The organism is Leptospira ainazelensis (genome assembly GCF_016918785.1).
GTDB classification, from domain to species: domain Bacteria; phylum Spirochaetota; class Leptospiria; order Leptospirales; family Leptospiraceae; genus Leptospira; species Leptospira ainazelensis.
The window spans coordinates 1-57671 of record NZ_JAFFPT010000041.1; the positions used below are offsets into that span (position 1 = coordinate 1).

Sequence of the window (57671 nt, forward strand, 5' to 3'; positions counted from 1 at the left end):
AAAGTAGGAACTCTCACAATTCTCAAAAAGTAGGAACTCTCACAATTCTCAAAAAGTAGGAACTCTCACAATTCTCAAAAAGTAGGAACTCTCACAATTCTCAAAAAGTAGGAACTCTCACAATTCTCACAAAGTAGGAACTCTCACAACGAGCGAAAAGTAGGAACTCTCACAACTCTCACAAAGTAGGAACTCTCACAACGAGCGCCGGCTGCAAAACGAGGATTCTTTTCTTCAAAAAAAAATCTAATATACGAGAGTCGGACCAAAATCCTTTCTTACAACAAGCTCCTTTCTAAAGGAAATAACCAAGATGAATTGGAAAAAATATCTCGTCGGACTTTTGGTCCTCTCGCTCGTTTTGGTCGTCGTTTTTGAAGTCTATTTCCCCGGTAGGAAATTTCTTTCCGGAAGTATTCTTGCGTTATTCTTACTCTTTCCTTTTTATCTCCTCAAAATCTTTTCGATTCACAAATATCCCAAAAACGGCGTAAATATACAAATGGGGATCATGGCGGTCTCTTTCTTTTGCAACGGAATCGGCCTTTGGATAGGAGTTTCACAGAACGATGGTTCTGATTTTATAATCGGTTTTTTGATTGCCCATTTCAGCCACTTTCTAATAGTTGTATTCGCGAGCTGAATCTTCCGGAGCCGTTACAATAAAAAGAAACCCGGAATATCGCCAATTCTGTGCCGGTGGCTTTCGTTACAACGTTCCACTATTGACTCGAAAAATGAATCTAAACCAGACTTCTTTTATGACAAAAAAGTTAATCTTCTTTGCGTTCTTAGTTGTATTACTTCAATTCCCAATCTTTGCGTCCGAGGAATCTTCTCATAAAGAAAAGGCCTTTGATCTCAACGAAGTCATCGTTCATCACTTGATGGATAACCCTGAGTTTCCTTTTAACTTAGGCGGAGTTCAGGTATTCGAAGGACAAACCGGCTTTGATCCAAAAAACGCTTCTATCTTCACCGATCACGAAACCGGAAAACGTTTTCACTACGTCGGCGGCTTTGACATGCACATCACAAAACGTGTCACGATGATGTGGATCGTAGCTCTTCTTCTTTTCCTTATTTTTATTCCCGCGGCTCGTATCATTGCGAAGAATCCTCTAAAAGTTCAGTCTCGCTTTGCGAACATGGTCGAAGTTTTTGTAAACTTTCTAAAAAAAGACATCGTAGACGAAAGTATGCACGGACATGGTCACGGTTATTACCACTATATTTTTACGTTATTCTTCTTTATCCTTTTTTGTAATTTGATGGGACTGGTTCCACCGGTCGGAGAGTTGATCGCGGTTGCGGGAGAATCTGCGGGAATCATCCACGCGGATCATCACAACGCGCCCCTTGTAGCGAAGATCTGGAGCGGAATTACAGTAACCGGGGATATTTCAGTTACGATGACGCTCGCCCTTCTTACGATGTTTTTGATCTATAGCGCGGGTTTTATCTACCAAGGACCGAAGTTTATCTGGCATTCCGTTCCAAACGGAGTTCCTCTTCTTCTCTATCTGATCATGTGGCCTCTGGAGTTTATCGTTTCTCCGATGGCAAAAACCTTCGCTCTTACAGTGCGTCTTTTGGCAAACATGACCGCAGGACACGTTATCATTCTCGCTCTGATGGGATTTATCTTTCAGTTTCAATCTTGGGGAATCGTTCCCGTTTCGGTGATCGGTTCCGGATTGATCTATGTTTTGGAGATCTTTGTGGCGTTTCTCCAGGCATACATTTTCGTATTGCTTACTTCCCTATTCGTGGGATTGAGCATGCATAGGCATTGATTGTAGAATATTGCAATAATCACAGGAGGCAATGAGCAATATGGAATTTGGATTAGGATATATTGGTGTAGGAATCGCTGCAGGAGTCGCAATTCTCGGAGCGGCGCTCGGAATCGGAAGAATCGGTGGTTCTGCTACTGAAGGAATTTCAAGACAACCAGAGGCTGGTGGAAAGATTCAAACTGCAATGATTATCGCTGCAGCCTTGATCGAAGGCGCCGCTCTGTTCGCTCTCGTGATCGCTTTCCAAGCTGCGGGAACCCTGAACGAAGGTTTGAAAGCTACTGTTGAATTCCAAACAAAAGCTTCCGCACCTGCTACTGAAGAAAAAGGAAAGTAAAACTTGGTACTCTTAGCTGCTAAGGGATTAAGCCTCCTAGATGTAAACCCGGGTCTGGTAGTCTGGACTCTGGTTACCTTTCTAGTCGTAGTCTTAGTTCTGAAAAAGTTTGCCTGGGATGTAATTCTGAAGGCGCTCGACGAAAGGGCGGAAACCGTTCAGAACGACATCAAAAAGGCCTCAGAACTCCGTTCGGAAGCGGAAGCTCTCCTGAAGGATTACGAAGCTAGGTTGAACTCTGCCAAAGACGAGGCGAACGCAATCCTTGCGGAAGCCAAGTCGGATGCTCTGAAACTGAAGAACAAACTTCTCGAAGAAACAAATTCGGAAGTGAAGGCTCAGAAAGATCAGGCAGTGAAAGAGATCGAACTCGCTAAAGGAAAGGCTTTGGAACAATTGCAATCACAGATAGTCGAAATGAGTATCTCCGTTGCAAGCAAGGTTCTTGAAAAACAACTCAAAAGTGAAGACTACAAAGCTTTTGTTGAAAAAGAACTAGAACAACTCAAAAAATTGAGCGCATAACAATGAACGACTCCGGTGTCTCGAAAATATACGCGTCCGCACTTTTGGAAGCAAGCAATGCTCTCGAAGAGGTGGAACAGGAACTCGCGGATTTAGTTCAGCTTCTTTTTCAAGAGAATAAGATTAGGAATTTTTTTCTTTCTCCGGTGGTTTCGATCGCGGAAAAGGAAATGATTCTTGTCAAAAATCTCCGGGGAAAAGTATCGGAAGTAACCCTGAATTTTCTCGGAGTACTTTTAAAAAAAGGAAGATTTATCAGTCTTCCCGAGATTCAAAAACAATTCACAGAAGAGCTGGATAAGAAGAGAGGAAGAGTTCGCGCTCAAGTAAGAAGTTATCCTTCTTTAGAACCTTCTCAACTTACCAAACTCGGATCCATTCTTACGGAAAGATTCAAATCGGAATTTATTCTGGAAGCTACAGAAGATAAATCTCTTCTGGGTGGATTTGTCGTACAATTCAATGACTTAAAAATCGAAAAGTCAATCGCTTCTCAGCTGGGGGAAATCAAGAAAGCCATGCTGGAAAAGAAATTACCGGTTGGAGCCATCTATGAAAATTAAAACAGACGAAATCACGTCCGTTCTCAAACAGGAAATTTTAAATTATAAGAAAGATCTCAGTGTCGAAGAAGTCGGTACGGTTTTAGAAATCGGAGACGGAATCGCCAGAGTATACGGACTCAGAAACGTGATGTCCGGAGAGATGGTCGAGTTTCAAAACGGAATCTTCGGACAGGCGTTCAACCTCGAAGAAAACTCGGTGGGTGTGGTAGTTTACGGAAACTACCTCGAAATCCAAGAAGGATTCACCGTAAAAAGAACAAACCGGATTCTCGAAGTCCCCGTCGGTCCTGAACTTCTCGGAAGAGTCGTAAACCCACTGGGTGAACCACTCGACGGAAAAGGTCCGATCAACGCAAAACTCACAAGACCGGTGGAATCTCCAGCGCCCGGAATCGCGATGAGACAACCCGTCGGCGAACCGATGCAAACCGGCATCAAAGCGATCGACGCGATGATTCCGGTGGGTCGCGGCCAGAGAGAGTTGATCATCGGCGACCGTGGAACGGGTAAAACTTCCATCGCACTCGATACCATCATCAATCAAAAAGGCGCTGGAGTTGTCTGCGTTTATGTGGCAATCGGTCAAAAAGCTTCCACCGTCGCTTCTACGGTGGAAATGCTCCGCAACAAAGGCGCTCTTGAATATACGATCGTGGTTTCCGCGACTGCCGCTGAACCCGCTCCGCTTCAATACATCGCTCCGTATTCCGGATGTAGTATGGCGGAATATTTTATGTATAACGAAAAGAAAGCGACTCTCGTAGTTTACGATGACCTTTCAAAACAAGCGGTTGCATATCGTCAGATGTCTCTTCTTCTTCGTCGTCCTCCGGGTCGGGAAGCGTATCCTGGAGACGTATTCTATCTTCACTCCAGACTTCTCGAAAGAGCGGCGAAACTCGACGACAAATACGGCGCCGGTTCTTTGACCGCGCTTCCGATTATTGAGACTCAAGAAGGCGAAGTTTCCGCATACATTCCGACTAACGTAATTTCGATTACGGACGGACAGATTTATCTTCAGTCCAACTTGTTCGCATCCGGTAACCGTCCCGCGGTAGACGTGGGGATTTCGGTTTCTCGGGTAGGTTCTGCGGCGCAGATCAAAGCGATGAAACAAGTTGCTGGAAAGATGAAACTCGAACTCGCTCAGTTCCGCGACTTGGAAGCGTTTGCTCAGTTGGGAACCGAACTCGATCCTGCCACACAAGCGCAGCTCGATCGCGGGAATCGAATCGTTCAAATGCTCAAACAACCCGTATCTTCTCCGTTTCCGGTGGAAGAACAAGTTGTGGAAATTTTCGCTGTGACTCGCGGTTTTATGGATAAGATTCCTGTGGCGAAAGTTCAGGAATATGGAAAGTATCTCTTAACCACGATCAAAGAAAAATACGGCGAAGTTTTGGAAGCAATCCGCAAAGAAAAGAAAATCTCCGACGAAGAAAAACTCGGCGAAGTTCTAAGCGCAATCGCTGAAGAATTCTTAAGAAAGCACTGAGATAGAGGTTCGCTTTGGCAACTCCAAGGGAAATAAAGAAAAGAATCACCTCGGTCAAGAACACGAGAAAGATCACCCGGACGATGGAAATGGTCTCTACGGCCAAGTCCAAAAAGATCAGCGACCGGGTGAACGCATCTCATCCTTTTTCCAATAAGATCAAGGAGCTTGTGTCTTCTCTCGCGTCTCTGAGCGGGATTGTTCATAGTCCTTACTTACGAAGACCGGACAAGATCAAAAGTGTAGCCCTTCTCGTGATCACCGCGAACAGAGGTCTTTGCGGAGGATACAATTCCAACGTAAATAAACTTGCAAAAGCAAGGGTCGCGGAATGGAAGAAGGAAGGGGTGGCCGTAAGACTTTTTATCGTTGGGAAGAAAGGGATTTCCTTTTTCCGATTTGCGGGCGAGAAGGCCGAAAAAACTTTCACCCATATCGACGATAAAGCCGGATACAAGGACGCCGAAGAATTCGCGAATCTCTTTCTGGAATTATTCGCTAAGGAAGAAGTGGACGCGGTTGAAATCGCATCCACGGTTTATTATTCTTCCGCGTCACAAAAACCGGAAGTGACCAGAGTGCTTCCGTTCGAAGTGTCGAAAGATGGAAACGTAAACGACATGATAGCATACGAGCCGAGCCCGGCGCTTGTCCTCGAATCCCTGCTTCCTCTTGTCGTTAAGACCGCATTCTTAAAAGCGATTCTCGAAGCCAATTGCTCCGAGCAGATTGCAAGAAGAATAGCGATGAAGTCCGCGACGGACGCGGCTTCCGAAATGATAAAACTGCTCACTCGCGGATACAACCGCGTAAGACAGGCAAAAATCACTCAGGAAATTTCTGAGATTGTTGCCGGAGCGGATTCACTGAACTAATCACATCGTATTGGAGCGACTTGGATGAATAAAGGTAAAATCAAACAGATCATCGGTTCCGTTTTGGACATCGAGTTCGAAAGTGGACAACTTCCTGAAATTTATAACGCACTTGAAATCGAAGGAACGGTTTCCGGAAAAAAAGAAACCATCATCGCGGAAGTGCAGACTCATATCGGCGGAAAAGCCGTTCGTGCGATCGCTCTTTCTTCTACCGACGGTTTGATCCGAGGACAAGAAGTCGTGAATACCGGAAAACCGATCAGCGTTCCGGTCGGAGATGTTACGCTCGGAAGAATTTTTAACGTCCTTGGTAAAACCATCGACGAAGGTCCGGCGATCACCGTAAAGGAAACTCGCCCGATCCACAGACCGGCTCCTGCGTTTGACGAACTCACTTCCAAAACCGAAGTTTTCGAAACTGGAATCAAGGTCATCGACCTTCTCGCTCCTTATATCAAGGGTGGAAAGACCGGTCTTTTCGGCGGCGCCGGGGTAGGGAAGACGGTCCTCATTCAAGAGCTTATCAACAACATCGCAAAACAGCACGGTGGTTTTTCCGTCTTCGCCGGAGTAGGGGAAAGAACCCGTGAAGGAAACGACCTCTGGAGAGAGATGAAAGAATCAGGGGTTATCGACAAAACCGTTCTTTGTTACGGTCAGATGAACGAGCCTCCGGGCGCTCGTCTTCGTGTCGCGTTATCCGCTCTTACCATGGCGGAACACTTCCGCGACTCCATCGGAACCGACGTTCTTCTTTTCGTGGATAATATCTTCCGTTTTTCTCAAGCGGGTTCCGAAGTATCCGCTCTTTTGGGTAGAATGCCGTCTGCGGTAGGTTATCAGCCGACTCTTTCCACGGAAATGGGGGCGCTTCAAGAAAGGATTACTTCCACAAAAAAAGGATCGATCACTTCCGTTCAGGCGATCTACGTTCCTGCGGATGACTTGACCGACCCGGCTCCTGCAAACGCGTTTGCTCACTTGGACGCAACTACGGTTCTTTCTCGCGCGATTTCCGACAAAGGGATTTATCCTGCGGTGGATCCTTTGGATTCCACTTCCAGAGTGATGAACGCACAGGTTCTCGGAGAAGAGCACTACAACGTCGCCAGAGAAGTGCAAAGAATTCTTCAAAGATACAAAGACCTTCAGGATATCATCGCAATTTTGGGTATGGATGAACTTTCCGAAGACGACAAGGTTCTCGTTGCGAGAGCGAGAAAGATCGAAAAATTCTTATCTCAGCCCTTCCACGTTGCGGAAGTTTTTACCGGAGCTCCCGGAAAATACGTAAAACTCGCGGATACCGTTCGTTCTTTTAAAGAAGTGATTTCCGGAAACTACGATCATCTTCCCGAGCAAGCGTTCTACATGGTTGGATCCATCGACGACGCGATCGAAAAAGCGAAAGGATACAAAGGATAATCGGAAATGTCCGCGAATAAACTGAACGTTTCCGTAATCTCTCCCGAAAAGGTCCTCTATAAGGGAGAGGTGGATTCTCTGATCGTTCCGGGTAGCGAAGGATTTTTCGGAATTCTTCCCAACCACGCGCCTCTGGTCGCCGTTCTTGGGATCGGCGTCCTCGAAATCCGCAAAGGAGAAAAACTAAAAGTTCTTTCCGTCGAAGGCGGGTTTATCGAAGTAAAGGAGAATTCCATCAGCATTCTTACCGATCACGGCGCTCTCAAAGAAGACATCGATCTTCAGGCAGAACAAAAAAATCTCTCCGAAGTCGAAAAACTTCCTCCTTCCGATTCTAAAAATCTTCTCCTCCAAAAAACAAAAACCCGAATTTTAGTCGCATCGCGCTAACTTTTAGGGGTCCTCCGATCCGAAAATAGTAGCAGAGATTCCCTTTTCTCCGAATACAATGGAGAATAGGGATCGGAAGCTTTATGAAAACAACCATCCGTATCATCGGCTTATTGGTGTTATTTATGAGCGTAGGTTATCTCTTGAGAAGAAACCAGGCTTGGGTTCGGAGTATATTCGAACCGGAGAACATTTCAGCGGCGATTCGCGGGAACGTCCAAAACCCCGGAATCTATCGTCTCAAACAGGGGGATACCTTGGAAGACTTGCTTAAGATCGCGGGAGGATTTAAAAAACCTTCGCAGACAAAACAAGACCTGAGCCGGGAAATCCTGGACGGACAGGTCATTGAACTGAAAGAATGATGTTATTAGGAAGATGGCGGAAGACTACGACATGATAAAGGACGATAACGCTCCCGGTGGAGGAGACTCGGGTATGGACGAATTACAATTCGATGATATCGATTCTATGCTCGCTTCCGGAGAACCGGATTCCGTTTCCACAAGCGGGTTAGAAGACTTGTCGATTGAAGCCGATCCGTTAGAGAGCCTCATCGCAAGTTCCGGAGAAGAATATCCTACGAGCTTTGAAAACGACTTCTCCTTTCATCCGGAAGAAAGTTCTTCGAACGAATCCATCGGAGACGAGTCCCTGGATCTGGAGCTGACCGATCCGCTCATTGACGCAGAAATAGATAAATTATTAGATATCAGCGAAATTTCAAAACCGAACAAATCCAATCTTTCCCATTTAGAATCCGACGATTCTTTTTTTATCCCCGCGGATGAAAACGAAACCTCCGATCAGGACTTTTCCGAACTCGATACTTATCTCACCGAAGAGCCGGACGTGATCAGTTTTGGAGAAGAATTGGACGATCTGGACGATTTCGGTTTAACCGACTTGGACGACGAAGGTCCGATTTCACTTCACGAAGACGATCTTCAAGGAGTCAAACCCGACTTCTCCTTACAGGACTTTCACACCGAGGACGAACAACAGGAAGAACTCGACCACGGAGATCTTTCTTTTGACGAAGACGATTTTTTAAACGAAGAAGAAGGCCCGATTTCACTTTCCGAAGACGAACTCGGTGCGATCGGCGCAACCGAAGCTCCTCTCGCTGATTTTTCGCATCCAGACGCGGGGGAAGAAGAATCGATCGCACTTTCCGGATCGGAGCTCGACGGAATTTTAGAAACTGACGACAAAACGGATTGGGGTTCTCCTTCTCTAGATACGTTAGGCGATCTTGACGAGGACGGTCCGATTTCCTTGAGCGGAAACGAGTTGGATGATATTCTCGGTTCCTCGAGCGAACCCGCTGCAAAACGGACGGTGAGCGCGGACGAAGACGACGAACTTCCTGACTTTATCACACATCACGACGAACCCGAAACTGAGGACGAGGGACCGATCGCATTGTCCGAAGACGAGCTGGGCAATCTGCTCGCGGACAACTCCGGAGAGGATACGAACGAACCTCTGGATTCTTTTCCCGAGTTGAACATCGGAGGAGAAGAATCCGCTTCTTCCATGCCGGACTTTACGCTCGACTCGGAAGACGAGGAACCGATCTCCCTTTCCCTAGACGAACTTGATACTATACAGTCGGACGCAACCACGTTAGACGAAAGTGAAACCGTTGACGACGGAGGTTTTGATCTTTCGCCCGAAGAATCCGTTCCGGAATCGGAAGACAACGAACCGATCGCTCTTTCCGAAGAAGAACTCGGAAATCTGCTCTCCGATGATTCCGGATCCGAAGAACTGGAAGGCGGCGACGGATTTTCCGATCTTTTACACGACGATACGCTGCCGGAAGATACCGGTTCCATGTTCGGCGGAGACGATTCCGATTCTTTTACGCTTCCCGTTGAACAAGACTTAGGCGGACCCGACGAGTTCGGATTGGAAGAGGAAGCGTTACCGGATCATTCCGACTTTGCTTTTGAGCCGGGCGATTCGATATCGGAACCCGCCGAAGACGGAGAACCGATCGCGCTTTCTCAGGAAGAATTGGGAAATCTCCTCTCAAACGACTTGGAAGAGGAAAAAACGGAATCCTTGTTCGACGAACCGACTTCCGACGAGGACGATCTCATTTCCTTACCGGTCAGCGAACTCGACGAGTTAGGCGAAGTTTCGGAAACCGCCTCCGTGGAGGACGACGGATTTGCGTTCGACGATTTCGAACTGCCGACGAACGATCTGGATGCGGTATTGGAAGCGCCTAGTTCTTCCTCTTTGGAAGACGACGAAGGTCCGATCGCACTTTCCGACGACGAACTTGGAAATCTTTTATCAACCGAAGGTCCCGAAACCGAGGATTCTTCTTTTGATTTTGAACCGAACAAACCTTCCCTTTTGGACGAGGACGAGGATGAAGGTCCGATCGCACTTTCCGACGACGAACTTGGAAATCTTTTATCGACCGAAGGCCCCGAAACCGAGAATTCTTCTTTTGATTTTGAACCGAACAAACCTTCCCTTTTGGACGAGGACGACGACGAAGGTCCGATCGCACTTTCCGACGAAGAGCTTGGAAATCTTTTATCAACCGAAGGCCCTGCAACCGAGGATTCTTCTTTTGATTTTGAACCGAACAAACCTTCCCTTTTGGACGAGGACGACGACGAAGGTCCGATCGCACTTTCCGACGACGAACTTGGAAATCTTTTATCGACCGAAGGCCCCGAAACCGAGAATTCTTCTTTTGATTTTGAACCAACCGAAGAATCGGTTTTAGACGACGGAGAGCCGATCGCTCTTTCTTCCGATGAATTGGATCATCTTCTTACGGGCGAAGCGGAAGCTGAGGAGGGAGAGTTTCCCGGAGCCGATTCCGAAATCGATTGGGATTCACCTCTTTCCGAACCTGGAGAAGTTCCGTTGGAAGACGAAGAGCCGATCGCTCTTTCCACCGATGAACTGGATCATCTGCTTACGGATGAAGCGGAAGCTGAGGAGGGAGAGTTTCCGGGAGCCGATTCCGAAATCGATTGGGACGCGCCTCTTTCAGAACCTGGAGAAGTTCCGTTGGAAGACGAGGAGCCGATCGCTCTTTCCACCGATGAGCTGGATCACATTCTTACCGATGACGCCGCGGCAACTTCTTTGGAAGAGGACGAGGGACCGATCGCATTGTCCGAAGACGAGCTCGGTAATTTACTCTCCGACGTGGAAAGTCCGGCGGAAGAGGGCGAAGACTTAAACGAGATCTTGGGTGAACTTCCCGCTTCTTCCGATCTCGACGCATTCGGGTCGTTAGACGAGGATGTTCCTTTAGCAGAACCGGATTCTTCTTCTCCGATCGTTCCTACTGCTGAAACCGTTCAAGACGACGGAATGATCATCGTCTTAGACGAGTATGCGGACGAAGAAGAGCTTTCTCCGATGGAAGAATTGCGTAAGACCCCGGATCAAACCGTGGTACAACCGTCCTCTGCCGAGGCAGGCGAGGTAACTCCTTCCAAAGAGGAGATGAAACGGATCATGACGTATTTGGACGAACTCCTCGGAAATCTTCCGGACGATCTCATTCGTGAATTCTCTCAGTCCGATTATTTCGAACTTTATAAAAAACTAATGAAACAAATTGGTGTATGACCAATGGGTTTGTTAGAGAGGGTAAGCAAGTTAGTCAAATCCGAGAGCTCGCCTTCTTCCCCGGCTTCTACGGAAGAAAAAAAATCCCTACTCAAAAAGTCGGAAGCCTTCAAAGGTAAAAAAAGTTTTTTTCAACGTGCTCTCGGGATGCGGAGCGAACTGCCTCCGAACGAAATTTCTTCGGAACCGATTCTTGATCCTCACACAACTCCCGAACTCGCCGAACACGATTTCGAATCGGATTCCTCCTTTGAGGAGGATTTTTCGCTTCCTGAACTCGACGGAGATTCTCCCACTTTCGAGGCGGATGATCTTCAGGCGGAATTTCCCGATTCCACCTTTGAAACGGAAGAGGATTCTTTCGACGGAGGGGATTTGCTCGATCTCCCCGACGATCTCGTAGAGCCGGAAGGAATCGTCAAAGAGGAGTTAGACGAAGATCCTTTTACCTCGCCCGCCGCACCTTCCGAGAATGAACCGGAGGACGATTTTTCTTTGGATGAACTTTTTGGAGAAGAATCTCCGGAAGAATCCACCTCCGAAATTGCGGCTCCGAAAACAAAAGAGGAAATCGAAGACACCGAGTTACCGGCGATACCCAAAGAGGATCCTTTTGGCGATTGGGTAAAAGAAGCCGAACAGGAGGCAAATCGTACACCTTCCAAAGCGGATTCGAAAGCGGCCGCCGCCGAAAAGGGAGATTTCCTTTTTGACGATGATTCTAACTTTACTACTTCTCCGATCGATTTACAGATCGCTTCCAGAAAAAAATTAGAGAACTATATGTCGGTTTTCGAGATCAGCAAAGAGATCGGCGTCTCTACCGATTTCGCGAACTTCTTTGAAAACCTTCTTTTTTCGATCATGGGTCAGATCGGAACCGAATCCATCGGCATTTTCTCCTCCAAAAACGGGGACAAGGAATTTTTCCGTTTGGAAGATTATCAAGGAGAAGGTTTTAATCAGGAATGGACGATCTCTTCCGAAGACGAGATCTATCACGCGGTGCATAACGCGGGTTCGGTTTTGTATGCGAAAGAACTTTTGAAACCTACGCTCCCCGCGAAAGAACAGGAAATTTTAAAACAATCCGACGCCGAACTTTTAGTGGCGATTCGATACTTAGACGATTTTTTCGGGATCATCGTCCTCAGCAAAACGATCAGCGGGGAAGATTATACGATCGAGGATCTCGAATTTTTAAAAATCATCGGCGAGATCGCCGGTTCCGTCTATCGCAGAATTTACGATACGGAACAACTCCACCAGGAAAATCAAAATCTCAAAGAGGTGATTCGGGCAAACGAGTTGATCATTTCACTCGCCCGGGATTTCGGTGCAATCAGAACTCTCGACGAAGCCTATGACAAATTGATTTCTTCCTTTAAGGAAGAATTGAAAGTAAGAAGGGCGACTTTTATGATCTTGGACGGTCATACAAAAAACGAGTTTCGAGTTTTTGCCTCCAACTTGTTGACGCCGGAACACGTAGGAACTTTTACTCTTCCTTTGGAAAGTTCCATCGTCGGAATCGTTTCCAATATTCCGGGAGTTTTTAGAATCGAAAACTTTAGAAAACATCCCGAACTCATGCAAAAACTTTCCAACGACGAACTGGGAATGATGTCGGATTTTATCGTGATTCCTTTTATCAATCTCCATTGGCTGGTCGGGATGTTGATCGTCCACGAGACCGAGGTTCCCTGGACCGACAGCGATCGGGAAACCGCAGTCGGAATCTCCGAGGTTCTGGCCCCCGTTTTTTCCAATCTTCTTCTCATACAGGAAAGGGATTCGGTCTTTAAGGATCCGTTTAGTCCGGTCGAAGAAAAGGTCGAGGATATGATCTTAAAGGCGGCGAGACTTGGAAGTTCGTTTAGTCTAACTATATTCAAAGTTCAGAATGTGTCGCGGATGGTGAAACTAAAAGGTTCCGGTTTTTTCGCTTCTTACAGCGAAGAACTCAGAAAAGCGATTCAGGAAAATCTTTCCGAATCCGACTTTCACTATCGAATCGGTCAGGGAAAATACGCGGTCATCTTGGACGGGAAAGACAGAGAAGAAACTCAAATTCTAATCCGAAAGATCAAAAACAAACTGAACGACGCGGATCGAAGGTCGAAAGACTTTCAGACTTCCGTGATCCAACATACGCTTTGTTATCCTGCGGATACGAAGGAAAAGGAAAGAATTCTCGAATTGCTCGAAGAATCCTGATGAGAGAGAATGTTATTCAATTCTCTGAATTTTCTCGTCTTCTTTGTCTGCTTTCTTCTTCTTTACTTTCGTTTCGGTAATCTCGGGCAAAACCGTCTTTTATTTTTCGGCGGTCTTTTCTTTTACGGTTTTTGGAAACCGGAAATGGTCCTGCTCCTTTTGTTTTGTATCGTCTTTAATTTTGCGGGTGGGATCTATCTAGGAAAAAAGAGCGGCGAAAAACAAAAAAAAATCTTCATTTCTCTGATCACCCTCAATCTTGCGATTCTAATTTTTTTTAAGTATATTCTTTTTTTATTGAGTATTTGGAACGACACGTTAGGAGTTCTTTATCCGAAAACGGGAGTTGTCCTTCCTGAAATTTTGCTCCCCGTGGGAATTTCCTTTTATACCTTTCACAATATCAGTTATCTTTCCGATATTCGATCCGGAAAAATTCTCCCCTGCGCGAATTTTATCCGTTTTGGCGTCTATGATCTGTTCTTTCCACTTTTACTCGCGGGCCCGATCGAAAGACCGGATTCTCTTCTTCCTCAGATCGAAAACGAAAGAACGGCGACGCAAGAAAGTTTTTTTTCCGGTATCATTTTGTTCCTCTGGGGAATTTTCAAAAAAGTTTTTATCGGAGATCACCTGCTTCTGTTTACCGGAAAAGCGATGGAACCCGGAATGATCCTCGCACCCGGGATGATTTTTTGGATCGCGTTTTCTTTCGCGTTTCAGGTTTATGCGGACTTTAGCGGTTATACGGACGCGGCGAGGGGGCTTGCCAAGATCTTAGGATTTCGTCTAACGTTAAATTTTAATTTTCCGTTTATATCCTCCAGTCCCTCGGAGTTTTGGAGACGCTGGCATATTTCCTTGTCCACATGGCTTCGGGACTATCTCTATATTCCGTTGGGCGGAAACCGGGTATCTATTTTTAGACAGAATCTCAATTTGATGATCGTCTGGATTTTGGGCGGTCTCTGGCACGGAGCCACATACGGTTATCTCGTCTGGGGTTTTTACTGCGGTTTACAGGTTGTCGGATACAATCTTTTTCAGAAATACGTTCTTAAATTCATTCCTTTGAATATTCTATTTTTAGACTGGTTAGTGAAGATATCCGGAGTTTTTCTCACGTTTTGGATGTTTGCGCTCGGGTTACTTTTGTTCCAGGTTCATTCTCCGGGGGAACTCTGGAGTCTTGTGTTAAACGCAGGCGGAGGAGTTTACTGGAATTCGGTTTTTGCCGGAAAACTTTTGTTTCTTTTACTTCCCCTTTTGATCGTAGAACCTTGGATGATTCTTTCGGGAGGAACCGATTCCTTTTTGGAAAAGATCGCGAATAAACCCCTTCGATGGGTTCCTCTTTCTTTGGGAGTGGCGGTTTTATTTTCTCTTTTTGGAATTTTTGAAAAGAAAGAATTCTTTTATTTTCAATTTTAGAATGGAATGGACTAAAGAAATGAAGTTTCCACAAATACGAAATCGATTCTCGGAGTTTTTCACAAATCTTCGATACGGCTTTGTCAAGAATCTATTGTCAATTGTTCCGACAAAGTATCCGACGAAAATAAAACTTGAGAAAGAAACCGGCAAAAAAGGGGTAAGCCGGGTGAACAAAAATTTCGATTTCTATTCTCAGTCTTCCCGAAGGATCGATTGAGACGAATCTTTGTCTTAGATTTTATGAGTTATAAAAATAGAATACTGAGCGGGGTTCTTTTTTTCGGATTTCTCGTTTTCCTCCAAACGTTTTTATTTCCCTTTCTGGTACCTTTTCAGGAAAAAAATTCCTTTCTCTACGATCGACTTTCCCGTTTGGATCGGAATCTTTATACGGACGAGGAACATTCTAACACAAAAGCTCCGATCGTTTTTTTGGGAGACAGTCAGATTCTTTCCGGAGTCAACCCGGTCGAATTGGAGCGTTTGTTAAAACGTCCCATCTGGTTTTTACCCCGCCCTTCCGAACAGCCGGAAGGAATGTTTCTTCGATACAAAGAATACGAAAGGATCATAAGGCTCAAGCCGGCTCTTGTGATCGTAAACGGTTCCGTCTTCTCCTTATCGGATATGGACGTGGCAAGCGCTCATCGAAGTCTTGTTTTGAACTATGATTCCTTCCAATCCGAGATATTTTTCGAGCCGACGTTTCGAAATTTTTATCTAAAAAATCTTTCTTCCGGTCTTTTTTATCTTTTGGGTAGAATTTTTCCTTTTCTTCGTTTGAACGCTTCCATGTCGACCGCGATCAAAATTGCGGGTGAAGGGGACGAGTTCAGTCATTCGGAAAATAAAATGGAAAACTTGATTTCCGGAAATCCGTTTGTTAAATGGGTCGCAAATCAAAAAAGGAATCAGTTTCTGAATTCCGAATATTCTAAAAATAAGGGATACATGGATTGGGCGCGTTATACGACTTACGACGGCATTTGTGTTCCCAATTTTCACGGCCAAATTTTACCACAAAACGCCGAACTCGCCTTACAAAAGACAAGATCTTCCTCCTTAAAGGCCTGGAAAGAATTGTTTCGTTATCTTCAATCGCGAGGTGTGAAAGTTCTCGCTATTTCTCTTCCGTTTCGTCCGGACTTTGATTCTCGTCTGGCGAAGTTGCCTCAATTGTCTCTATGGGAATCGATTCTTATAGAAGAGGAAGTTCCGTATTGGAAATTAGGTAGTCATCATTTTCAAGAGAGCGATTTCGGAGATTACACTCACTTGAATACTTGCGGAATGAAAAAACTCGTCCCGGTTTTGAGTCGGGAAGTTTTGAATTCAATTTCAGAATCGCCTTCGAAATAAGGAGTTCCTGCGCTACGGATGTGGAGCGCGCGTCAGCGGTCTCCTCGTTTCGAGGAGACCGAAGGCGTTAGCCGGAGCGCGGAACAAGCCGGGCCCGCGATTGTTACCGGTGTTTTATTTTTTTAGGAGGATCGAGCGGGAGCGCCCAAACTCTTCGCTTAACAACGAGCCTCTTTTTTTTTAGCTCCCAGCTTTCCCATCTTTTTCATTTTGAGAATGGTTTCTTCGGCATCCGGTACCTTACACGCGGTCTTTCCCATCATCACGGTTACTTTGCCGATTTTTTTCGATAGTTTCAAAACCTCTTCCGTGAGTGGAGGATAGAACCCGCCCGCCGCGATCACAAATCCGTTCATACAATACCTGACTCGATTTTGAGATTTGTGAATCGTGGTTTCTACTCTTTTTAAAAGTTTTTGAATTTCTTTGGAGTCGATCTTTTCGTCCGGCGTGATCGAAAGTAAACTGGAGAATGTGCTCCATCCGGAAGAGGCGATACTTTCTTTGGGAGAATCGATCCATTCCTTTGCGAGTTCCCATCCGTATCCGCTTTCCGCCGCGATCCAAGCCACGGTACATTCGCTGATCATCGGGGAAGCGGAGTTTTTTACCCAGGATTGAATCTCCTTTTTTTGAATCTCCTTTTCATCCGCGATCAATCCCGCGAGATACATCGCGTCCGCGTTTCCAGTATTATAAAGTTCTAATGAAAGAGCGTGGTTCTTTTTTATTTTTTTCTGAATCTTTTTGAGATCGCCGACCTTTACTCCGAAAAGTGGTTCTCTGGCCCCGTGATTGAGAAAGATCTTTTTTACTCCTTCGGAACCCATGGATTCCAGTTCTTTCATGATCTCTTTTACGTTCACTCTGTTTGTTCCTTTTTGGGTTTTTGATTTGTGTCACAAAATTGGATTTGCATACGAAAATTCTCTTTCGTTCCTCTTTTTAAAATCAGTAAATCCGAATTTCAATTCCGCTTTCAACCCAAATTTCAAGAAGATGCTCAGAGAAGATCGTTGAAACTATCCAAAAAGATCGACGATGTTTGAGAAATAGGAAAACAAGGAATTTGTCGAGGCGCAATTTGTTTAAACGAAATCGGAGACGATTTTTTTGGAAAGACTCAGTTCTTCCTCCAGAATTTTTTGAATGGCTTTTGCGTGAACCTTGTTTACGATCTTTTGGAATACCGTAACTTCTTTGGAATCGAAAAAAACCAAGGACACGCTGTAATAATCCGAGGAAGGAAAATCGGAAGATACGATGGTATACGTTTTTGTGGAAACCCCTTTGATCTCTTTTCTTTTAAAAATTTGTCTACAACGCGTCGGAATGGGGGAATCATAGATCACAAAACGATTCGGATCCATCGCGATGTTCGTGGAATTGAAGGAGTGATCCGCGACGACGTATAAACCGTATCCGGGAATCGTTAAGATGAGAAACGCGGTCAAAAGTTCGTCCAAGGATTTGAAGTCGATCATTCCTGCGACGATGGTTCCCATTACGTAAAGAAGAACCGGTATTAACGTGAGCGAGGAATGGTCGTATTTATCGTAGGAAAGGATCGTCCGATTCTTTTTTTTTCGAATCGATAACTTTTCAGGTATGGGTGAATTCATTTTTTTGAATGTTCTTTTGGGATCATTTTGAAGATCTTTCGCTACAAATCTTTCCATTTCATTCTAAGAATTCAAGATTTCTTTTCGGTCGCTCACTCTCTTTTTATGGATCTTCATTCTGTTTCTTTGTTTATCCTGGGTGAATGTCCAAAATTTTCAAGACGCTGACTCGATTTCCGTTTCTCAAGTCATAAGATGTTTCGTAACGTCTCTTCGATTCGATTTTTTAGATTCCGGGCTTTCTCCCATAAATTCAAATCTTCGAACACGATCACTTTTTTGGAATCGTTCAAATTCTATAGAATGGAATAAAATTCGGCGGGACTTTCCGAGTCGTGATCGGTTTTGATTTCTACTTGAGCGGTCGTAGTTTTTTGTTAGGTCTCGTTTTTCTTAAAATGGGAGGAAAAACGAGTCAGAGAATAGATGATCAAATATCCGAAAAAAATCGATATGGACATCAGGATCAGAATTCCTAAGAGTCTATGGTTCCCTTGGATCCGAATGAAAATTTCCATCATATCTTCGTAAAGCGCCAACGGGTTTGTGATGATGTCCCAAGAATTCCATCTGTAAAATCTTCCGATATAAACTCCCAATGCCGCGAGGGGAGCGATCGTAAGGACAAACATCCAATTGATCAACGCGTTGAATTTATCGTCAAAAACGTTGTGGATGATTCTCAGAGATAAATATCCGGAAAAAAGTCCGTTCCACGCGAATGAAAAAATGAGCAAGATGTCGAACCAAAGAGGGATTCCAGGTTTGGGTTTGAGGTGGATAAAGTCGGAAACGATATATGGAGAATTGGGAAAGAAAACGAGCCAAGCAAAAACGAGAAATACAAAAATGATATCGATCGATCTTTTGCGGATTTTATAATAGAACAAAAGAAAATAGGCGATACAAACCGGGATCAACGCTAAAACTAAATTCCATTTTAGGAATACATAACTTTGTTTTCCGGATATGGATACTCTCAATTCGATTAGGACGAGACTCAGAAGACAAGATAAGAATAAGGATAGAGGCGGAAGAAACAAAGGGGCGTGTTTGAGTATCATACAGATTCTAACAATCCTCGAGACCTATTTTTTTTGAAGAAAGTTTCCTTTTTCGCAAAGGATTCTTCTACGGTTCCAAATCGAAAAAAACTTATGGAGCCGCGACGAATTCTATCTCGTATCCGTATGTTTCTTCAAACGCGGGCTTTTGTTCCTCGGCCGCCCAAATTTCCAGAGAAGGATCGTATCCCTTGCTCGTCTTTAATACGAATCGAATTCGATTTTTTTCGACGTTGCAAAGTATGTTCGGAACAAGTCCGCCTCGGTTTCGATTGAGAGCGGAACTGATTCGTAGGATCGCGGAAAGTTGTCTTACGAGAGTTTGATTTTTTTCCGAAAGCCGGCTGTATTCCCTGTGTTTGATTCGAGGCGTATTCTTTCTATGATAACGCGCGGTCAATGCGATGATTTCGATTTCTAAAAACGTAAACCCCAGAAGCATTTCGGAATTTCGAATCATATAATAACTGTGTTTGTGATAAGCGGAATGCGAGATCGATTGTCCGATTTCGTGAAGCAGGGAAGCGGCTTCCAAAAGTTCTCTTTGTTCCTGTCCGAGTTTGTGAAGCCCCTTTAACTGATCGAATATCTGAAGACTTAAATCGGCGACGTGTCTTGAGTATTCTTCGTCTCTCGAAAACGCGCGCATAAAGTTGTGAACGGAAGTCTGACGGATATCGTCGAGATGTTTGGAATGTTCTGTATTCTCAAAGTGTTCCCATTTCCGAATCGTATCGTAGACGATCCCTTCCCTCAAAGCGAATTCCGAAACCGTAAGGCTTTGTACGTTTGCGAGGTCGAAAACCTCCTCCAAGATGAGTGTTCCTCCGACGATGATATCCGCACGTTTTGCGTCCAATCCGGGAATCTTGGCCCTCTTTTTGGAAGTGTCGGCTTCTAAGATGAGGTTTCTCATCCTCTTAAATTCGGGTGTGGAGAATTCGAAATTATTCAAAGAGATTTCTTCGGTTTCCCCTCTGGAAGCGAGAATCATTTCCGCGATTGCCTGGATCGTTCCGGAAGAACCCACGACGAGGTCGGGTTTTAGATCTCTGAGAATTTTGCGAAACGGAAGAAGCATTTCTTCGATATGAAGTCTGCACTTTCGAATGTCCGAGTTGGACAACGTTTCTTCTTTGAAAAATTTTTCGGTCAGACGGATGGCGCCCAACTTAAAACTTTTTGAAAAGAGTATGTTCCCTCTGTGTCCTACGAGAATTTCCGTACTACCGCCCCCGATATCGATCATCATGATCTTTCGATCGAAGACTGGGATGCCTTGTAGGATACCGAAATAGATCAAACGGGCTTCTTCATAACCGCTCACAACGTCGATGGAGATACCGGCGTCTTGGTAAGCGGCTTCTAAGAATTCTTCCTGATTGGATGCTTCTCTGAGCGCGCTTGTGGCTACCGCTCTGACCTCGGCGCCCGCGTTTTCCGCAAGAACCTTAAATCGTTTGAGACAATCGATGCCGCGTTTGAAAGAGTCGGAATCGATTCCTCCGCCTTCTTGCAGGCGATTGCCTAAACGCACCGATTCTTTTTCTCGGGCGATGGCTTCGAATGTTCCGTTAGCCCGAACCCGAACGATGATCATGTGGAATGAATTGGTGCCTAGATCGATGGCGGCGAGAGGTTTTTCCTGAACCATGGTTGAACAGATTGTTTGCCGGTTAAAATCGAATCCAGCTTAATTTGTTTTCTGATTTTTTTGTTTTGCAGTTGCCGGGAACCCAACCGTTGAAATTATTGAAACCGTTCAAATAGGAAAGTTCTGCAGGAATTCCCGGTTTTAACAGATAATAAAGATAAATAACCTCCGCGGTTGAAAGGTACACGAAATGATATTTGATAATCTCTATGCCCTGTTTTCCAATGATATGGGAATTGACCTGGGGACGGCAAATACACTGGTGCATGTGAAAGGACAAGGGATCGTTCTTTCGGAGCCATCTGTAGTTGCGGTTCATGCGGCGACCGGAAAGGTGCTCGCAGTAGGGCAGGAAGCAAAACGGATGTTGGGTAGAACCCCGGGTGAGATCGTAGCGATCCGTCCGATGAAAGACGGTGTGATCGCCGACTTCGAAACCGTGGAAAAGATGATTCGTTATTTTATCGCGAAGGTGCATAACCGCACAACTTTCGTAAAACCGAGAATCGTGATCGGAGTTCCGTCCGGAATCACCGAGGTCGAAAGACGCGCCGTTCGTGAATCCGCAGAACAAGCGGGTGCGAGAGAAATTTTCTTAATCGAAGAAGCGTTGGCCGCGGCGATCGGAGCCAACATTCCGATCAACGAACCCGCCGGAAACATGATCGTCGATATCGGCGGCGGGACGACGGAAATCGCGGTGATCTCTCTCGGGGGAATGGTAATCGCGGAATCCATTCGTACGGGTGGAGACGAGTTTGACGAAGCCATCATCAAATATCTCAGAAACCAATACAACCTGGTCGTTGGGGAAAGAACCGCGGAAGACATCAAACTTACGATCGGAAACGCATATCCGGAAAAGAAAGCGGAAACGATGGAAGTGCGCGGTAGGGATGCGATCTCCGGACTTCCGAGAACTTTAGAATTGGAATCCAATGAAATCAGAAAGGCTCTCAAAGAACCGACAGACGAAATCTTAGACGGAATCAAACGAGTTCTGGAAAGAACTCCGCCCGAGCTCGCATCGGATATCGTGGAAAGAGGAATCGTCCTTACCGGAGGCGGTTGCCTTCTTCGCGGACTAGAAACTTATCTTTCCAAAGAAACCGGAGTTCCGGTTTTCCGTGCGGAGAACCCTTTGACCTGTGTGGTTCTCGGAACCGGAAAGTATCTCGACGAGTTGAAATACATCAAACCGGGAATCCGCTAAGAAGTTCCTAAAAGAACACGTTTAAGAATCCGGAGCGATTTCCCGTTCCGGATCGAAAGCCGGGAGTGCAAAAGAAGATTCGATGTTATGGTTTCAACTCAGTCGAAGCAAAGAGACGGTCTCACTCCTCTTTTGTGTTTTATTCTCCATTCTTTCCCTAACATTCAGAAGTAACGTAATCGTTCGCGGGATCGCGAGCTTTCAAAGAGTAGGCGATATCGTTTCCGGATCCATCGATTCCTTCGGCGGATTTTTCAAAGGCGCATACAACAAGTTGGAATCTTTTGAAACCGTTCGAAAGGAAAGGGATTCCTGCGTCGCGGTCATGGAAGACTACAAACTTCTTCCTCAAGATTTGGAAAAAGCAAATCGTGAGAATGATTCCCTTCGAAAAGAACTTCGTTTTCAGAGCCGTCAGAAATATACAAGTCTCAAAGCCGAAGTTTTATCGGTTCGTCTGAACTCCATCTATAGAACCATCATCATCGACAAAGGCGCCGACGCGGGAATCAAACCGTATATGCCCGTGACCGCGAGAGCCGTGGATCAAAAAGGCGCCATCATAGAAGCGTTAGTCGGAAAAGTAATCGCCGTTACCGGCGGATCTGCGGTCGTCCAACCGTTGATCAACTCCAACTTCAACATGGGGATTTCGATGCCCGATACCAATCTCTGGGCCAATCTTTCCGGAAACTCCGGAAGAGGAACGGAAGCCCTTTTGAATTATATCGATAGCGGGATCATCATCGATCCGAGGGTTTTTGGAGAATATCCGATGGGACCGAGCGAGATGATTCAGTACACGGAGTCCTTGAGCAAGATCGGCAAACCGGTTTATACATCCGGAGGCGGCGGTGTGTTTCCTGCGGGAATTCCCGTCGGAGTGATCACGGAAGAAGGTCCGCGCAACGGAAGTTTTAAAAGCGCGTATCTCAAACCTTTTGTACGTTTCGAAATGCTCGAGAGCGTGACGATCCTTTTGAAACTTCCCGAAAAATGGCTCGAGACTTGGCCGGAAGGACAGAACATCACGATCGAAAATCCTTATTTCGGGGAACTCAATTATCCGGGAGAAGAAAAACTTCTCAAAGAGAATTCATCCAAAAATCCTTTATCGCCTAACGGAAATAAGCCGCAGACAAACGTTCCTAAAAATCCGTCCCTTCCTCCGAGCGAGGATGATTTACAATGATCTTAGAAAAACTCGTCATCGCGGTCGGAATTCTGATCGCACACTTTTTAAACGGATCGAATCTTTTCGAGATCGGATCCGCGATCAAACCGGACTTTATGATTCTTCTCGTATTGTTTTTTGCGCTGAGAAGGGGACCGCTCTACGGTCTTTGGATCGGTTTTTTCGGAGGACTTTTGACGGACTCCGGGCTCGGAGGAGAAATCACTTCGGGGAATGTGGTCGCATACAAGATCGGACTTCATTCTTTGACGTTTTGTCTGATCGGATATTTGGTCGGAAAGTTCGCACGTTCGGCGTATCATGAGAATTATCTTTCCATCACGATCTATTCTTTGCTCATCACGTTTATCACAAGAGTCGCTACGTATTATCTATTCTCCCTTTTCTTTCACGAGAATATGAGTTATTCCTTATTTTTTACTTCCATCTTCAACGCGCTCATCGCACCGGCATTTTTCTACGCTCTGACCTGGATCTATCAATTGGATCATATGGGGGACGCGTAAGTTGTTAGGCGGAGCTCAGTCGGCGACGGAATACCGTCTTGAGAGAAATTTCCGCGTTCGATTGTATATCTTTTCGGGGTTGGTAGTTTTCACGTTAGGCGCGTTTATCTTTCAGCTATTCAATCTTCAGATTTTCAACGGAACCGACAACGCCCTCAAAGCGGAGAAGTTTGTAAGAAAGAGCGAGATCATGCCCGCGGCTCGAGGACAGATGTTCGATCGAAACTTCCTCACACCGGAAACTTCGATGGCGCTTGTCTCCAATTATTCTTCCTTGGATGCGATCCTAAATACTTCCCTTTTTAAATACGATCCCGCGACCGTAAAAGCGTTTATCCACGAATTTGCGAGAACACTTTCGATTCCGATTTCGTATTATGAAGACGAACTCATAGAACCCAGATTCTCCAGAAACTTGAAGTCGAAAAAACCGATCGTCCTTTTGGAAGGGATCACGACCGCTCAACAGGAAAGAATATCAGTATTCGATAATATATCCAAATACATCATTCTTCTTCCTTCTCCGAGAAGAATTTACAAGATGGGGCCCGCTCTCGCACACGTTACGGGTTATATCGGAAAACCGACCCGAGACGATCTAATTGCGGGAGAAATCAAGTCGTATCAATTCCTCGGAAAAAACGGATTGGAATTGGAATACGATTCCGAACTCAGGGGGCTCGACGGTTTTAGAATCCAGAAAAGAAGTTCCGAAGGCAATATCGAAGAAGAAAGGGTAGTAGAACATTCTTCTCCCGGAAACAATTTGATTCTTACCATCGACAAGGATATTCAGATCGCCGCTCACAAGGCTTTGAAAGGAAGCAGAGGGACCGCGATTGCGATCAAGGTCGCAACCGGTGAAATTCTCGCGATGGCTTCCAATCCAAGTTACGACCCGAATGTTCTTTCGGGAAAAAATAAAGCGGATCGAACGAGTCATTTTAAAAGAGTCAAGGACAACGGCGGATTTTTAAATCTTGCGATCCAGTCCAAGTTTCCGCCGGCTTCCACGTATAAGACGTTAGTCGCGCTTGCGGCCTTGGAAAGTCAGCACAAGATCGGTTATACTCCGGAAACCTCCTATTCGTGTAACGGAAGTTTTGTGTTGAAGTCCACGTTTGCGGGAGTTCCCGACCAGGTTTTTATGTGTTGGGAGAAGGGCGGTCACGGGACAAACGATCTCGCGCACGCCCTTCAGAAATCCTGTTCTGTTTATTTTTACAATCTCGGATACAAACTTGGGTCGGACGCGATTCTCAACTACTCTCGACTTTTCGGATTGGATAGTAAATCCAAGGTCGATCTTCCCGGAGAGATCACGGGTTTTGTTCCTTCGTCCGCGTGGAAAAAAAGGACTTACGGAACCAAGTGGTTCGACGGAGATACGATCAACTTGTCGATCGGACAGGGATTTATTTCTTCGACTCCGATGGGAATGGCGATGTTCTACATGGGACTTCTCAATCGGGGACAGATCTATCAACCCTATGTCGTGAGTGAGATTCGGGATCCCGTGGACAACTCGATCATCAATCGGACGACTCCTCAGATTTTAAAGGACATTCCGATCAATCAATCTTCTGCGGAAGCGATCAAAGAAGGATTAAAACTCGTGGTCAAAAGCGGAACCGCCGCCTATGTGTTGAACAAACCGTTCTTACCCGATATCGCGGGAAAAACGGGAACGGCTCAGACAAGAAGAAGAGGGGCCTCCGGATCCAACCACGCGTGGTTTGTGGGTTATGCACCCGCGAACGCGCCCGCCAGCGAACAGGTGTTAATTGTTGTTTTCGTGGAATACGGAGTGGGTGGAGCCGCAGGGGCCGCGCCCGTCGCGAGAGAAATGTTTCACGCGGCGTTTCCTCCGGGAACGTTCAAAAAATCACAGGACGTAGCTCCGCCTTCTTCGCCGACGGCAGGACAGGAGGAATCTCTTGAAGCCAGATAAGTCGATAGAAAAGATAGATTACTTTTTGGTAATCTCCGTCGTGATCGTCGTTCTTTGCAGCGTGTTAACTCTGTATAGCCAAGAGGTCAACTTCGAAGACGGACCCGGGAAGTGGTATAGACAGCTCTTTTATTTTATCCTCGGTCTTGTGATCATGTATTTCGTATCCCGGATCAACTATCAGTTGTTAGGCGCCTATGCGATCGTCATCTACGTGTTTACGGTATTTCTTTTGATGATCACTCTGATTCCCGGAATCGGGCATTTACCTTCGGGGAGGGGAGCGCGTTCCTGGTTGAAGCTGGGCCCGATCGGGATCCAGGCGTCCGAGTTTGCGAAGTTGTCCACCGTGATTCTTCTGGGGCAGTTTATGGTCTTGAAGGAAAAGGATATGAAGAACATCGCCGTTCTTTCGATTCCGTTCGTGATCGTAATCGTGCCGATGATCTTTATTCTTCTGCAGCCCGACTTCGGAACTGCGGTTTCCTTTTTACCGATTCTTTTTACGATGCTCTTTTTAGGAGGAGCGGATATCCTTCATATAGGTTCCCTTTTGACGTTAGGCGGAATTACGCTGATGATTCCGATGTTTGTGGAATATTCCAGACTGACTCTGATCAACGATATCACCGAATTTTTGCAGAGAACGGGAAAGACCGATCTTCTTTCCGTGGTCAATCGGCTCGGAGGAAAGATCTGGCTCGCGCTAGACGGAAAGGATCTGAAAGCCGCGAACTTGACCCCAAAGACGTTAAACGCTCTTCGAGAAGTGGTGGATCAGGTCGTCGAACTGGAAGGCGGATTCTTCTTTAAGATTTTTTCCAATCAGAAGTTGCTTCTCACGTTCGGAGGAATCTTTTTACTCGCGAGTCTCGTGATGGTGGGAATCCGGATCGCGAGGGGAAGTAGAACATTAAGACAATATTATATTCCGCTAGGAATCTTAGGGATCAGCTTGATTTCGGCGGTAGTAGTGATGAAGACCGTTCCTTTTCGTGAGAACCAGGTCGTACGATTGACCGCATTCTTAAATCCCGAAGAATTCAAACAGGGCGCGGGATATCAACTACGCGCGTCCAAACCCGCAGTCGGTTCGGGAAGATTTTTCGGAAAAGGTCTTATGAACGCCGAAATGACCGAAGGAAGAATCCCTCACGTTCCGGAATCGAGCACGGACTTTATCTTCGCTTCTTGGGCGGAACAGACGGGATTTTTAGGATCGGTATTCTTGTTATTCTTTTTATTTTCGATTCCGTTGCGCGGTCTTCAGATCAGCTATGAAAGTAAGGATCGATTCGGATCCTTGCTTGCGTCCGGGATTGTCGCTCTTCTTTTTTATCACATGGCGATCAACATAGGAATCGTGATCGGACTTATGCCGGTGACTGGAATTCCATTGTCGTTTATGAGTTACGGAGGATCACATTTGATCATGTCGATGACCGCGGTGGGAATCATTCTTTCGATCAAAAGCCGGAAACACGCAAACTGATTTGGGTTTGGGCGGTTCCGCTCGAATGTTCCCAAGAAAAAGTTTCCTACTAAAAAGGAGCGGACCGGGCTGACTTCAGGCTCGCACTTCGTGCTCACCCTGCCGTTGCGCCCCATAGGAAGCATCGGCACTGAGTTCAGCGAGCCAAGCGAGCGGCCGTTGCGCCCCATAGGAAGCATCGGCACTGAGTTCAGCAAGCCAAGCGAGCGGCCGTTGCGCCCCATAGGAAGCATCGGCACTGAGTTCAGCGAGCCAAGCGAGCGGCCGTTGTCGGATTGAGTGACTCGTAGGGAACTATATCTTGAGTTCGGAAGCGAGACATTAAACGAAATCTTTACCGCTCCCAGTGGATCCAAACTTGTAAAGGACGCTTCGCGCCTTCCGTATCCCTACCGCTTTGGATTTCCTTTCATTCGAAAAAGTCTTATTATGAAAAGCCGTTTAAACCCGGCCTTCCAATTGCATTGGATGGAAAATACGGCGAATCAAGTTTGTTCCTCCGAAGGACATCGCACCCATTCCGATTTAGGCTGAAGTAAGATCCGTAAAAAGTAGGAACTCCTTCGTTTTCGGACTGGACAGAAACTTTGAGAAAGGCAGAAACAAAGACGTTTTGTGAAGATCAATTGTCTCAGAAAATTCTTATAAAGAGCCGATAATAAAAATACTTCTATGGATCCGGTAAAAGACTCTCGATTCTTCTTTGATCTAAAACACAAGTTCGAATCCATTTTGGAAGAAGTGGAAAAAAAGACCTTTGACCAAAAGGACGAGATCCGGGAATTGGAAACACTTTGGGAAGATATGTTCCATCTTGCCGGAAAAAACGATTCTCCTTACTTTCAGATCCGGCTCAAATCCTTAAAAAAACAATTGGATACTTTTGTAAAAAGCAAGGTTTACGAAAAAAACGAATTTGATCGGATCTTTCATCAACTCGGAAAGATGAAACGTACGGATTCGGTTGAGTTTTTGGATGAAACTCTCAAGAACCGTCTCGAAAAAATCGCGGGGAATCACTATTCTCCCGGAGATATGATTTCTTCCGGAGTCGTACTTCCTTCTTCCACGAATCAAAAAGGAAAACAATACATCACCTTTCGCTGCGGAACTATCTATTTTATCACGGACCATTCTTCTTATACGATTCTCAAGGATTTGGATCGGAGAAAAAACACGGTGGAATACAAGGGCACGGTCCACGGGATTTTTCCGAGCGCTGCAGTTTACGGACTTTCGGAAGAGGAATACAGAACTGAAAGTTTTTTGACGATGAGTCTTCTTGCACTCAAAAGGGATAACGGTTTTGAATTCTATCGTTTTGACGCGTTAGGCGAAATCGTCCAGCTCAACGAAGGAACGTTCCGAAAAGGACTCAAGCCCATCGAAAATTCGGATGTTTTCGGAAAGAAAAGTAGAATCCGGAATTTTTTTAGAAAGGCCGGTATTCGTTACTATTATATTCCTTCCGAAATAAACTCAATCTAACTTCGAAAAAACGGTTCCGGCCGCTCTTATGGAAATCCTCTGATATTTTGCATAGGCCGCAACAAGAGAGGATCGAATCGCCTTTTTATCCTTCAAACCGGACTTTGCAACGGTGGCAGCTAACGCCTCCAGCAAATAGGCTTCCGGAGCCATAAACGTTTTTGTCATCGCGACTTGTGGAACGTACAAAGAGCGAAGCACGGGACCGAAATACTTTTCACTTTCGCAGGCGAGGACCACAACCGGTTTGGAAGAAGCCGATTTAAGTCTTTGTATTTCCGGAGGGAAACGATCCATCAGACGATCGTGACCTACCCAAACTATCAGATCCGAGTTCGAATTCGAGTTTCCGGCGGCGTTCAAAAAATCGACTAACGCGTCGTCGATCCTATCTCCCGCATACGCGCGTATGTTAAGAATCACTTTTGTCTCTCCTTTTTTCGGAGTTCTTTCTAAAAGCAAATTTCTTAAAATAGAAGAGGAGAAATTTCCGTCTTTTTTTTCTACAACTTTAAAGCCGTCGGCTTTTTTTAAAAAGGATTCCGCTCCGAAAGCCGCGCCCCAGTAAAGATTCCCCTCCAAGGAGCGGGGGTCTCCGGCCTTTCCTTTTCCGCAAGCGAGTTGTGCTCCGTTGCAGAGAGGAACGAAGACTTCGATCGTGAAGGCCTTTGGAGTGAGCGGGTATAAGGATGATTGAATGAGGATGTAAAGAAGAAAGAATGAAAATTTTGATTTCATAACATAAACATTTTTACATTCGAAATGAAAGGCAAGTCTTATAAAAAAACGATCTGATTTCAAAGTGAAACCTTTGATTGCAGTCATCAAACGGAGTGAATTCGATTTATAACGTGATGGTTTAGAGATTGATAGAAATATTCTTTTTAACTTGACCTTCCTAAAAGTTAGCAGTGTGAATTTATTCTAACGAATGGATGGATGAAATTCGAAGAATCATTTAGTAAAAGAATAAGATCTGCTTTGAGTGCAATTCTTCATTCTTTTACTAAAAAATTTTGAAAGAAAATAGAAATCCATCATTTGTAACAACGTATCCATAAGAGGTGAAATTTTTGGAGCTTCAAGACGAGATTTATTTGAAAAAATTTTATAATTATTCTCTCGATTTGTTTGCGATTCAACGAATGTCCGATGGAATTGTGATCTCCGTAAATCCGGCCTTTGAGCGGCTTTTAGGATGGAAAGACCAAGACGTAATTGGGACAAATCCTTTTCATTTAGTACATCCGGATGATTTACCATTGTTCCTAACGGAGTTCGCGGAGCTAAACGTAGGGACGCCGAATCTTTCGGTACAGCACCGAGTGAAATGTTTGGACGGAAGTTATAAACATTTTTCTTGGACCGCTTATCCCGATCTTGAAACCGGTTTGATCTTCTCGACCGGTAGGGATATAACCGAACTCGTGGAATCAAATCGAAGAATCAGTCAGCTTGCCTTGGAACTAAAGGAAGCGAACGAATTGTTGTTTGAACAAGCTTCTACGGATCCTCTTACAAAATTGAAAAATAGAAGGTCGTTTAATAAAGATCTGAATCACTGGATCGTTCAGACCAGTTCTAAGGAAGGCTTTTTGTCCTTACTTCTGATTGATGTGGATCATTTCAAGGCATATAACGATCAATACGGTCATCCGGCCGGTGACCAAGTGCTGGTTGATTTGGCTTTTATTTTGACGAATACCCTCCGAAACAAAGGCATTCCGGCTCGCTACGGAGGCGAAGAATTTATAGTATTATTGCCGAATACACCCAAAAAAGAATCCGTGGAAATGGCCGAAACGTTGATTCGATCAGTGTTAAATTATATTTGGGATAAAAGACAAATTACGATCAGCGTGGGAGCGACCTCGGTTTGTTTCGACAAACATTCAAAGATCGAAAATTCGAATTTTTCGATCCAATTGATCCAAGAAGCGGATCAGGCTCTCTATCATTCGAAAACAAACGGAAGAAATCAAGTCGCGCACGTTTTAGATATTGTGAATGGAAATTCTACACCTTACTCGGAGCTACATTAGAAAACTCTGAAATTCGGACATTCCCGCTGAGAAGAGTTAGAGTTCCGATTGAAAAGCGGGTTTTGGAAAATCAAAGAATTGAATTCAAATTTGATTCTTTAAAAAAAGAGATATAAATGTGGGTAAAAAGAAATGCGGCGTCTACGATAATAATTTGAAAACGCGAGATGAAATTCCCGGAGAAAAGTTCTCCGGGAGATAGGAAAAGAACTTAGTCTTCGGAATCTTCGAGGAGGTTGTTCAGACTTTCCACGAGAACTTCCACTTCCACACCGTATCCCATACAAACTTGCTCGATGGTTTCGAGTTCGTTGATGGAACAGTGAGAACATCCTCCCAAATGGTAGCTTGAAAAAACAAGCCCCGCTTCCGGGTGAACGGACATGGCCTCACCCACTGTCATTTCCTTATAAAATCTTGGCTTGACCACTTCTGTCATGAATATCTCCTATCACTAAAATACCCGCAGGGAAAGTTTTTCGCGAAGTATTTTGCTCCTGCTAAAACGGCGAAATCGACCGGTTGAGAATCTCGTTTCCTTGAGGAAATGTCTCTCCAGTGCAGTAGCTTCCAATATATAGACCTGGGAAAGAAAGTCAAGAGCTATGTTTTTTGAAGAAACCGGAAGATTTTACATTCGTATCGAGGAAAGATTTGAATCCTCCCATTACCTTTACCGGTATTTTCCGGACGGTTCCGACGAACCCATCCACGGCCATTCCTGGAAGGTGGAACTTTTTCTCTCGGGAAAAAAGAACATCGGGGAAGACGGGATCAGCTTTGATTTTCTCACTTCCAAACGGAAACTCAAAGAACTCGTGGGAAAGCTCGATCACATTCTCATCAACGATCTGGAAGAATTTAAGAAGATCAATCCGACCTCGGAAAATATCGCCCGCTGGTTTTATCACTATCTCAAAGAAAGCGTCCATTCCGCCGGCGGTAAAGTCGATCGAATCGTGATTCATGAAGGCCCCGAAAACCTCGCCTATTTTGAGCCGGTTGAGTGAGAAGGATCCAGAGAGTGCGAGACGTTGAGTTTTGCATTTGGTTCCCAACGAATTGGGCAAACTATTGAGAATCTAAAAGATCCCAATCGGAATCTTTGTCGGAGTTCCTACATTCCAGACTTTTTACTTGCAAAATACTGATTTTATGATAGAGCAAACTTTGCCGATTTTTTCCCTGCGACGCGATCCTTAGAGAGCGTTGCATTGAGTTATTCTACCTCTCCACCCAATCAGCAAAACCTTACCCACAAAGTTCTTTGAATCTTAAGAAAAATCTGTCGTAACAACGACAGTCCTCCGTTAAACGAAAGCCCCGCCCTGAAATTTTGGGTGGAGGGGCGGGTGGCGGGAAAACTCCGGGAGATTTTCCTATATCACAGAATTAAAACTTTGCAAGGAATATTCTCTCTCGAAACTCTTGTAGGAACTCCTACAAAAAGTCATACTGGGATACTACTTCATTCGAAATCGCTTTTTTAACTTTGTGGGTAAGGTTATGACCCAATCAGGGTGGGGCGCGCCTCTTTCACAGAAAAATTGTCGTTGTTACGACAGATTTTTTTAAAGATTAAGCAACTACTGGAACGAACGTAAATCCGTTAAAGAGTTGCGTTGAGAAATCCTTACTTCCTTACAAAACAACTGGTTGTTTTGTAAGGAATGATTGATCAAGATTCAGGCTCGGAGTTTCCTTCGAACGAATTTCGATTTCTTTCCTTTTTCCGAAAAAGGTGAAGGCGTTCCTTCGCGGGAGATCCCATTCTTCCGCTTAGAATTTTAAGGAGAGAAGATAACCCGCGAGTATAAAAGTAAATCCAAGACTAAAGAAGAATCCGATCTTCACCGGTTTTGTGTGGGTTTTGTAACCGGACAGAAAGATATGCAGGGAAAGAAAACCGATCGCGACGGTTTCGGTGATCAAGGTGGCGACTACCGCAGGTTGTGGACCGTAGAATAAGATCAGAATCGAAGGAAGAAAGCCCAAAAAACTCATAAAGGCCCCGGTTGCGATCCACATCATAAGAATCAAACGAGATTGTCTTTCATCCGGAAATTGAAAGAATCCGACTGCGGCTCCTACGATCAATTGATGAATCAGGCCGTGAAGCGTGTAGAGAATTCCGGAGACGATGAGAATGATTTCGGCCGCGTGGATATGTTCAAATGAGTTCAATGGAGTATTCTCGGATTTATTTTTCCTAAACCTACAGAAGTATCCTTGTTCCTCAATCAAAATTCATGTTGACCCGACCTTTCGAAAAAAATGTAATAGAGTCCAAAAAATAAAGAATAGAGAATTTTTTCATGCATCAAGAGCTATGGACGCCTTCCTCTCAAAAAATCGAATCCTCCAATTTAACCAGCTATCAAAAATTCTTAAAAGAAAAAAAAGGACTTCAGTTTGCAGACTTTGAAGAACTTCGTTCCTGGTCCGTAAAGGATGTAGGAGCTTTTTGGGAAAGTATCTGGAACTTTTCCGCCTTTCTCCATTCTCAGCCATACGAGACCGCTTACAAAAAGGGAGAGAGTTTTACGGATTCCCGTTTTTTTCCGGGAGCAAAACTCAATTTTGCGGAGAATCTTCTTCGAAGAAAGGATTCTTTTCCGGCCATCATCTACAGAGGAGAGGACGGATCGAGAAGGGAACTCAGTTATGCGGAATTGCGGAGTTATGTGGGAGCTCTTGCAAAAGATCTTAAAAAAAGGGGGGTTGTTCCCGGAGACCGAGTGGTCGGTCTTATGCCCAATGTTCCCGAAACCGTGATCGCGATGCTCGCCGCCACTTCGATCGGAGCGATCTGGAGTTCTTGTTCTCCCGATTTTGGAGCGAAAGGGGTGCTCGATCGTTTTGGACAGATCGAACCCAAGGTTCTTTTTACGACCGACCGTTATTCCTTTAAAGGAAAAGATCTTTCTCTCGCGGAGAATCTGACCCAGATTCTATCTTCGATTCCTTCCCTGGAAGCCGTCATAGTTTCCGATTATAAGAATGGAATTCTTCATTTTAAAAATCAGACTCGGACGATTCTACCCGAAAATTATCCGCAAAAGAATATTCAACTTTTGGAAAGTATTCTTCAGGAGAATTTCGGCGCAGAACCGGAGTTTTATCAGGTGGGAATGGATCATCCGGTTTATATCATGTATTCTTCCGGAACTACCGGTCTTCCGAAATGTATGGTTCAAGGGACAGGTGTTCTTCTCAACCACTGGAAGGAACTCGTTCTTCACACCGATCTCAAGGAAGGAGAAAGAATTTTCTATTATACGACCTGCGGTTGGATGATGTGGAACTGGCTCGTGAGTTCTTTATCGGTCGGAGCAACGGTTGTCTTGTTTGACGGAAATCCGTTTTATCCGGGTCCGGAGATTCTCTTTCAAATTGCGGCGGAGGAGAAAGTCAACGTTTTTGGAGTTGGAGCAAAATACATTCTCACGTTGGAGAAGTCGGGATTTCAGCCAAAAGGTTTGGATCTTTCTTCCATGAGAGCGGTACTTTCCACGGGTTCTCCCCTGACTTCTTCAGGATTTCAATACGTATATCAAAATTGGAAGTCGGATCTTCAACTTTCTTCCATCTCGGGAGGAACCGATCTCAACGGATGTTTTGCGTTGGGAAATCCGATTCTTCCCGTAAACGCGGGTGAAATTCAATGCAGAGGTCTTGGGATGGACGTGGAAATCTGGAATGAATCGGGAAAGTCCGTGATCGAAGAAAAGGGAGAACTCGTCTGCAAACAACCGTTTCCATCGATGCCACTTTCTTTTTGGAAGGATGCGGATGGTAAAAAATATAAGTCCGCGTATTTCGAAACATTCTCCGGAGTTTGGTGTCACGGAGATTTTGCGGAATTGAAAAAAAACGGAGGCCTTGTCGTCTACGGACGTTCCGACGCAACTCTCAATCCGGGCGGTGTAAGAATCGGGACCGCGGATCTTTACAGCCTGATCGAAACCTTTCCGGAAATCGCGGATTCTGTGATCATCGGTCAGGATTGGAAAGAAGACGTGAGAATCGTTTTGTTTCTCAAGATGGCGGACGGAAAAACTTTGGAGAATTCTTTGATTCAAATTCTAAAAAAGGAAATACGAGACAAGGTTTCACCGAGACACGTCCCTTCTAAGATCGTTTCGGTTCCCGATATTCCTTACACGATCAATATGAAGAAGGTGGAGATCGCGGTAAAAAGAACCGTACAAGGAGAACCCGTTACGAATAAGGAAGCCTTGAGTAATCCTGAATGTTTAGAATATTATAAAAATATAAAGGAATTGAACGAGGACTAAACGAACCCGAGATCGAAAGAAAACTTCGGCGGTCGATTCAATGCAACATAAGAATTCTAAAAAAAGAATATTTCTTGGGAAGAAATAAGAATGAAAAAAATTTCCTTAAGATTGTAACAGATTCGAACTTGAAGTCCGTTTTCAAGGAATTTTAAAAAAAACTTTGTAGGAATTCCGACAAAGGGAGATCGGAAGGAGCAGGCGGGGTTCCTTTTTCAAGAGGAGGAGAAGTTTTAAATGTTTCGGAAAATTCTAAAAAAACTCATTTTATTTTGGATTCTTTTGGGAACCTTTTTCCTTTGGATTCAAACTCCGTTAAATTCAGTCAGAGCGGAAGAAAGCGCATCCAAGTTTTATAATTCTTCTCGATTGAAGGAAATTTTAGAAAAAGGAGAATTAAAAGTCGCCGGAAACCAAGCCGATGAACCGTTTTATATTCCAAACTCAAAAGAAGGTTTTCCCGGTTTTGATTACGAATTGGGAAAAATGTATGCGGACTTTCTCGGTGTAAAGTTCAAATTTATTTCTTATCCGGAGTTTGCCGAATACGCGGAGGCGATCAAAAAAAAAGAAGCTGACATCGCGTTATCCGGAATCTCGAGCAACTTGGAGAGATCCAAAAAAGTGCGTTTTAGTTCGGCTTATCTGATTTCCACTCCGGCGGCCTTGATTCGAAAGACGGCGCTTCCACCGCCTCCGGAAGGAAGTATCATTACTACTCAGAGTTTTCGGAATATTCTCGACTTACAGGACTTAAGCGGAGTCACCTTTGCGGTTCGTTCTTTTTCCAATCGCCACGAATATCTTCTCAAAAACTTTAAGAGCAATCGGATCTTTACTTACGGGGATACTCCTTCCGCCTGGGAAGCCGTGAAAAACGGAACTGCGAATTGTCTCGTTGCCGATTCTTTTTATATAAAGGGGATTTTACTCAAAGAAAAATCGATCGCTTCCAATTTTCGTCCTCTTCTCGAATTGGTTCAGAGGGAGGATATCAGCGCGGCCTTTCCGATTGCGGATCCTGTTTTTGTCCGTAATTTCGATTTTTTTATTTCGGAACTTTCTCGTTCGGGGGCTCTGAGAGAATTAGAAGATAAGTATTTTAATAAATCGGATTGGGTTCCTTGAGAGAATTCTTATAAAAACTCTCAAGATCCGTGTTTTAACGAAGAGAGTTCGCGACTTTTTCTCTTAATTCTAAATAACGAGATCGGTTGGAAAAAATGATCTCGTTGTATTCGGGAACCCCGCCCCAGCGATCAACGGCGCCCGGTCCCGCGTTGTAGGAGAGGAGCGCTTTTTCTGTATCACCTTTTCTGAGTTCTAAGAGATCGTTTAAGTAGGAAACTCCGAGATGGATGTTCACTTCCGGCTTATGAAGATCTTCCGAAGACGTTTTCCAGCCTTCCTTTTTGGAAAGCCAGGTTGCGGTGCTCGGCATGATTTGCATAAATCCGCGAGCTCCTTTTGGCGAGCGAGCCGTCGCCTTGAACTCGGATTCCAGATGAATGAGTCCGATCAGGAGACTGACTTTATCCGTGTCGGAACAACGGAAGGTGCAGGATTCGAGATCCAATCTCCGAGATTCTTGGAGAATGACTTGAGAGAGTTTCTGAAGAGGTTCTTGAGAAAGGGAAGGTCGGACCTCCAGGATATAAGCCTGAATGGATTTGATTTCGACGGTTTCTTCGTCGAGGTGGGCCGTTTTTTGGCCCAAGGCTCCCGCGAGTGGTGCGAGAACCAGTTGGAAGCTCAAAGGTAAGAGCAACCAAAGGAGATAGCGAAAACGAAATCGGGTCATCTTGCGAAAATTCACTGGATGCCTCCGTAGATTCAAATTTGTGCATCGCACAATCTATGACCAGTTTTTTGGCGGCGCACTATGAGTCAAGGAATTCTTTTTCCTTTTGGAACTGAGTTTAAGAGACAGAAGTCGGTTTTTTTGAAAAAAGTGGGTGTGAGAGTTCCTACTTTTTTAGAAATTCAGGGAACTCTTCCTCAAGAGAGGGATTCCGGAAACGACGGAAGAATTACGTTTTCGGAATCGATTCTTCTCAAAAATTTTTGGAGAGGAATTTTATCTCACCTTTTCCCACCAAGATTCGGAAGAAAAGGACGTTGTTCCGTCCACGGTTTCCCCCGGTTTTGGCGTGACGAGATCGACTTTGAGAAGTTTGGCCGCTTCCAGAGTTCTTCGGATCGGTTCCTCCCATTCGTGAATCGCCAGATTGAATGTCCCCCAGTGAACCGGAAGCATCCGTTTTGAGTTTAGGTCGATATGCGCTTGGACGGCCTTTTCCGGATTCATATGAATTCCCTCCCAGGTGATGTCGTAAGCTCCGACCTTGATCGAACTCAGATCAAAAGGTCCCAGACGTTTCCCGATTTCTAAAAAGTGAGGAGAATAACCCGTATCTCCACTGTGATAAAAACGATTTTTAGGACCGATGACGGACCAAGAAGACCAAAGGGTCGACTTTCCATTTAAGAGCCCTCTCCCGGAATAATGAACCGCGGGCGTGCATACGATTTCCACATCGCCTACTTTTCCCTTTTCCCACCAATCCAATTCTGTAATCTGATTTTCCGGAACCCCCCAACGTTCTAAGTGAGCGCCGATACCCAGAGGAACGAAGTATCTCGTTCCTCTGGAAGCGAGAAATTTTGCGGTGAGCATGTCGAGATGATCGTAGTGATCGTGAGAAATCACAACCGCATCGATCTTAGGAAGATCTTCCAAAGGGATCGGAGGAGGGAAGAATCGTTCCGGTCCTATACTCTTGAACGGAGAAACCTTTTCCGAAAAAACCGGATCCGTAAAAATCCGGATTCCGTCGATCTCGACTAAAACGGACGCGTGTCCAAACCAAATCGCTCTGAGTCCGGGCGCGGGAGTTTCCGGAAAACTTTTCACGTCCGGATAAACGACCGGGATCGGAGAAGGTGGAACTCTTTGTTCGTTTCCGAAGAGTTGTCTCCAGATCATCTTGGAATACGAGCCGGGAAGAATCATCGGAACAAAGGGTTCGTTTTCAAATTTACCGTCCTTATACATCTTGGAAGTCTGCATTCTCTCCATTCTCTTTCCCTCGGGGTTTCCTCCAAAAGAACTCAAACAAGCTGTTTGTAAGAGAACGAGAGAAGTTAATCCTAAAAGAAGAATCAACGATACCAATGAAACTTTTTGAATTCGATTTCCAAACATAAGGACTCCTAAAATTTGATTAAGCGACTTTCTTTGTGGATCCCAATAAGGCCATTTTCATAATTCCGAATAAAACTCCATCGGAAAGAAATTTACGCAATCCTAAAAGCGACTTTGCATCCATTCCAATCACGTAACGAAGACGTCTGGAGGAATCGTTTGCGGCTTTGTAGATTACCTTTGCTACTGCTTCCGAAGAACTCGTCATCATCGCTTTTTCCATAGTTCCGAAAACCGCATCGGCAAACGGTTTGTATTCGGCGGGAGATTTCTCAACGGTTGAATCCGAAGAACGTCCTATAAAATCGGTCGCGATCGCTCCAGGTTCTATGAGTTTGACTCGAATTCCAAAAGGAATCAATTCGTATTGAAGAGATTCGGTAAAACCTTCCAGCGCCCATTTGGTCGAGTGATAAAGGCTGTAAAGAGGGAAGGTGATTCTTCCTCCCATAGACGCGACATTGATGATGTTTCCCTTTTTATTCTTACGGAAATGAGGAAGAATGTTTCGAATCACATCCATTGCTCCGAAAACGTTAGTATCAAATTGTCTCTGAATCTGTTCTTTGCTTGCGCCTTCAAAAGGGCCGACGAGTCCGTAACCGGCGTTGTTCACGAGAACGTCGATTTCTCCGAAGTGGTTGATCCCGTCTTGGATCGCTTTTTGAATCGTTTCCGGTTTTGTCACATCCAGCGGAAGACAGATTAGATTCGGAAGGTTTTGGAGATCCTTTTCCTTTTCGGGACTTCTCATGGTGGCGATCACGTTCCAGCCTTTGGATTGAAAGTGTTTTGCCGCGGCCCTTCCGATTCCGGAAGAAGTTCCGGTGATCAATATTGTTTTGCGTTTCATTTTTGAATTACTCCTTTTTTGATGACTTATGGTCACTTTAAAATGACCTTGAGTCATATATAAATGACTGTAAGTCATTGTCAATTCTGAAATCTGAAAGTTTAAAACGAAAAGGAGATTGTTTTTGTGACAAGCCTTTTGATTGATGGAATTTGGAGAAGCGAAAGAATCGAGACGTTCTCCATGGCAAAAAAATAGAATGAAAATCCGAGCCGTAAAAGACGACGATAAGAAAATCAAAAAAGAACTTCTGATTCGAGCTGCGATTTCCCTATTTAACAAATCCTCTTTCGAAAAAATTTCCATGGATCAGATCGCCAAGAAGGCAGGGGTCGCAAAGGGAACCCTATATCTTTATTTCAAAACCAAAGAAGAGTTGTTTTTAGAGATTCATAGAATGGACTACGAGGTCTGGTTTGATTCTTTTCAGAAGTTTCTTAGATCTAAAAAACCCGGAATGAGCGCCGGCGATCTTTCTTCCTGGATCACGGAATCTTTGAGAGAGAATCAGAGAGTCGTTCGTTTGATGGCGATCGGTTCGGCGCTTCTCGAAAAGAATGTTGTGTTTGAGAGCGCCCTTTCCTTGAAAGCCTCGGTTCGAAAACACGTCCTTGAGATTGTTCCGGAACTTTGTAGGGTTCTGAAATGGAAAAAAAAGGAAGAGGCTTTGGTTTTTCTCACTCATCTTCACGCGCTTATCGTAGGACTTTGGCATCACGCCGAACCGGCTCCGGTCGTTTCGAAAGTTTTGAATTCTTCTCCTGACTTTGCGGTTTTTCAGATCGATTTTTTTCAGACTTTAGAATCCGGGATTCGAGCCTTGGTTTTAGGTTCTCAGAAAGATTCTTAAACGTGTGAGTTCCTACTTTTTTTCGTAGAATCTTGTTCTTCGGAAAAATCAAAATTCTTCCCTAAAACCGGAAAGCGGTCCGGAGTTCCGTCCAAGATTCACCGTAAAACCCCGATTTTCTCTACTGATTTCGAAATCCGCCAGAGTTTTTCAGAGATCGGCGCGAGGTCCGATGTAAAAAGCTCTATAGTGACCGTTACAAAAGAGACATGCTTTTAGGAGTGAAAAAATGACCATAGAAACAAAACCGAAAAAACGAAATCTAAAACCGATCAATGCCAATCGACCCACCGTCCGTAAGATGGACTTTAAAAAAATGGGAGATCTTCCCGATCACTATTTCGCGGGAAATTCCTTTATCACACATATCATCAATTCCTATCACATCCTATTTCCGGAAGGAGAGCGATTCTTTATAAAAAGCGTAAAAGCTTTTGCGGATCAGGTGAAGGATCCGAAACTACAAATCTCCATCAAAGCTTTTATCGGACAAGAAGTCCAACATGGAAAAGAGCATGAAAAGGTATTGGAAGTCCTCGCGAAACAGGGAAAACCGGTCGCTCGTTTTGTGCGATTTTTTGAATGGACTGCGTTTCAGGTGATGCTTCCTTTTTTCGAATTCTTCTTTGGAAAAAAATTAAAACTCTCAGTCACCGCCGGAATGGAACACTATACAGCGACGATGGGGGAAATCACTCTTCGTCACGGATTTCACGAACACGCTTATGGAGAGATGAGAGATCTTCTTCTCTGGCACGCCTGCGAGGAGATCGAGCATAAATCGGTTGCCTATGACGTTCTTCAAACCGTATCGAAAAGTTATCTCTTGAGAATTTTCGGATTCTTCTTAGCGTCTTGGATTTTTTGGGGATATGTCGCCTTCTTTCAGCATTGGTTTATCATCACGGATCCGAACGTGGGTTTCAAAAAATATTTCCAAGATCTCAATGGTTCTCGTCCTTTTGGAAGAATTTTATGGGTCGAAACTGCAAAGGCCTTCTTCCTCTACTTGAAGCCGAGTTTTCATCCCGCACAAACCGGCGGATACGAACTCGCGAACAACGCTCTCGCAACCATATAAGAATATTAGAATACCTCTAAGTTTTGATTTTCTTTAAACAAAGAGGTTTAAAATTTTTAGAATGAATAGGGAGATGTTTTTGAAGCGCGTTTTAGACGTGCGATCGATTCGGAGAAGTTCCGTTTGTTTTTTGACCTTCCTTCTTTTAGAATCGGAACTTTAGGTTTGGCTCTTTGAACTTCTTTTACGTGTGGAATCGGAAATTCATTCTTTAGAAAAATTCTCACTTTTCCAATCCCTGAAGACCGGATCTCCCAAGAAAAAGGGACGATCGTTTTATTCTTTATCAAACGCGAAGAATCTCAAGTTCCCTCAAAGCCCTTTCGTAAAACTGGAAATTTTTGTCCTTTTTTCAAAAGAAAATCATTGGAAAATAGAGATCTCCCTTTTTGGGATTTTCTTTTTTTCTCGCACTTTGTTACCTCGAACCCCGTAATTCCTTGAGGGAAGAGAACCTAAAAATGATGGAACAAAAATCAGCTCAATATCGATGAGTTGTTTTAAAAAACTCATATTTCTGAATTTTTCATATCGCATCCTTCGGATTTGAATCGTCTTTATTGATATGTTGTGATAGAAATGTCCTACATTCTAAAAGTATAATAATTTTATATTCTCGAAGGAGTTCGAATTTGAAGAAAGAAGCTACGATTGATTCTTATCCCCGGGTTATGATTCTTGAAGACGACGATCTCCTTCGGGATACGATGATTCACATGTCCAAAAAAATCGGTTTGCAATGGTGCGAAGCCAAAGACGGCAAACACGCTCTTTCAAAAGTGGAAGAGTTTAAACCTGACGTTTTTTTTGTGGATTTGGAAATGCCCGTAATGGACGGGAAGGAATTCATTTCGAAGATGAAGGAGAACTCTCCCGATTCTTTGTTTATCGTCATGACGGCCCATTCGGAACCGCATACGATCATAGAAACGATGAACTTAGGCGTTTTTGATTACATTCTGAAGCCGATCAATGCGGGGCATTATAAAAATCTTCTAAAGGAAGTTTCCGAAGAACTCAAAAGAAGAAGGGTGATTCAGCTTTTCGAGGAAGAGTCTACAAATCGTTTAAAAGAACAATTAGGATGGGTTTCTTATAAACGTTCTAAAGTCGCCGATCTGGATTCTATGATCGAACTTTCAAGAACCACTTTGAACAATATCAAATACGCTCTTCTGAGCGGCGGCGGCATCGGAACTCTCATCAGCTTAGTGAAGATGATCCGCTCCTCGGCCGAAAAAGTGGATTCAAATTACGTAATATCAGTCGATCTTATCGATATGCTGACTGAAAACAGCGATTTTATCGAAAAAAACATCAATCGACTCGAGGAAAGTCTTACACTGTTGCATAGGGAAGTTGCCCCTCATTTAAGAAGGGTTACGGTTTCTCATCTGATAGAAAAACTCACGGAACACTTTCATAAATTCGCTTTGAATGAAAAGGAATACTTGGAGACGAAGGCCCTCAACATTCGAATGCCAAACGTGAATCACAATCACTATCAAGATTCCGTAATGGTCGATATGGATTCTTTTCTTATGATTTTTTACGAACTTTTGGTAAACGCTTTGAAGTATTCGGATAAGGAAGGAGAAGTGGACGTTTATTTTTCCTCGAAGTCGGGGTTGTTCAATCTCTACGTAAAAAATGATTTCGATTCCAAATACTTATCGGGAATCTCCCCCGATCAAGAATCCCTTGTAAAACAACCTTTCTATCGTTTGGCGAAATTTTTGGATGAAAGTGTGAAGACGGAAGAAGTTTTTTCAGGTTTAGGTTTGACTCTTGTGGATATAGTAGTGAGAAAACACGGCGGAAGTTTCGGAATCAAAAACGTAACGGATCATACGATTTCGAGCAAACCGGAAACGGTAGTTCTCGCGGCGATTACCTTACCCGTTTGTTGAGGAGAGGATTCGGGAAATTTTTTTTGACTTCCCGAATCGTTTTGTCTATTTTTTCTTTCCGATCTTTTCCGCAAGATCGACGAGCAATCGAACTCCGTAACCGGTTGGGCCGTTTCCGATCTGAGTCCCGGAGCTTTTTTTTCTCCAAGCGGCTCCTGCGATATCGATATGAGCCCATGCGATTCCGGACTCCACAAATCTCTCTAAAAATTTTGCCGCGGATAAAGAACCTCCGGCTCTTCCTGCGACGTTTCGAATGTCTGCGATGTCGCTTTTGAGTTCTTCCGCGTATTCTTCCCAGAGGGGCATTTCCCAGATTCTTTCATCCGAAGTTTGAGACGCTTCTTTGAGAAGTGAAGTAAGCGGTTCCGAATTGCTCATTACGCCGGCTGCCTCGTGCCCGAGAGAAATGATGATCGCGCCGGTGAGAGTCGCGAGATCCAACATATAGTCCGGTTTGAATTTTTTCCCAACATAGGAAAGAACGTCTCCCAAAACCAAACGGCCTTCCGCGTCCGTATTTTGGACTTCCACGGTGATTCCGTTGTGAGCCGTATAAACGTCGCCCGGTTTGAGGGCTGCGGCGTCCGGCATGTTTTCGGCGACTCCGATCGCCGCGATTACGGGAACACCTAATCCGAGTTCGGCGATTGCGCCGATAGCGTGAATGGTCGCGGCGGCTCCGCACATATCATATTTCATTTCGTGCATGTCCTGCGCGGGTTTGATGCTGATTCCGCCCGAATCGAATGTGAGACCTTTGCCGACGATCGCGAGTTTTTTCTTAGTCGTTGGTTTTACCGGAGTATATTCCAAAATGATCATCTTCGCTTTTTTATCGGAGCCTTCGCAGACCGCGAGAATGCCGCCCATCTTTTCTTTTTTGAGCTGAGGCTCGTCAAAGACGGTGATCTTGAGTCCGTTGTCCTTTGCGATTTCTTTGGAACGAGATACGAACTCTTCCGGAGTAAAATGATTTGCGGGAAGGTGTGAGATATAACGCGCTCCGTTGATATAGCGGCTGACTACCTTACCTCGTTTCAGACCTTTTTCGGCTTCTTTCGTTTTTGCGGCGTCTTGAAGAATAAAAGAAACGTTTCCGATCTTCTTTGAATTCTCACGAAATTCTTTGGAAAGAACATTGATGGCAAAGGCGCCTTGTTCTAGAGAATTTACGATTTGATAGACGAGGATATCGGCCGGAAGCGCGGTGGTAAGAATTTTCGGAAGATGAATTTCCAGTCCGACTCCGTCCCATTTTTTGAGTTTTTCTCCGAAAGAAAAGAAAAGTTGTGCGGCACTTCTGGTTTTTATTTTGGAAGAATCTCCGAGTCCGAGATAGAGAATTTTTTCGGCTTCATCGGAGAATGTTTGTCCGTAATCTCCGGTAAAAATTCCGGAAGATGTCTGAAGAGAGAATTTAGTTTTTAGATTCTCTGGAAAGTGATCCTTAAAGAGTATCTGTAATTTATAGAAAGACTTGGAAGGATTTTTTCCGATCGAGATTTGGATCTTATTCTTATCCAGTTTCATTTTTTCTCCAGAGCTTTGATATCGGAGAGGATTTCATCTACGTGTCCTTTTACGCTGACCTTCGGATAAACTTTTAGAATTTTTCCGTCGTACCCGATGAGGAAGGTCGAACGGACGATTCCCATCGATTCCCTTCCCATGAATTTTTTAAGATGCCAGACGTCAAAGGTTTCGCAGATCTTTCCATCCTCGTCCGAGATCAGAGTGAAGTTTAGCTCCTGCTTTTCAATGAATTTCTGATGCGATTTTACGGTATCTTTGGAAACTCCAACGACGTTGAATCCGGTCTTTTTGATTCTTGAAAAATTGTCTCTGAAATCGCAGGCTTCCGTCGTGCAACCTGGGGTTTGATCCTTGGGATAAAAATAGAGAACCGTTCCCTTCGGACCCGTTAAATCGGAGAGTTTTACTTTTTCGCCTTTTTCGTTGAACCCCGTAAAATTAGGGGCTTTGGAACCAGCTTTGAGTTTAGTCATGGAATGCCTCTTTGGATAAGATTTAAGAATTCTTTCTCTTTTAGATGTCAGTCTTTTTTGGGAGTTCTAAAAAAAGAATGAATTTCTGAAACAAAAGGGGACGGAACTTCGACCGGCGACTTGTTTTTCGTTTTTTTGCAATTAGGAAGAATTAACCCGCGTTTCTACGAAGTTCGTCTAAACACGGATTATTAGCGCTCATGCTCGGCTCGATGCGTGATATGCGAAGTTCGCCAAAACGCGGATTATTACCGTTCATGCACGGCTCAATGTGTGATATGCGAAGTTCGCCAAAACGCGGACTATAACCGCTCATGCTCAGCTCAATGCGTGATATGCGAAGTGCGCCAAAACGCGGACTGAAACTCCCATGCTAGGCTCGATGCGCGATACGCGAAGTTCGTCTAAACGCGGATTAAAACCGCTCATGCACGGCCCGATGCGTGATATGCGAAGTTCGCCAAAACGCGGACTGAAACTCCCATGCTAGGCTCGATGCGCGATACGCGAAGTTCGCCTAAACGCAGACCGAAACTCATATGCACGGCCCGATGCGTGATATGCGAAGTTCGCCAAAACGCGAATCAAAACCGCTCATGCTCAGCTCGATGCGTGATATGCGAAGTTCGCCAAAACGCGGATTATTACCTCTCCGTTTCCTTTCATAAATTCGGCTTCTGCTTCGATTTCGCGCTCACACATGGAGAGAGTCTGTCGGAATTCCGACAAAGCCGTCTTTCAAAAAAGGCTTTCCAAAACGAAAAGGTTCTCTCCGGGGAAGATCGAAATCGGTCCTGTCGTATTTAAAATTGTTTGTTTTTCACTTGCGAAAAGTAAAAAAATATCCGATCCTTTGAATATGGATCCCAGAGAAAGGGCAGAGACGATTCGAGAAGGAAACCGCGCCTTTAACGAAGGCGACATTCGAAAAGCAAGAGACCTTTTTATAAAGGCTGATTACAAGGACGGCCTGATTCGTCTTGGCGATCACTTTATGTATGAGAAAAAGATGCCTCTCCTCGCATACGGATATTATAAAAAAGCCGGTTATCAAAAACGAATCGATGAGATTTTTCAAAGAATGATGTGGGCCTTGAGTCAGTGGATTGGCGCAGACAAATTTAAAGCGACACCGGCCGATCCTCTGCAATCGGGCGAATCCTCTTCCAGTTTTCCGGATCCATCTGAATTTCAAATTCACCCGATCTTACGTCAGACGGCCCTTGATATCCTAAAGAAAAAAGGGATTTCGGTTTAACAAATCGGACCCTTATTGTTTCTCAAACATTTTCACAAATTCGTTTAACGCATTCTTCGGTTTTATATCTCGGTTTCGAATAAAAACGGTTCGGATTCTTCTTAACTTTGAAGGCAAAGGGAGAATGGATAGAAATTTCTTCTGTTTTTTCCCGCTCAGATAGGACTCCGGCAAAAGTGAAATTCCCATTCCCGAAATAACGCAGGAAAGAATCGTATCCAAAGATTCAAACTCGATCCTTTTGCCGGGGGGAAGAGAATGTTCCAGAATCCATTGATCCAATCTGTTTCGAAACACACATCCCGTTTTGAAAGTAAGAATCGATAATTGTCTCCAAGAAGAAAGAATCTCGTTTCTTTTCATGGAATTCGGCGCGATGATAACAAGATTTTCAGAGAAAGCCGGGATCTCCAAAAATTGCGAATGCGAAAATCCTTCGTAAACAAAAGCCCCGTCCAATTTTTTTTCTAAGACCGCTCTTACCAGCTCATCCGAATTTCCTTGTCTTAAGAAAAGCTGAACTTTTGGAAATTTATTATGATACTTGGAAAGAATTGAGGGAAGTCTCACAACTGCGGTAGTCTGCCCCGAACCTATCTCCAGCGGTCCCTCCGGAATTCCCGATTCGGAAATTGCTCTCTCAGCTTCCTCCGTAAGGGCCAAAATTCTCTCACAATAATCATAGAGAATTTTTCCCTTTGCGGTCAAGGTCGCGCCTTTTTTTGATCTCTGAAATAGAGTTGTTTTGAGTTCTCTTTCCAGAACTTGAATTCTTGCAGTCACGTTGGATTGTACAAAATGCAAATTTTCGGCCGCGCGAGTAAAACTTTCTTCTCTTGCAACTTCCCGAAAAATTTTTAACGAAGAAATATCCATCTTTGACTCTCCGGAAGAAATTATTCAAAATATGATATTTATATTCATCATATTTTATGATTATATATATCAAATAATATCATGTATAAAAATGATATTATAGGTGTATCATTTTTTCCTCATCAAAAGTTTGTCTAAGAATTTTTAAGGGGACTTTATGAATAAATACGGAAAAAATATACTTACAGCGCGTTCAAAAACTCAATTTTACTTTATCAGAAAGATCAAGCAGAAAGGTTCTGTCCCAGTTTTGAGACAGAACCTCATCCTTTTTCTTTTGCTCGTTTTGAACTGTTCGATGTCCGAGAACTCAAGAATGTCGTCGCCTGCTTCTTCGGGGACGACTGCGCTTCTCATCTTAGACGTTCAGATGGATTTTTTTCCCGGCGGGAGATTTGAATTGGAAGGATCGACTCAAGCCGCGTCAAAAGGCGAGAGTGTGCTCAAATACTTTCGAAAGAAGAAATTCCCTGTTTTTCACATTCAACACATATCGACCAGAAAAGGTGCAACCTTCTTTTTTCCGGGTACTCCCGGAGTTGATTTCCATTCCAGTCACTTGCCGATCCCTGGAGAAACGCTCATCGTAAAACATACGGTCAATCCGTTTCAAAACACAAATCTTCTCAAAGAATTGCATGCAAAAAATGTAAAGCGTATCGTCGTTTTTGGAATGATGACTCATATGGTGGTAGATTCAACGGTTCGTTCGGCTTATGATCTTGGGTTTAAAGACATCGTGGTCATTTCGGATGCTTCTGCGACTCGTTCCTTAAAATTTGAATCCAATTCGATTCCGGCTCGCCAAGTGCATGGCGCCTTTTTGTCCGCGCTTGGATATATCTTTGCAAAAATTGCAACGGCTTCCGAATTTTTACGGGAAGAATTGGCTAAGAATTCTTAGATCTTTTTTAAATCTGAGAATTTTTCCTTTGCGAAAAATGGATCGCAATTCTTAGAATCAGGAATCGGTCTTTTGAATACCTTCACCAAAGAGAGAAAAGTTTTTTTCTTTGGTGAAATTCGAAAACAAATTCGAATCATTTTTTTAAAGGAAATTCTAAAATTCCGTTCTTTCTTTCGAATTCGGTTTTTTCATTACACGCTGTTTCTTCCTTGTGATAAGGGTCGAAGTCAAAGAACGGCATTTCAGGTTCCCATCGGTAGACGATGACTCTTTTTCCGTCCACGCAGTTCCAAAGATGAAACTCGTAACCGGCGAATGTTCCGGTTCTCTCCTTGCGATCCGGTTTGGGCAATCCGATCGTTAAGAATTTATAGGAAATTCTGCAACTGCATAAAAATAAAACCGCGATTCCGCAAAAAAGTTGAATCGAAAATTTGGACATTCCATACTGAATAATCGATTTCCGAATTTTATCAATCGCAAAAAAACTTTTCCATTCTTGAATTTGTATGCCGTTATTTTATGCGGATAACCTAACAAAGATTTTGTTAGAAATTATTTTACAAAGAATGTAGTTCGCGTAACATTTGGTAGAATGGCGCCGACAAAAAAATACTCAGTCTTTCTCGTGGACGATCACCCCGTCGTTCGGTCCGGATTGCAGTCGGAGATAGAAGCGGATCCGGATTTTACGTTTGCGGGTTCGGCAAGTTCTCTTAAGGAAGGAATCCGTAAGATGAGTTTTTCTAGGACCGACCTTTTGTTAAGCGACGTTTCTCTGCAGGATGAAAACGGAATTCAGGAAATCGAAACTATCAAGTCAAAATTCCCCGAACTCAAGATCGTTTTTTTGACGATGCACAGAGACTGGGCATTTCTTCAAAAGGCATTCGCATTGGGAGCGGACGGATATCTTTTAAAAAGCGAATCCACCCGATCCATCTTAAATGCGTTAAGAACCGTTATCGCAGGAGGTAAGGTTTTTCCGGAGGAAGTCAGAAATTTCAGACCGGAAACTGAAATTAACGAAGAGATCGGAAATATTGTTAAACGACTGACTAAACGTGAAAGGGAAATTCTAAATCTTTTAGCCGACGGAAAGATGAATCGTGAGATTGCGGACCAATTGGAATTGAGCGTTCGTACGGTTGAAACTCATAGAGCTTCTATCTTTAAAAAATTAGAAACTGAGAATATTATCGAGCTCGGAAAAATTCTCATCCAATTAAAGTCGTCCGGTTTGATTTAACTCCGAATTCTCCTTAAAACTTTCTTTTTTGAATACTGAGATTTTTTAAATTCATTCTCGATCCTAATAAGAACTACTGATAGATCCTCTTTTTCTAAGTAATTCCCGAAGTTTCGAAAATCTATCTTAGATGATAATGTTGACACCGGAATCTTCATTCGATTCTCAAACGTATTCGGAGTCACAAGATGAAAAAAAAATTAATAAGTATGAGTTTGGCGCTTTTTCTACTTTTTATAAACGATTGCAAAAAAGAAGAATCAGACGATACGGCTCTCTTCGCAGGTTTGGCGGCTCTAACGAGCGGAAATTGTTTTAACCTTCCCCAACAGGTTGTCGTAAAGGATGGAAACGGCGCACAAACTTCGACGTACAATTGCGCCGTAGTAGGAAAGGTTTACACTTGTGTTCCGGTCGGCGGCGGAAACACGGTGATAAGAACCTATTCTTCCGCAGCCGCCGCAAGGCTCGGCGTGGTGGATCCTCCTCCGTTTTCAAACCAACACGCTCAGCGAGGTTTGACAAGTAGGGTGGAAGGTGCGACGACCAATACGTTCACTTACAACAGTTCAAATCAGCTAACATCCGTTACACCACCTACGGTGACTTATTCCAACTATGACACAAACGGATTTCCTCAATCGAATTCCGCGGCTCAGAATTTGGTTTATACGTATTCTTCGGGCGGTACGATTCCTGCGACTTCTGCGGCCGGAACAAATATCTATACTTACGATTCAAAAGGTTGGGCCACTAAGGTTGATTTCGGTTTCGGTAATCCGACGACTGTGGAAAATAGCGGAAACTTATCCATCTGCGAATAGTTTATATGAACCTGTCCCAAAACTCGGACAGGTTCTTGCAGCTTAATCTTTCTGATAAAGTATAATCGAGTTTTGGGACGAGCCGTAAATTTCCCCTTATCCTTATTACTTATTGATAAGCGAAATGAGTTTTATCAGCAAGGAAGCAGGACCGTAAATCTGCTTCCTTTTCCGGGAGAAGAATCCAGTAGAACTTCTCCGCCGTGAGCGATCGCGATTTTTCTCACTATAGAAAGTCCTAGACCGGTTCCCTGAGGTTTTTTCGTTTCAATCACCGAACCGTAAAACGCTTTTTTGATATCTTCGCTCAAGCCGGGGCCGTCGTCCTTAAAAATGATATAGAGTGTTTCGGATTCTTTTTCGATTTTTACGGAAAAACTTCCGTTTTCACCGATGGCGTCAGCCGCATTTTTTGCGATGTTTAAAACCAATCTTCGAATCCGAAGAGGATCCAGTTTTACGTTTCCGCGCGTGAGAATTTCGAAAGTCAGGACGATTCCGGTTCCTTCGAAAAAAAGTTCGAGATCTTCTTTGACACCGGCGAAATATTCTTCGATGTTCACCGACTTAAAATCCAGGATGATTCGTTTTTTAGAAAATTCTAATATATCAAGGGATAAATTGGCGAGAGCCTCTGTCTCTTTTTTGGCTTGTGCGATGCTTATGTGAGGATCTTCATTTGTGTTCCGATTCATATTTCTGAGAATTTTTTGAATAAGCATTACGTGATGACCGATATCGTGTGCGATCTCGGCCGATAATTCTCCGATAACCGCCAATTTATCCCGATCCTGTCGCAATAGGTTTTGGATTGATAGAGCAAGGGCGTAAGCAATTCCTTGGACCCAATCCATTTCAGAATCTAAATCGAGAAATCCTTGGATCGGGAGATCTAATATTACGAAGTTTGTTCGATTACTTTGGACGGGCAGTAAGAGTCTGTCGTTTAACAATGACGGAGTCGATAGAGAAGATAAATTTACTTCCACAGTATCATGCGACAGAAGACTTGATACCTCGCTAACCCGAAGATCGTTTTCCGTATCGATCGAATATTGTTTCCAGTTGGTCGAATTTTGTTCCGGAAGATAGATGAAAAGTTGCTGATTTTTCCGGATATTTTTGGAAAGAATTTCGAGGGCCTTCTGCGTGGCCGATGCGAAAGTAGATGAAGACATGATCTCTCTCGTAGAGGAAACGAGAGTCTTCATCTGGAGCGAAAGATTCTCCGATTTGTTAAGCGAAGTGGAAAATCGTCTGGAAATCAGGATAGAATGCGAGGCGATCAGAAAAAGTTGACCGTAAGGAATCAGATATACCGAATTGATCGAACTGTTTGTGAAGATAATATCGTTTATCGTGGAAAACATAACGCCGATATAACCGATAAAAAGAATCAAAACCCCTTCGTATTTTTTTACGATTCCATAAATAAGAAGAATCAGCCAACATGGAATGACGGTTAAAAAACAATACATCTGCGTGGGAATCAACGTGAGAGTATAGAATTGATTTGGGAGAAGCAAAACCGCGGCCGACGCCGCGTAAATAGGAAAGCAGAGATAGATTCCGTATTTTTCCCAAAATTTACTCGGTGAAAAACGATATAAAAAAGCATATAAAACGGGAGCGGATAAATAAACCGAAATGTATTCCAGTCTGTTCAATAATTCCCAAGAAAGACCGGGGAACAATTGATGTCCGAATCGTTCTCCCGTCGTCAGAGCTCGGATAAAAATCAAAGTGCAATGAATCGAAAAAAGAAGGGGAGTCGGATCTGTTCTCCGAAAAAGATAGAACAAAAGATTGTAGACCGCCATAATTCCAGCAGAAATACAAACGGCAAAACCGATGCCGTTTTTGATCTGACTTTCTTTGAATACGTCCTCTAATCTTCCGATTTTGATCGGATACCAATATCCGCCCCAACGATTTTGAAAATTAGAAATATGAAGCGTTAAATCGATCGTATCCGAGTGTGGGAGAGAGGCAATTTGCGGATCGTATTTTGCGGAAGCCGTTTCTTTTGTTAGACCGAACTTTCCGGCGTGTGCGATGAGTTCTCCGTTCGCATAAAGATTGTAAGCTGTTCCTTCGTCCGGAATGGAAAGCGCGAGATTGGCGATTTCTTTCGGTACCAGAATTCTCAGCTTATACGTAGCAAAGCCGTAGCTTTCGACCGTTTCTCCGAAGAAGTCGATCCCATTCCAAACAGAGGGCGCTTTTGTTAGAACGAATCGATTCTTTATATCCGAATCGGACCGGTCCGGATTTTGAAAAAGAACTTGGTTCCAATAAAATTTCCATTCTCCGGAAAGATTCGTGATCCCATGGTTATTCCAATCCCATTTTGTCAGATCTAAAACGCCTTCCTTTGCATTGGGAGCGTCCGCCTTGGACATATCCCAGTAAGTACAAGCGGTGAAGAACAAAAGAAGAAACAAAAAATTAATGCGAACTGAATATAACATCGGATTTTCCCACAAAAAAAAGCCAAAATCGGAGAAGCGTCAATAGGAAAAAGGGAAGCCTGGCTTTGAAAAGATTCAAAATCCATTAGCTGAAAGAATTCTTTCACTTTCCTATTCAAAAGAGATTCTATTTGATGGCAGAAAAAAAACTCCGAATGAAATTTTTGAAAGGCTCCAATATAAAACCGCTTCTATTCATCCTATTTTCAATTGTCTTGATTGCCGTAGTTGTACTATGGCAAAACCGGAAAGGAATTGATTTCCATCCTAGGTTACTCGGTTTTTTTAATGAGGAATCCGAAGAACGGACGGAAAGAGAAAAAGAATTTTTAGCTTCCACCTGGTCGTCCGATATCGTTGCGATGACTGAAAATGTTCAATTGTATGACGAGATCCATCCCTTTCTTTATACTCTTGAAGGAGGAAGGAGCAATACCGGAAATATCAAGTCCGTTTGGAATCCGGAGGCGCAGGAATTTTATATATGGGCGCTCAAAAAGATTTCACCAAGGACGAAAATCATACCGACGATTTTTCGATGGGAAAACGACTTTGAAAAGATCTCCGATGCGATCGGCTTAAATGGAAATACAAAAATTCGAGATTATCATATAGAACAGATTTTAAAGGAAATCGAAAAATACGATTACGACGGAATTGACATCGACTACGAAGGTATGACTTGCGAAAAAAAAGAAAGTTTTGAAACATTCTTAACTTTGCTTTCCGGAGAATTAAAAAAGAAGAATAAACTTTTATCAGTGGCGATTCATCCGAAAACATCCGCCGAGGAAAAATCGGAATACGTTTGTAAGGGTCTGAAAAATCCGATCTCGGTTGATTTTTATGAGGCTTATCGCGGACAGCTGACCCACGACTACGAATTTCTGGGAAAAGTTGCGGATAAAGTCAAAATCATGGCATACGAACTTCATCCGCGAAAAAACGCTTTTCCGGGGCCCGGACCTCAGGCTCCTTCCTGGTGGATTGAAAGAATATTAGAATATTCTACAAAACGAATTCCTAAAGAAAAACTTTATATGGCTATTCCGACCTATGGCTACGACTGGCCGTTGAATTGTGATATTCCGTCCAAAGCAGTGTTTTATTCAAGAGCTCAATTTATCAAAAAGAATTGGAATCCTCGGATTGAGGAACAAACCGATGTTCTCAAAACTTACAAAGAAGTAAAAAAGTCCGGAGATTGGATTTACTTGAGACCGTATCTTTATAGACATGAAGGTTATGTTTACGACGATCCTTCGCTTTGGTATTCGCTCGGCGGTTGTGATCGGGTCGCCTTCTATATGAACCGAAGGTCCTTTGAGACAAAGATGAACCTTCTCCGGAAGTTTAAGATTCGAGGATTTTCGTTTTGGCAACTCATCCAAGACAACGATCCGGAAATTCATTCCTTTTTAAAGGAAATGATCGAAACGCCGGAGAAGAAGTAGAATTTAAGCTTTGCCTTGTCTGAGCTACGGCAAATTTTCCGTGAAACTCAAAGAATCCCCGCCCTCGTTGGGTCATAACCTTACCCACAAGTTAAAAAAGCGATTTCGAATGAAGAAGGATCCCAGTAAGATTTTTTATAGGAGTTCCTACAAAAAATCTGAGAGAGAATATTCCTTGCAAAATTAGAATTTTGTGATATAGGAAAATCTCCGGGAGTCTTCCGCCTCCCGCCCCTCCACCCAAAAATCAGGGCGGGGCGCGCGACTTTTACGGAGGATCGTCGTTGTTACGACAGATTTTTCTTAAGATTCAAAGAACTTGTGGGTAAGGTTATGCTAATTGGGTGGAGGAGGCGGGCTTTGCGGGAAATTTGTAGAATTTTCTTTATCATGGAAAATTTATTTTTTCAAGCAGATTCGAAGGTGATTTCTTTGTAGGAACTCCTACAAAAGATCAAAAAAATAGTTTACGATAAAGCAGATAAATTGCTGCAAGGTTTTTTATTCAGGGTGTATTAGTTTTTCATAATACTTCCTGCGATAATTAACTTCTGAATTTCGCTCGTTCCCCCGCCGATTTCTCCGAGGCGGACGTCTCGATAGAGCCTTGCGACCTTGTATTCTTCCATAAAACCCGAACCTCCGTGAACTTGAACCGCAAGATTTGCAACCTCTCTTGCGGAGGTGGTGGCGAACAATTTACAAGAAGCGCATTTTCCGGAAAGATGCATATTCCCTTTTCCTAATTTCTCAGCTTCTTCCATTTCCCATGCGACGTTGTAAGTAAACCAACGAGAAGCCTCCAGCTTTGTATAAATTTCGGCTAAAAGATTTCCTACCGACTGATGTTGTGCGATCGGTTTTCCGAAACTTCTTCTTGTGGAAGCAAAAGATTTAGATTCTTCCAAACAAACTTCCATCAATCCTATCGACCAAGCGGCGAGGGAAAGACGCTCCATATTGAACGTTTGCATCGTCTGACGAAAACCTTTTCCGAGAGTTCCTAAGATATCTTCGGAAGAAACTTCAACGTCTTCAAAAAAAAGGGCGCCCGTTTGAGACGCTTTTAATCCGAGCTTCTCCAGAGGAGCCGATCGTTGTACTCCTTTCGCGTTGAGATCCACGAAAAAATGAGTCAGCCCTTTTTCTTTTCCGTTCAGATCTTGGACTCGAGAAAGAACCAGGCAGTAATCGGCGATCGGTGAGTTTGTAATAAAAGTCTTTTGACCTGAAAGATGATAAACACCTTTGGAAATTTCTTTAGCAACCGTTTTGATTGCGGAAACATCGGAACCGGAATCCGGTTCCGTGATACCAAGAGATCCTATCTTTTTTCCTAAATTGATTTCGGGTAGATATCTTTTCTTTTGTTCTTCCTTTCCAAAATGACGGATGGGCAAGCCGAAAAGTCCGCCGGAAGCTCCTACTGAAAAAAAAGTGGAACCGCAGGCTTTGCCCAAGATTTGCATGGAGAGCAAAGAGCGAAACATGCCGGCGTTTTGACCTCCGTATTCTTCCTCGTGCGGCAGGCCTATATAGCCGATCTGTGCAAGTTTATGAAAATGAGATATAGGAATTTCCTTTTTTTGATCCGCTTCCTCCGCATACGGTTCGATTTCTTTTTTACAAAAATCGGAGAATAGGTTAGTAAACATTTGTTCATCTTCTGATAATCTGAAGTTCATAAAGTCTCCATAAATTTGATGCGAATATTATCCCCCTTCTTTTTTTTGCAATGGATTTTAAATCGATCCGGAGAGTAAAAAGGGACTTTTTATTTCCTATAAAAGTCATGAAAAGAAGCTTCGATTTTTGTTTCGGTATTTTTTAGAGAGGCGAAGAATGTTCTTTAAGGGAGGTTTTACTTTTCTGATTCAATCAAAAAGGAGAATTAGTAAATTATATTATATTGATGTATTTAAAATACTTGAGAATGAAATTTTATAGAATTGAAGGTGGTCCTAAAAAGAGGATCCTCCGTTTTATTTTTGGGGAAAACGATAAAAACGACCGGAAATCGTAATGAAGATGATTTTGAAACAAACGCGAGAGAAAATTCGAATTCCTAAAAAACGAGGAATCTTTCTCTAAAGTCGAAGCAGAGATTGGATGGAATAACGCCGATTATTTCCTTTTTCGAATCTTTCTTCCATAGAGCCAGCCCGCTACGAGTAGAGGAAAACCAAGCCAAGAAGCAATGATCGCCAGAACGGTCGAATGGCTTACGCTGATTCCGGGGACTTGGAGGGCTAAACCTGCAAGCAAAAGAATGACGTGAAGTTCCGCGTATTTCGAATTTTGAACAAAAGAATAATTCCCAAGCCCTGAGCCGGTAAGAAAGGCTAATACTCCTAGAAAAATTCCGATTCTTCCCGAGAGAAGGTGGATCTCTTCCGAGATCGAAAAGAATAAAGAGAAAACGGGAAGAATGATCCTGAGCGTTAAAAGAAGAATCGAAAAGATTCCTAAATAGGAATGAAGTTTGAGTCTTTGTTTTGCTTTGAGGCGAAACAAGTTTTTTTACGGTTCCCCGCTTGCGACCGGAACCGGCTCGTTTTCAGGAAGAAGGCTTGTCGCTATAATTTCCGGAGAATCCGCGTCGAGAGGAATTGTAATCGGACGAGAAGAACTTTTTGTCATCTTGAAATAATAATACATCGGAACTGAAAGAAGTGTAAAGCTGATTCCCCAGAATGCTTCCGTCGGTTTGTTCCAGACCAAGGTTGCTATAATCACTATATTCGAGAAAATATAGAGATAGGTTGTATAAGGATATCCTGGAATTCTAAACTTCAATTTATAATGTCTTTTTTCAAAAAGAATCGGCGTATATGCCGTGATCGTTGCAAGAAGAAGCGTGGAACAAGTGATGAGATAAAGAAGGCTTTCGATCTCTTTTACAAAACAAAACAGACAAGCATAGATACACTGAAACGCCAAAGAAGTATAAGGGCTTTTGTGTTTTGGATGAAGTTTAGCCATACTCGGAAAAAAGAAACCGTCTCTCGCCATCGCAAAATAAATTCTCGAACCTCCGATGATATAAGCGGAGATGGAACCTAAGAATGCCCAACAGATAAATGCGGTGATAAAAATCGTCGCCTTGGGACCGAAGAGCGCGGAAGATGCGGTTATTCCAATCTTATCTCCGGAAAGTTCGCTTATGGATCCGGAGCTCAAAAAGAGAAAATTCATAAGAATGTAGAGAACGGTGACTAACGCACAAGAATAGAGAACCGCCTTGTAGATGTTTCGATCCGGATCTTTTACTTCTTCCGCAACATAGGTTATCATATTCCATCCAAGATATGAATAGGTTACGGGAATCACCCCGGCGAGGAGTAATTCCATTCCGCTCAGACTCGATGGAAAGAAGTCGAACGCTTGAAATCGAGACGTTTCATAATTCCCGATCGTGAATCCTAAGATAACGAAGGCAAGAAGTCCTAATATTTTCACTCCTGTGAAGAGGTTCTGAATTCTTGAAGCCGTTGAAATTCCGAAAAAATTGATAATGGTAAAGAGTAGAATCGCTCCCATCGCGAGCATCTGGGCCGTTCCGATAGAGATCGTAAGCCCGAAAAAAGGAAATTCGAAAAAGTAGATATCCCAGGATGGGTTAATGAGTGAAAAAAACGATTTAGAGAATGCTAATGCAGAAAGGGAGATTGATGCGGAAAAGTTAATGGAAAGAGAAAGCCATCCGCTTGCAAAGGCTACGATTGGAGAATAGGCTTCCTTGAGATAGACGTAATCTCCTCCCGCGTAGGGAAAGAGCGATGCGGATTTTGCGTAGGACATAGCGCCTGCCACCGCGAGAAAACCCCCTAAAATCCATGCAAAGAGGACAAGATTCGGGTTTGGAACCGTATGAAGAATGTATCCTGTCGTTATAAAAATTCCAGGTCCAACCATCGAACTGAACATGAGGGAAATGGAATCAAATAGATTGAGGGATCTCTTGAGTTGCATCGATTCTGACAGGATGGAGGTCTCGTTTTCGCAAACAAGGATTTTTCCTTTTGTTGGTTTTTTGATTCTCCCGTGAAAGGGAAAGGGGCGGTGTTCCGTCCACTTTCTCATAAACGATCAAGTCCTAAGATTCAAGGAAGAATGATTTGAAAACATACTCCAGCACACGAGGCCTTTTTGCAAAGAG

51 protein-coding genes are annotated in these 57671 nt (G+C 43.8%); 32 read left to right on the top strand and 19 right to left on the bottom strand.

Features of this window, described 5'->3' with window-relative positions; all coding sequences use genetic code 11:
- Positions 1 to 313 precede the first annotated feature (313 nt).
- The 14 genes from JWG44_RS10875 (at position 314) to JWG44_RS10940 (ending at position 16040) form a co-directional block, all read left to right on the top strand.
- A complete protein-coding gene (locus JWG44_RS10875) occupies positions 314 to 643 on the top strand; it encodes a hypothetical protein (RefSeq protein ID WP_205274981.1) in 330 nt (109 codons plus the stop codon).
- A gap of 94 nt (positions 644 to 737) precedes the next feature.
- Entirely contained in the window at positions 738 to 1796 is a 1059-nt protein-coding gene (gene atpB / locus JWG44_RS10880; RefSeq protein WP_205274982.1) for a F0F1 ATP synthase subunit A, read from the top strand.
- Between the two features lie 40 nt (positions 1797 to 1836).
- The gene (locus tag JWG44_RS10885) at positions 1837 to 2136 is read left to right on the top strand and encodes an ATP synthase F0 subunit C (protein ID WP_069608010.1); all 300 of its coding nucleotides are present in this window, start codon (positions 1837 to 1839) and stop codon (positions 2134 to 2136) included.
- Between the two features lie 3 nt (positions 2137 to 2139).
- Complete coding sequence (locus JWG44_RS10890; RefSeq protein ID WP_205274983.1) at positions 2140 to 2661, top strand: F0F1 ATP synthase subunit B; 522 nt, start codon at positions 2140 to 2142, stop codon at positions 2659 to 2661.
- 2 nt (positions 2662 to 2663) lie between these two features.
- Positions 2664 to 3224: an ATP synthase F1 subunit delta gene (gene atpH / locus JWG44_RS10895; RefSeq protein WP_205274984.1), complete on the top strand. Its 561-nt coding sequence runs from the start codon at positions 2664 to 2666 to the stop codon at positions 3222 to 3224.
- Entirely contained in the window at positions 3214 to 4725 is a 1512-nt protein-coding gene (atpA, locus tag JWG44_RS10900) for a F0F1 ATP synthase subunit alpha (protein WP_205274985.1), read from the top strand. Before atpH ends, atpA begins: the two co-directional genes overlap by 11 nt.
- Before the next feature lie 14 nt (positions 4726 to 4739).
- Positions 4740 to 5600 (top strand): ATP synthase F1 subunit gamma, encoded by an 861-nt coding sequence (gene atpG, locus JWG44_RS10905; RefSeq protein ID WP_205274986.1) that lies wholly within the window; start codon positions 4740 to 4742, stop codon positions 5598 to 5600.
- A 24-nt stretch (positions 5601 to 5624) separates the two neighbouring features.
- The gene (gene atpD, locus JWG44_RS10910; RefSeq protein WP_205274987.1) at positions 5625 to 7028 is read left to right on the top strand and encodes a F0F1 ATP synthase subunit beta; all 1404 of its coding nucleotides are present in this window, start codon (positions 5625 to 5627) and stop codon (positions 7026 to 7028) included.
- Between the two features lie 6 nt (positions 7029 to 7034).
- Positions 7035 to 7418, top strand: a complete 384-nt coding sequence (gene atpC / locus JWG44_RS10915; protein WP_205274988.1) for an ATP synthase F1 subunit epsilon — start codon at positions 7035 to 7037, stop codon at positions 7416 to 7418.
- A gap of 83 nt (positions 7419 to 7501) precedes the next feature.
- The gene (locus tag JWG44_RS10920; protein ID WP_205274989.1) at positions 7502 to 7783 is read left to right on the top strand and encodes an SLBB domain-containing protein; all 282 of its coding nucleotides are present in this window, start codon (positions 7502 to 7504) and stop codon (positions 7781 to 7783) included.
- Between the two features lie 13 nt (positions 7784 to 7796).
- A complete protein-coding gene (locus JWG44_RS10925) occupies positions 7797 to 11030 on the top strand; it encodes a midas domain-containing protein (RefSeq protein ID WP_205274990.1) in 3234 nt (1077 codons plus the stop codon).
- Positions 11031 to 11033: 3 nt separating this feature from the next.
- A complete protein-coding gene (locus JWG44_RS10930; RefSeq protein ID WP_205274991.1) occupies positions 11034 to 13247 on the top strand; it encodes a GAF domain-containing protein in 2214 nt (737 codons plus the stop codon).
- Positions 13248 to 13256: 9 nt separating this feature from the next.
- Entirely contained in the window at positions 13257 to 14678 is a 1422-nt protein-coding gene (locus tag JWG44_RS10935) for an MBOAT family O-acyltransferase (protein ID WP_205274992.1), read from the top strand.
- Between the two features lie 243 nt (positions 14679 to 14921).
- Complete coding sequence (locus JWG44_RS10940; protein WP_205274993.1) at positions 14922 to 16040, top strand: hypothetical protein; 1119 nt, start codon at positions 14922 to 14924, stop codon at positions 16038 to 16040.
- A 158-nt stretch (positions 16041 to 16198) separates the two neighbouring features.
- Here the strand turns inward: JWG44_RS10940 and JWG44_RS10945 are convergent, their stop codons facing one another.
- From JWG44_RS10945 to JWG44_RS10960, 4 genes are all read right to left on the bottom strand, one after another.
- Entirely contained in the window at positions 16199 to 16888 is a 690-nt protein-coding gene (locus JWG44_RS10945) for a DNA alkylation repair protein (RefSeq protein ID WP_232371604.1), read from the bottom strand.
- A 240-nt stretch (positions 16889 to 17128) separates the two neighbouring features.
- Entirely contained in the window at positions 17129 to 17662 is a 534-nt protein-coding gene (locus JWG44_RS10950) for a hypothetical protein (protein ID WP_205274995.1), read from the bottom strand.
- 377 nt (positions 17663 to 18039) lie between these two features.
- Positions 18040 to 18726 (bottom strand): DUF1361 domain-containing protein, encoded by a 687-nt coding sequence (locus tag JWG44_RS10955; protein WP_205274996.1) that lies wholly within the window; start codon positions 18724 to 18726, stop codon positions 18040 to 18042.
- Positions 18727 to 18817: 91 nt separating this feature from the next.
- Entirely contained in the window at positions 18818 to 20380 is a 1563-nt protein-coding gene (locus tag JWG44_RS10960; RefSeq protein ID WP_205274997.1) for a Ppx/GppA phosphatase family protein, read from the bottom strand.
- Between the two features lie 190 nt (positions 20381 to 20570).
- On the opposite strand from JWG44_RS10960, the gene JWG44_RS10965 reads away from it, so the two are divergent.
- The 6 genes from JWG44_RS10965 (at position 20571) to JWG44_RS10990 (ending at position 28225) form a co-directional block, all read left to right on the top strand.
- A complete protein-coding gene (locus JWG44_RS10965; RefSeq protein WP_010574148.1) occupies positions 20571 to 21593 on the top strand; it encodes a rod shape-determining protein in 1023 nt (340 codons plus the stop codon).
- Positions 21594 to 21675: 82 nt separating this feature from the next.
- Entirely contained in the window at positions 21676 to 22785 is a 1110-nt protein-coding gene (gene mreC, locus JWG44_RS10970) for a rod shape-determining protein MreC (protein ID WP_205274998.1), read from the top strand.
- Positions 22782 to 23294 carry a rod shape-determining protein MreD gene (gene mreD / locus JWG44_RS10975; RefSeq protein ID WP_118970288.1) on the top strand — a complete coding sequence of 171 codons (513 nt, stop codon included), beginning with the start codon at positions 22782 to 22784 and terminating at the stop codon, positions 23292 to 23294. Before mreC ends, mreD begins: the two co-directional genes overlap by 4 nt.
- A gap of 1 nt (position 23295) precedes the next feature.
- Complete coding sequence (gene mrdA / locus JWG44_RS10980) at positions 23296 to 25245, top strand: penicillin-binding protein 2 (protein WP_205274999.1); 1950 nt, start codon at positions 23296 to 23298, stop codon at positions 25243 to 25245.
- Positions 25232 to 26737: a rod shape-determining protein RodA gene (gene rodA / locus JWG44_RS10985; protein ID WP_205275000.1), complete on the top strand. Its 1506-nt coding sequence runs from the start codon at positions 25232 to 25234 to the stop codon at positions 26735 to 26737. The genes mrdA and rodA overlap by 14 nt, the downstream gene beginning before the upstream one ends.
- Before the next feature lie 672 nt (positions 26738 to 27409).
- Entirely contained in the window at positions 27410 to 28225 is an 816-nt protein-coding gene (locus JWG44_RS10990; RefSeq protein WP_205275001.1) for a hypothetical protein, read from the top strand.
- Here the strand turns inward: JWG44_RS10990 and JWG44_RS10995 are convergent.
- Positions 28217 to 28963, bottom strand: coding sequence for a hypothetical protein (locus JWG44_RS10995; RefSeq protein ID WP_205275002.1), 747 nt, complete (start codon positions 28961 to 28963; stop codon positions 28217 to 28219). The genes JWG44_RS10990 and JWG44_RS10995 overlap by 9 nt on opposite strands.
- 335 nt (positions 28964 to 29298) lie before the next feature.
- On the opposite strand from JWG44_RS10995, the gene JWG44_RS11000 reads away from it, so the two are divergent.
- The gene (locus JWG44_RS11000) at positions 29299 to 30267 is read left to right on the top strand and encodes a GGDEF domain-containing protein (protein WP_205275003.1); all 969 of its coding nucleotides are present in this window, start codon (positions 29299 to 29301) and stop codon (positions 30265 to 30267) included.
- Between the two features lie 211 nt (positions 30268 to 30478).
- Here JWG44_RS11000 and JWG44_RS11005 read toward each other — a convergent pair whose 3' ends face one another.
- Positions 30479 to 30706 carry a DUF1858 domain-containing protein gene (locus JWG44_RS11005; protein ID WP_069607990.1) on the bottom strand — a complete coding sequence of 76 codons (228 nt, stop codon included), beginning with the start codon at positions 30704 to 30706 and terminating at the stop codon, positions 30479 to 30481.
- A 166-nt stretch (positions 30707 to 30872) separates the two neighbouring features.
- On the opposite strand from JWG44_RS11005, the gene JWG44_RS11010 reads away from it, so the two are divergent.
- Positions 30873 to 31277 (top strand): 6-carboxytetrahydropterin synthase, encoded by a 405-nt coding sequence (locus JWG44_RS11010; RefSeq protein WP_205275004.1) that lies wholly within the window; start codon positions 30873 to 30875, stop codon positions 31275 to 31277.
- Positions 31278 to 31338: 61 nt separating this feature from the next.
- Here JWG44_RS11010 and JWG44_RS11015 read toward each other — a convergent pair whose 3' ends face one another.
- On the bottom strand, positions 31339 to 31482 hold the full coding sequence (locus JWG44_RS11015) for a hypothetical protein (protein WP_205275005.1): 144 nt from the start codon (positions 31480 to 31482) through the stop codon (positions 31339 to 31341).
- 564 nt (positions 31483 to 32046) lie between these two features.
- The gene (locus JWG44_RS11020; RefSeq protein WP_205275006.1) at positions 32047 to 32451 is read right to left on the bottom strand and encodes a hypothetical protein; all 405 of its coding nucleotides are present in this window, start codon (positions 32449 to 32451) and stop codon (positions 32047 to 32049) included.
- Between the two features lie 131 nt (positions 32452 to 32582).
- Between JWG44_RS11020 and JWG44_RS11025 the strand changes: the two genes are divergently transcribed.
- Entirely contained in the window at positions 32583 to 34565 is a 1983-nt protein-coding gene (locus tag JWG44_RS11025; RefSeq protein WP_205275007.1) for an acetoacetate--CoA ligase, read from the top strand.
- Between the two features lie 237 nt (positions 34566 to 34802).
- Complete coding sequence (locus tag JWG44_RS11030; RefSeq protein WP_205275008.1) at positions 34803 to 35693, top strand: substrate-binding periplasmic protein; 891 nt, start codon at positions 34803 to 34805, stop codon at positions 35691 to 35693.
- A gap of 34 nt (positions 35694 to 35727) precedes the next feature.
- Here the strand turns inward: JWG44_RS11030 and JWG44_RS11035 are convergent, their stop codons facing one another.
- The 3 genes from JWG44_RS11035 to JWG44_RS11045 all read right to left on the bottom strand — a co-directional run bounded on the left by JWG44_RS11035 (position 35728) and on the right by JWG44_RS11045 (position 38623).
- On the bottom strand, positions 35728 to 36381 hold the full coding sequence (locus JWG44_RS11035) for a lytic transglycosylase domain-containing protein (RefSeq protein WP_205275009.1): 654 nt from the start codon (positions 36379 to 36381) through the stop codon (positions 35728 to 35730).
- A 261-nt stretch (positions 36382 to 36642) separates the two neighbouring features.
- On the bottom strand, positions 36643 to 37770 hold the full coding sequence (locus tag JWG44_RS11040; RefSeq protein ID WP_205275010.1) for an MBL fold metallo-hydrolase: 1128 nt from the start codon (positions 37768 to 37770) through the stop codon (positions 36643 to 36645).
- A 19-nt stretch (positions 37771 to 37789) separates the two neighbouring features.
- Complete coding sequence (locus JWG44_RS11045) at positions 37790 to 38623, bottom strand: SDR family oxidoreductase (protein WP_205275011.1); 834 nt, start codon at positions 38621 to 38623, stop codon at positions 37790 to 37792.
- A gap of 199 nt (positions 38624 to 38822) precedes the next feature.
- Between JWG44_RS11045 and JWG44_RS11050 the strand changes: the two genes are divergently transcribed.
- The 3 genes from JWG44_RS11050 (at position 38823) to JWG44_RS11060 (ending at position 42464) form a co-directional block, all read left to right on the top strand.
- On the top strand, positions 38823 to 39473 hold the full coding sequence (locus JWG44_RS11050; protein WP_205275012.1) for a TetR family transcriptional regulator: 651 nt from the start codon (positions 38823 to 38825) through the stop codon (positions 39471 to 39473).
- A gap of 229 nt (positions 39474 to 39702) precedes the next feature.
- On the top strand, positions 39703 to 40554 hold the full coding sequence (locus tag JWG44_RS11055; RefSeq protein WP_205275013.1) for a metal-dependent hydrolase: 852 nt from the start codon (positions 39703 to 39705) through the stop codon (positions 40552 to 40554).
- A 632-nt stretch (positions 40555 to 41186) separates the two neighbouring features.
- A complete protein-coding gene (locus tag JWG44_RS11060; protein ID WP_205275014.1) occupies positions 41187 to 42464 on the top strand; it encodes a response regulator in 1278 nt (425 codons plus the stop codon).
- 45 nt (positions 42465 to 42509) lie between these two features.
- Here JWG44_RS11060 and JWG44_RS11065 read toward each other — a convergent pair whose 3' ends face one another.
- Complete coding sequence (locus JWG44_RS11065) at positions 42510 to 43997, bottom strand: leucyl aminopeptidase family protein (RefSeq protein WP_205275015.1); 1488 nt, start codon at positions 43995 to 43997, stop codon at positions 42510 to 42512.
- The gene (gene bcp, locus JWG44_RS11070; protein ID WP_205275016.1) at positions 43994 to 44473 is read right to left on the bottom strand and encodes a thioredoxin-dependent thiol peroxidase; all 480 of its coding nucleotides are present in this window, start codon (positions 44471 to 44473) and stop codon (positions 43994 to 43996) included. Before bcp ends, JWG44_RS11065 begins: the two co-directional genes overlap by 4 nt.
- A gap of 859 nt (positions 44474 to 45332) precedes the next feature.
- Here bcp and JWG44_RS11075 point away from each other — a divergent pair.
- Positions 45333 to 45731, top strand: a complete 399-nt coding sequence (locus JWG44_RS11075) for a hypothetical protein (protein ID WP_205275017.1) — start codon at positions 45333 to 45335, stop codon at positions 45729 to 45731.
- Positions 45732 to 45743: 12 nt separating this feature from the next.
- Here the strand turns inward: JWG44_RS11075 and JWG44_RS11080 are convergent, their stop codons facing one another.
- Entirely contained in the window at positions 45744 to 46607 is an 864-nt protein-coding gene (locus JWG44_RS11080) for a LysR family transcriptional regulator (protein WP_205275018.1), read from the bottom strand.
- 157 nt (positions 46608 to 46764) lie between these two features.
- On the opposite strand from JWG44_RS11080, the gene JWG44_RS11085 reads away from it, so the two are divergent.
- Entirely contained in the window at positions 46765 to 47511 is a 747-nt protein-coding gene (locus JWG44_RS11085; RefSeq protein WP_205275019.1) for a cysteine hydrolase family protein, read from the top strand.
- A gap of 136 nt (positions 47512 to 47647) precedes the next feature.
- On the opposite strand, the gene JWG44_RS11090 is transcribed toward JWG44_RS11085, so the two are convergent.
- Entirely contained in the window at positions 47648 to 47956 is a 309-nt protein-coding gene (locus JWG44_RS11090) for a hypothetical protein (RefSeq protein ID WP_205275027.1), read from the bottom strand.
- 153 nt (positions 47957 to 48109) lie between these two features.
- On the opposite strand from JWG44_RS11090, the gene JWG44_RS11095 reads away from it, so the two are divergent.
- Positions 48110 to 48763 (top strand): response regulator, encoded by a 654-nt coding sequence (locus JWG44_RS11095; RefSeq protein WP_205275020.1) that lies wholly within the window; start codon positions 48110 to 48112, stop codon positions 48761 to 48763.
- A gap of 188 nt (positions 48764 to 48951) precedes the next feature.
- A complete protein-coding gene (locus tag JWG44_RS11100; RefSeq protein WP_205275021.1) occupies positions 48952 to 49587 on the top strand; it encodes a hypothetical protein in 636 nt (211 codons plus the stop codon).
- Between the two features lie 134 nt (positions 49588 to 49721).
- On the opposite strand, the gene JWG44_RS11105 is transcribed toward JWG44_RS11100, so the two are convergent.
- Positions 49722 to 52058 carry a sensor histidine kinase gene (locus JWG44_RS11105; RefSeq protein ID WP_205275022.1) on the bottom strand — a complete coding sequence of 779 codons (2337 nt, stop codon included), beginning with the start codon at positions 52056 to 52058 and terminating at the stop codon, positions 49722 to 49724.
- A 155-nt stretch (positions 52059 to 52213) separates the two neighbouring features.
- Here JWG44_RS11105 and JWG44_RS11110 point away from each other — a divergent pair, with 155 nt between their 5' ends.
- Positions 52214 to 53512 (top strand): glycosyl hydrolase family 18 protein, encoded by a 1299-nt coding sequence (locus tag JWG44_RS11110; RefSeq protein WP_205275023.1) that lies wholly within the window; start codon positions 52214 to 52216, stop codon positions 53510 to 53512.
- 515 nt (positions 53513 to 54027) lie between these two features.
- Here the strand turns inward: JWG44_RS11110 and JWG44_RS11115 are convergent.
- From JWG44_RS11115 to JWG44_RS11125, 3 genes are all read right to left on the bottom strand, one after another.
- Positions 54028 to 55197, bottom strand: a complete 1170-nt coding sequence (locus JWG44_RS11115) for an acyl-CoA dehydrogenase family protein (RefSeq protein WP_205275024.1) — start codon at positions 55195 to 55197, stop codon at positions 54028 to 54030.
- Between the two features lie 439 nt (positions 55198 to 55636).
- Complete coding sequence (locus JWG44_RS11120) at positions 55637 to 56026, bottom strand: hypothetical protein (protein ID WP_205275025.1); 390 nt, start codon at positions 56024 to 56026, stop codon at positions 55637 to 55639.
- A gap of 6 nt (positions 56027 to 56032) precedes the next feature.
- On the bottom strand, positions 56033 to 57439 hold the full coding sequence (locus tag JWG44_RS11125; RefSeq protein WP_232371606.1) for an APC family permease: 1407 nt from the start codon (positions 57437 to 57439) through the stop codon (positions 56033 to 56035).
- Positions 57440 to 57671: the final 232 nt, after the last annotated feature.

Excerpts from the sequence above, each read along its gene's own strand:
- JWG44_RS10965 (WP_010574148.1), top strand. The coding sequence starts at position 20,571 with ATGATATTTGATAATCTCTATGCCCTGTTTTCCAATGATATGGGAATT.
- JWG44_RS11040 (WP_205275010.1), bottom strand. The coding sequence starts at position 37,770 with ATGTTTGGAAATCGAATTCAAAAAGTTTCATTGGTATCGTTGATTCTT.
- JWG44_RS11110 (WP_205275023.1), top strand. The coding sequence starts at position 52,214 with ATGAAATTTTTGAAAGGCTCCAATATAAAACCGCTTCTATTCATCCTA.
- JWG44_RS10960 (WP_205274997.1), bottom strand. The coding sequence starts at position 20,380 with ATGGTTCAGGAAAAACCTCTCGCCGCCATCGATCTAGGCACCAATTCA.
- JWG44_RS11075 (WP_205275017.1), top strand. The coding sequence starts at position 45,333 with ATGGATCCCAGAGAAAGGGCAGAGACGATTCGAGAAGGAAACCGCGCC.
- JWG44_RS11090 (WP_205275027.1), bottom strand. The coding sequence starts at position 47,956 with ATGTCCAAATTTTCGATTCAACTTTTTTGCGGAATCGCGGTTTTATTT.
- atpH (WP_205274984.1), top strand. The coding sequence starts at position 2,664 with ATGAACGACTCCGGTGTCTCGAAAATATACGCGTCCGCACTTTTGGAA.
- atpB (WP_205274982.1), top strand. The coding sequence starts at position 738 with ATGAATCTAAACCAGACTTCTTTTATGACAAAAAAGTTAATCTTCTTT.
- JWG44_RS11005 (WP_069607990.1), bottom strand. The coding sequence starts at position 30,706 with ATGACAGAAGTGGTCAAGCCAAGATTTTATAAGGAAATGACAGTGGGT.
- JWG44_RS11115 (WP_205275024.1), bottom strand. The coding sequence starts at position 55,197 with ATGAACTTCAGATTATCAGAAGATGAACAAATGTTTACTAACCTATTC.
- JWG44_RS11050 (WP_205275012.1), top strand. The coding sequence starts at position 38,823 with ATGAAAATCCGAGCCGTAAAAGACGACGATAAGAAAATCAAAAAAGAA.
- JWG44_RS11015 (WP_205275005.1), bottom strand. The coding sequence starts at position 31,482 with ATGCAACGCTCTCTAAGGATCGCGTCGCAGGGAAAAAATCGGCAAAGT.
- JWG44_RS10945 (WP_232371604.1), bottom strand. The coding sequence starts at position 16,888 with ATGAAAGAACTGGAATCCATGGGTTCCGAAGGAGTAAAAAAGATCTTT.
- JWG44_RS10930 (WP_205274991.1), top strand. The coding sequence starts at position 11,034 with ATGGGTTTGTTAGAGAGGGTAAGCAAGTTAGTCAAATCCGAGAGCTCG.
- JWG44_RS11065 (WP_205275015.1), bottom strand. The coding sequence starts at position 43,997 with ATGAAACTGGATAAGAATAAGATCCAAATCTCGATCGGAAAAAATCCT.
- JWG44_RS11080 (WP_205275018.1), bottom strand. The coding sequence starts at position 46,607 with ATGGATATTTCTTCGTTAAAAATTTTTCGGGAAGTTGCAAGAGAAGAA.
- JWG44_RS10955 (WP_205274996.1), bottom strand. The coding sequence starts at position 18,726 with ATGATACTCAAACACGCCCCTTTGTTTCTTCCGCCTCTATCCTTATTC.
- JWG44_RS11100 (WP_205275021.1), top strand. The coding sequence starts at position 48,952 with ATGAAAAAAAAATTAATAAGTATGAGTTTGGCGCTTTTTCTACTTTTT.
- JWG44_RS10875 (WP_205274981.1), top strand. The coding sequence starts at position 314 with ATGAATTGGAAAAAATATCTCGTCGGACTTTTGGTCCTCTCGCTCGTT.
- JWG44_RS11045 (WP_205275011.1), bottom strand. The coding sequence starts at position 38,623 with ATGAAACGCAAAACAATATTGATCACCGGAACTTCTTCCGGAATCGGA.
- JWG44_RS10935 (WP_205274992.1), top strand. The coding sequence starts at position 13,257 with ATGTTATTCAATTCTCTGAATTTTCTCGTCTTCTTTGTCTGCTTTCTT.
- atpC (WP_205274988.1), top strand. The coding sequence starts at position 7,035 with ATGTCCGCGAATAAACTGAACGTTTCCGTAATCTCTCCCGAAAAGGTC.
- JWG44_RS11055 (WP_205275013.1), top strand. The coding sequence starts at position 39,703 with ATGACCATAGAAACAAAACCGAAAAAACGAAATCTAAAACCGATCAAT.
- mreC (WP_205274998.1), top strand. The coding sequence starts at position 21,676 with ATGTTATGGTTTCAACTCAGTCGAAGCAAAGAGACGGTCTCACTCCTC.
- JWG44_RS11025 (WP_205275007.1), top strand. The coding sequence starts at position 32,583 with ATGCATCAAGAGCTATGGACGCCTTCCTCTCAAAAAATCGAATCCTCC.
- JWG44_RS11030 (WP_205275008.1), top strand. The coding sequence starts at position 34,803 with ATGTTTCGGAAAATTCTAAAAAAACTCATTTTATTTTGGATTCTTTTG.
- JWG44_RS10940 (WP_205274993.1), top strand. The coding sequence starts at position 14,922 with ATGAGTTATAAAAATAGAATACTGAGCGGGGTTCTTTTTTTCGGATTT.
- JWG44_RS11085 (WP_205275019.1), top strand. The coding sequence starts at position 46,765 with ATGAATAAATACGGAAAAAATATACTTACAGCGCGTTCAAAAACTCAA.
- JWG44_RS11095 (WP_205275020.1), top strand. The coding sequence starts at position 48,110 with ATGGCGCCGACAAAAAAATACTCAGTCTTTCTCGTGGACGATCACCCC.
- JWG44_RS10925 (WP_205274990.1), top strand. The coding sequence starts at position 7,797 with ATGGCGGAAGACTACGACATGATAAAGGACGATAACGCTCCCGGTGGA.
- JWG44_RS10995 (WP_205275002.1), bottom strand. The coding sequence starts at position 28,963 with ATGAAATCAAAATTTTCATTCTTTCTTCTTTACATCCTCATTCAATCA.
- JWG44_RS11010 (WP_205275004.1), top strand. The coding sequence starts at position 30,873 with ATGTTTTTTGAAGAAACCGGAAGATTTTACATTCGTATCGAGGAAAGA.
- JWG44_RS11125 (WP_232371606.1), bottom strand. The coding sequence starts at position 57,439 with ATGTTCAGTTCGATGGTTGGACCTGGAATTTTTATAACGACAGGATAC.
- atpA (WP_205274985.1), top strand. The coding sequence starts at position 3,214 with ATGAAAATTAAAACAGACGAAATCACGTCCGTTCTCAAACAGGAAATT.
- JWG44_RS10990 (WP_205275001.1), top strand. The coding sequence starts at position 27,410 with ATGGATCCGGTAAAAGACTCTCGATTCTTCTTTGATCTAAAACACAAG.
- JWG44_RS10885 (WP_069608010.1), top strand. The coding sequence starts at position 1,837 with ATGGAATTTGGATTAGGATATATTGGTGTAGGAATCGCTGCAGGAGTC.
- JWG44_RS10950 (WP_205274995.1), bottom strand. The coding sequence starts at position 17,662 with ATGAATTCACCCATACCTGAAAAGTTATCGATTCGAAAAAAAAAGAAT.
- JWG44_RS11105 (WP_205275022.1), bottom strand. The coding sequence starts at position 52,058 with ATGTTATATTCAGTTCGCATTAATTTTTTGTTTCTTCTTTTGTTCTTC.
- JWG44_RS10920 (WP_205274989.1), top strand. The coding sequence starts at position 7,502 with ATGAAAACAACCATCCGTATCATCGGCTTATTGGTGTTATTTATGAGC.
- mreD (WP_118970288.1), top strand. The coding sequence starts at position 22,782 with ATGATCTTAGAAAAACTCGTCATCGCGGTCGGAATTCTGATCGCACAC.
- atpD (WP_205274987.1), top strand. The coding sequence starts at position 5,625 with ATGAATAAAGGTAAAATCAAACAGATCATCGGTTCCGTTTTGGACATC.
- bcp (WP_205275016.1), bottom strand. The coding sequence starts at position 44,473 with ATGACTAAACTCAAAGCTGGTTCCAAAGCCCCTAATTTTACGGGGTTC.